This window comes from Natronorubrum halobium, assembly GCF_051351675.1.
Classification (GTDB): domain Archaea; phylum Halobacteriota; class Halobacteria; order Halobacteriales; family Natrialbaceae; genus Natronorubrum.
In genome coordinates, this window is sequence record NZ_CP195596.1 from 518,822 (window position 1) to 575,573 (window position 56,752).

At 60.9% G+C, this 56,752-nt stretch carries 50 protein-coding genes and 3 pseudogenes (2 of these 53 cut by a window edge); 20 read left to right on the plus strand and 33 right to left on the minus strand.

All coding sequences use genetic code 11. The features are described 5' to 3' along the window. The 7 genes and pseudogenes from ACSFC7_RS26310 to ACSFC7_RS26340 form a co-directional block, all read right to left on the minus strand. A protein-coding gene (locus tag ACSFC7_RS26310; protein WP_436348266.1) for a hydantoinase B/oxoprolinase family protein crosses the window boundary here: on the minus strand, positions 1 to 1,571 show its 5' portion. The gene continues 490 nt to the left of window position 1, outside the view; the window shows 1,571 of its 2,061 coding nt (coding positions 1-1,571); the start codon lies at positions 1,569 to 1,571; the stop codon falls past the left edge of the window. Then, positions 1,568 to 3,715 carry a hydantoinase/oxoprolinase family protein gene (locus ACSFC7_RS26315; protein ID WP_436348268.1) on the minus strand — a complete coding sequence of 716 codons (2,148 nt, stop codon included), beginning with the start codon at positions 3,713 to 3,715 and terminating at the stop codon, positions 1,568 to 1,570. The genes ACSFC7_RS26310 and ACSFC7_RS26315 overlap by 4 nt, the downstream gene beginning before the upstream one ends. Next, positions 3,712 to 4,068 (minus strand): acetone carboxylase subunit gamma, encoded by a 357-nt coding sequence (locus tag ACSFC7_RS26320; protein ID WP_436348269.1) that lies wholly within the window; start codon positions 4,066 to 4,068, stop codon positions 3,712 to 3,714. Before ACSFC7_RS26320 ends, ACSFC7_RS26315 begins: the two co-directional genes overlap by 4 nt. 44 nt (positions 4,069 to 4,112) lie before the next feature. Then, on the minus strand, positions 4,113 to 5,087 hold the full coding sequence (locus ACSFC7_RS26325) for a uroporphyrinogen decarboxylase family protein (protein ID WP_436348271.1): 975 nt from the start codon (positions 5,085 to 5,087) through the stop codon (positions 4,113 to 4,115). Further along, positions 5,084 to 7,111, minus strand: coding sequence for a hydantoinase/oxoprolinase family protein (locus ACSFC7_RS26330; protein WP_436348272.1), 2,028 nt, complete (start codon positions 7,109 to 7,111; stop codon positions 5,084 to 5,086). Before ACSFC7_RS26330 ends, ACSFC7_RS26325 begins: the two co-directional genes overlap by 4 nt. A gap of 476 nt (positions 7,112 to 7,587) precedes the next feature. Next, positions 7,588 to 8,376 carry an IclR family transcriptional regulator gene (locus ACSFC7_RS26335; RefSeq protein ID WP_436348274.1) on the minus strand — a complete coding sequence of 263 codons (789 nt, stop codon included), beginning with the start codon at positions 8,374 to 8,376 and terminating at the stop codon, positions 7,588 to 7,590. A gap of 414 nt (positions 8,377 to 8,790) precedes the next feature. Beyond that, positions 8,791 to 8,961 (minus strand): annotated as a pseudogene (locus tag ACSFC7_RS26340) (IS630 family transposase); the annotation flags it as partial. Between the two features lie 282 nt (positions 8,962 to 9,243). Here ACSFC7_RS26340 and ACSFC7_RS26345 point away from each other — a divergent pair. Continuing rightward, positions 9,244 to 9,825 (plus strand): annotated as a pseudogene (locus tag ACSFC7_RS26345) (IS6 family transposase). 25 nt (positions 9,826 to 9,850) lie between these two features. On the opposite strand, the gene ACSFC7_RS26350 reads toward ACSFC7_RS26345, so the two are convergent. After that, positions 9,851 to 10,486, minus strand: coding sequence for an IS6 family transposase (locus ACSFC7_RS26350; RefSeq protein WP_436348275.1), 636 nt, complete (start codon positions 10,484 to 10,486; stop codon positions 9,851 to 9,853). A gap of 79 nt (positions 10,487 to 10,565) precedes the next feature. Here ACSFC7_RS26350 and ACSFC7_RS26355 point away from each other — a divergent pair, with 79 nt between their 5' ends. Further along, on the plus strand, positions 10,566 to 11,408 hold the full coding sequence (locus ACSFC7_RS26355) for an IclR family transcriptional regulator (RefSeq protein ID WP_436348277.1): 843 nt from the start codon (positions 10,566 to 10,568) through the stop codon (positions 11,406 to 11,408). A 30-nt stretch (positions 11,409 to 11,438) separates the two neighbouring features. Here the strand turns inward: ACSFC7_RS26355 and ACSFC7_RS26360 are convergent, their stop codons facing one another. Then, entirely contained in the window at positions 11,439 to 12,794 is a 1,356-nt protein-coding gene (locus ACSFC7_RS26360; protein WP_436348279.1) for an APC family permease, read from the minus strand. A 406-nt stretch (positions 12,795 to 13,200) separates the two neighbouring features. Between ACSFC7_RS26360 and ACSFC7_RS26365 the strand changes: the two genes are divergently transcribed. The 4 genes from ACSFC7_RS26365 to ACSFC7_RS26380 all read left to right on the plus strand — a co-directional run bounded on the left by ACSFC7_RS26365 (position 13,201) and on the right by ACSFC7_RS26380 (position 18,023). Further along, positions 13,201 to 14,673, plus strand: a complete 1,473-nt coding sequence (locus ACSFC7_RS26365; protein WP_436348281.1) for an aldehyde dehydrogenase family protein — start codon at positions 13,201 to 13,203, stop codon at positions 14,671 to 14,673. Between the two features lie 89 nt (positions 14,674 to 14,762). Then, positions 14,763 to 15,848, plus strand: a complete 1,086-nt coding sequence (locus tag ACSFC7_RS26370) for an alcohol dehydrogenase catalytic domain-containing protein (RefSeq protein ID WP_436348282.1) — start codon at positions 14,763 to 14,765, stop codon at positions 15,846 to 15,848. 109 nt (positions 15,849 to 15,957) lie between these two features. Continuing rightward, entirely contained in the window at positions 15,958 to 16,803 is an 846-nt protein-coding gene (locus tag ACSFC7_RS26375; RefSeq protein WP_436348283.1) for an MBL fold metallo-hydrolase, read from the plus strand. 32 nt (positions 16,804 to 16,835) lie between these two features. After that, the gene (locus tag ACSFC7_RS26380) at positions 16,836 to 18,023 is read left to right on the plus strand and encodes an MFS transporter (RefSeq protein ID WP_436348285.1); all 1,188 of its coding nucleotides are present in this window, start codon (positions 16,836 to 16,838) and stop codon (positions 18,021 to 18,023) included. Between the two features lie 14 nt (positions 18,024 to 18,037). Here ACSFC7_RS26380 and ACSFC7_RS26385 read toward each other — a convergent pair whose 3' ends face one another. The 5 genes from ACSFC7_RS26385 to ACSFC7_RS26405 all read right to left on the minus strand — a co-directional run bounded on the left by ACSFC7_RS26385 (position 18,038) and on the right by ACSFC7_RS26405 (position 21,474). Further along, on the minus strand, positions 18,038 to 18,517 hold the full coding sequence (locus ACSFC7_RS26385) for a hypothetical protein (protein WP_436348287.1): 480 nt from the start codon (positions 18,515 to 18,517) through the stop codon (positions 18,038 to 18,040). Next, positions 18,514 to 19,047, minus strand: a complete 534-nt coding sequence (locus ACSFC7_RS26390) for an aromatic-ring-hydroxylating dioxygenase subunit beta (protein ID WP_436348289.1) — start codon at positions 19,045 to 19,047, stop codon at positions 18,514 to 18,516. Before ACSFC7_RS26390 ends, ACSFC7_RS26385 begins: the two co-directional genes overlap by 4 nt. Beyond that, positions 19,048 to 20,403, minus strand: coding sequence for an aromatic ring-hydroxylating oxygenase subunit alpha (locus tag ACSFC7_RS26395; protein ID WP_436348291.1), 1,356 nt, complete (start codon positions 20,401 to 20,403; stop codon positions 19,048 to 19,050). It abuts the gene before it with no gap. A 763-nt stretch (positions 20,404 to 21,166) separates the two neighbouring features. After that, positions 21,167 to 21,355, minus strand: a complete 189-nt coding sequence (locus ACSFC7_RS26400) for a Rieske (2Fe-2S) protein (protein ID WP_436348730.1) — start codon at positions 21,353 to 21,355, stop codon at positions 21,167 to 21,169. Further along, on the minus strand, positions 21,313 to 21,474 hold the full coding sequence (locus ACSFC7_RS26405; protein ID WP_436348731.1) for an amidohydrolase family protein: 162 nt from the start codon (positions 21,472 to 21,474) through the stop codon (positions 21,313 to 21,315). The genes ACSFC7_RS26400 and ACSFC7_RS26405 overlap by 43 nt, the downstream gene beginning before the upstream one ends. A gap of 177 nt (positions 21,475 to 21,651) precedes the next feature. Between ACSFC7_RS26405 and ACSFC7_RS26410 the strand changes: the two genes are divergently transcribed. The 4 genes from ACSFC7_RS26410 to ACSFC7_RS26425 all read left to right on the plus strand — a co-directional run bounded on the left by ACSFC7_RS26410 (position 21,652) and on the right by ACSFC7_RS26425 (position 24,961). Continuing rightward, positions 21,652 to 22,212 (plus strand): IclR family transcriptional regulator, encoded by a 561-nt coding sequence (locus tag ACSFC7_RS26410; protein WP_436348292.1) that lies wholly within the window; start codon positions 21,652 to 21,654, stop codon positions 22,210 to 22,212. 163 nt (positions 22,213 to 22,375) lie between these two features. Further along, positions 22,376 to 23,155 (plus strand): IclR family transcriptional regulator, encoded by a 780-nt coding sequence (locus ACSFC7_RS26415; protein WP_436348294.1) that lies wholly within the window; start codon positions 22,376 to 22,378, stop codon positions 23,153 to 23,155. 297 nt (positions 23,156 to 23,452) lie between these two features. Then, complete coding sequence (locus ACSFC7_RS26420) at positions 23,453 to 24,574, plus strand: amidohydrolase family protein (RefSeq protein ID WP_436348296.1); 1,122 nt, start codon at positions 23,453 to 23,455, stop codon at positions 24,572 to 24,574. 9 nt (positions 24,575 to 24,583) lie between these two features. After that, on the plus strand, positions 24,584 to 24,961 hold the full coding sequence (locus ACSFC7_RS26425; protein WP_436348298.1) for a Rieske (2Fe-2S) protein: 378 nt from the start codon (positions 24,584 to 24,586) through the stop codon (positions 24,959 to 24,961). Positions 24,962 to 25,446: 485 nt separating this feature from the next. Here ACSFC7_RS26425 and ACSFC7_RS26430 read toward each other — a convergent pair whose 3' ends face one another. Continuing rightward, a complete protein-coding gene (locus tag ACSFC7_RS26430; RefSeq protein ID WP_436348299.1) occupies positions 25,447 to 28,581 on the minus strand; it encodes an FAD-binding and (Fe-S)-binding domain-containing protein in 3,135 nt (1,044 codons plus the stop codon). Positions 28,582 to 28,852: 271 nt separating this feature from the next. Here ACSFC7_RS26430 and ACSFC7_RS26435 point away from each other — a divergent pair, with 271 nt between their 5' ends. Next, the gene (locus ACSFC7_RS26435; protein ID WP_436348301.1) at positions 28,853 to 29,257 is read left to right on the plus strand and encodes an acyl-CoA thioesterase; all 405 of its coding nucleotides are present in this window, start codon (positions 28,853 to 28,855) and stop codon (positions 29,255 to 29,257) included. Here the strand turns inward: ACSFC7_RS26435 and ACSFC7_RS26440 are convergent. Next, complete coding sequence (locus tag ACSFC7_RS26440) at positions 29,254 to 30,717, minus strand: DUF3179 domain-containing (seleno)protein (protein ID WP_436348302.1); 1,464 nt, start codon at positions 30,715 to 30,717, stop codon at positions 29,254 to 29,256. The genes ACSFC7_RS26435 and ACSFC7_RS26440 overlap by 4 nt on opposite strands. A 255-nt stretch (positions 30,718 to 30,972) precedes the next feature. Between ACSFC7_RS26440 and ACSFC7_RS26445 the strand changes: the two genes are divergently transcribed. Then, entirely contained in the window at positions 30,973 to 31,368 is a 396-nt protein-coding gene (locus ACSFC7_RS26445; RefSeq protein WP_436348732.1) for a universal stress protein, read from the plus strand. Positions 31,369 to 31,650: 282 nt separating this feature from the next. Next, on the plus strand, positions 31,651 to 33,111 hold the full coding sequence (locus tag ACSFC7_RS26450; RefSeq protein ID WP_436348303.1) for a YjiH family protein: 1,461 nt from the start codon (positions 31,651 to 31,653) through the stop codon (positions 33,109 to 33,111). A gap of 105 nt (positions 33,112 to 33,216) precedes the next feature. Here the strand turns inward: ACSFC7_RS26450 and ACSFC7_RS26455 are convergent, their stop codons facing one another. The 4 genes from ACSFC7_RS26455 to ACSFC7_RS26470 all read right to left on the minus strand — a co-directional run bounded on the left by ACSFC7_RS26455 (position 33,217) and on the right by ACSFC7_RS26470 (position 37,056). Further along, positions 33,217 to 33,600: a Rieske (2Fe-2S) protein gene (locus ACSFC7_RS26455; RefSeq protein WP_436348305.1), complete on the minus strand. Its 384-nt coding sequence runs from the start codon at positions 33,598 to 33,600 to the stop codon at positions 33,217 to 33,219. Continuing rightward, on the minus strand, positions 33,597 to 34,715 hold the full coding sequence (locus ACSFC7_RS26460; RefSeq protein ID WP_436348306.1) for an amidohydrolase family protein: 1,119 nt from the start codon (positions 34,713 to 34,715) through the stop codon (positions 33,597 to 33,599). Before ACSFC7_RS26460 ends, ACSFC7_RS26455 begins: the two co-directional genes overlap by 4 nt. A 198-nt stretch (positions 34,716 to 34,913) precedes the next feature. Then, a complete protein-coding gene (locus ACSFC7_RS26465) occupies positions 34,914 to 35,714 on the minus strand; it encodes an IclR family transcriptional regulator (protein WP_436348308.1) in 801 nt (266 codons plus the stop codon). A gap of 586 nt (positions 35,715 to 36,300) precedes the next feature. Beyond that, positions 36,301 to 37,056 carry a maleate cis-trans isomerase family protein gene (locus ACSFC7_RS26470; protein WP_436348309.1) on the minus strand — a complete coding sequence of 252 codons (756 nt, stop codon included), beginning with the start codon at positions 37,054 to 37,056 and terminating at the stop codon, positions 36,301 to 36,303. Positions 37,057 to 37,412: 356 nt separating this feature from the next. Here ACSFC7_RS26470 and ACSFC7_RS26475 point away from each other — a divergent pair, with 356 nt between their 5' ends. Together ACSFC7_RS26475 and ACSFC7_RS26480 are read left to right on the plus strand one after the other, a co-directional pair. Next, positions 37,413 to 38,891, plus strand: coding sequence for an aldehyde dehydrogenase family protein (locus ACSFC7_RS26475; RefSeq protein ID WP_436348311.1), 1,479 nt, complete (start codon positions 37,413 to 37,415; stop codon positions 38,889 to 38,891). 212 nt (positions 38,892 to 39,103) lie between these two features. Further along, complete coding sequence (locus tag ACSFC7_RS26480; protein WP_436348313.1) at positions 39,104 to 40,339, plus strand: FAD-dependent monooxygenase; 1,236 nt, start codon at positions 39,104 to 39,106, stop codon at positions 40,337 to 40,339. A 173-nt stretch (positions 40,340 to 40,512) separates the two neighbouring features. Here ACSFC7_RS26480 and ACSFC7_RS26485 read toward each other — a convergent pair whose 3' ends face one another. Further along, positions 40,513 to 40,836 (minus strand): hypothetical protein, encoded by a 324-nt coding sequence (locus ACSFC7_RS26485; RefSeq protein ID WP_436348314.1) that lies wholly within the window; start codon positions 40,834 to 40,836, stop codon positions 40,513 to 40,515. Positions 40,837 to 41,128: 292 nt separating this feature from the next. On the opposite strand from ACSFC7_RS26485, the gene ACSFC7_RS26490 reads away from it, so the two are divergent. After that, positions 41,129 to 42,010, plus strand: coding sequence for an SDR family oxidoreductase (locus ACSFC7_RS26490; protein ID WP_436348316.1), 882 nt, complete (start codon positions 41,129 to 41,131; stop codon positions 42,008 to 42,010). Positions 42,011 to 42,077: 67 nt separating this feature from the next. Here ACSFC7_RS26490 and ACSFC7_RS26495 read toward each other — a convergent pair whose 3' ends face one another. Together ACSFC7_RS26495 and ACSFC7_RS26500 are read right to left on the minus strand one after the other, a co-directional pair. Next, on the minus strand, positions 42,078 to 42,263 hold the full coding sequence (locus ACSFC7_RS26495; RefSeq protein ID WP_436348317.1) for a hypothetical protein: 186 nt from the start codon (positions 42,261 to 42,263) through the stop codon (positions 42,078 to 42,080). Positions 42,264 to 42,375: 112 nt separating this feature from the next. Next, positions 42,376 to 43,455: a cupin domain-containing protein gene (locus tag ACSFC7_RS26500; protein ID WP_436348318.1), complete on the minus strand. Its 1,080-nt coding sequence runs from the start codon at positions 43,453 to 43,455 to the stop codon at positions 42,376 to 42,378. Positions 43,456 to 43,645: 190 nt separating this feature from the next. On the opposite strand from ACSFC7_RS26500, the gene ACSFC7_RS26505 reads away from it, so the two are divergent. Continuing rightward, entirely contained in the window at positions 43,646 to 44,521 is an 876-nt protein-coding gene (locus ACSFC7_RS26505; RefSeq protein WP_436348320.1) for a fumarylacetoacetate hydrolase family protein, read from the plus strand. Between the two features lie 104 nt (positions 44,522 to 44,625). Here ACSFC7_RS26505 and ACSFC7_RS26510 read toward each other — a convergent pair whose 3' ends face one another. From ACSFC7_RS26510 to ACSFC7_RS26550, 9 genes are all read right to left on the minus strand, one after another. Then, complete coding sequence (locus ACSFC7_RS26510) at positions 44,626 to 45,336, minus strand: acetate--CoA ligase family protein (protein ID WP_436348321.1); 711 nt, start codon at positions 45,334 to 45,336, stop codon at positions 44,626 to 44,628. Beyond that, a complete protein-coding gene (locus ACSFC7_RS26515; protein WP_436348323.1) occupies positions 45,329 to 46,714 on the minus strand; it encodes an acetate--CoA ligase family protein in 1,386 nt (461 codons plus the stop codon). The genes ACSFC7_RS26510 and ACSFC7_RS26515 overlap by 8 nt, the downstream gene beginning before the upstream one ends. A 90-nt stretch (positions 46,715 to 46,804) precedes the next feature. Further along, positions 46,805 to 47,509: an ABC transporter ATP-binding protein gene (locus tag ACSFC7_RS26520; protein ID WP_436348325.1), complete on the minus strand. Its 705-nt coding sequence runs from the start codon at positions 47,507 to 47,509 to the stop codon at positions 46,805 to 46,807. Then, positions 47,506 to 48,225, minus strand: a complete 720-nt coding sequence (locus tag ACSFC7_RS26525) for an ABC transporter ATP-binding protein (RefSeq protein WP_436348327.1) — start codon at positions 48,223 to 48,225, stop codon at positions 47,506 to 47,508. Before ACSFC7_RS26525 ends, ACSFC7_RS26520 begins: the two co-directional genes overlap by 4 nt. Before the next feature lie 119 nt (positions 48,226 to 48,344). Next, positions 48,345 to 49,361, minus strand: coding sequence for a branched-chain amino acid ABC transporter permease (locus ACSFC7_RS26530; protein ID WP_436348329.1), 1,017 nt, complete (start codon positions 49,359 to 49,361; stop codon positions 48,345 to 48,347). Next, the gene (locus ACSFC7_RS26535) at positions 49,358 to 50,200 is read right to left on the minus strand and encodes a branched-chain amino acid ABC transporter permease (RefSeq protein ID WP_436348331.1); all 843 of its coding nucleotides are present in this window, start codon (positions 50,198 to 50,200) and stop codon (positions 49,358 to 49,360) included. Before ACSFC7_RS26535 ends, ACSFC7_RS26530 begins: the two co-directional genes overlap by 4 nt. Positions 50,201 to 50,476: 276 nt before the next feature. Further along, positions 50,477 to 51,640 (minus strand): ABC transporter substrate-binding protein, encoded by a 1,164-nt coding sequence (locus ACSFC7_RS26540; RefSeq protein ID WP_436348333.1) that lies wholly within the window; start codon positions 51,638 to 51,640, stop codon positions 50,477 to 50,479. 167 nt (positions 51,641 to 51,807) lie between these two features. Then, a complete protein-coding gene (locus ACSFC7_RS26545) occupies positions 51,808 to 52,431 on the minus strand; it encodes an MBL fold metallo-hydrolase (protein ID WP_436348335.1) in 624 nt (207 codons plus the stop codon). Positions 52,432 to 52,475: 44 nt separating this feature from the next. Next, positions 52,476 to 54,020, minus strand: a complete 1,545-nt coding sequence (locus ACSFC7_RS26550; protein WP_436348337.1) for a class I adenylate-forming enzyme family protein — start codon at positions 54,018 to 54,020, stop codon at positions 52,476 to 52,478. Between the two features lie 494 nt (positions 54,021 to 54,514). Between ACSFC7_RS26550 and ACSFC7_RS26555 the strand changes: the two genes are divergently transcribed. The 3 genes and pseudogenes from ACSFC7_RS26555 (at position 54,515) to ACSFC7_RS26565 (ending at position 56,048) form a co-directional block, all read left to right on the plus strand. Further along, positions 54,515 to 54,787, plus strand: coding sequence for a hypothetical protein (locus ACSFC7_RS26555; RefSeq protein ID WP_436348339.1), 273 nt, complete (start codon positions 54,515 to 54,517; stop codon positions 54,785 to 54,787). Positions 54,788 to 54,898: 111 nt separating this feature from the next. Continuing rightward, a pseudogene (locus ACSFC7_RS26560) lies at positions 54,899 to 55,660 on the plus strand (IS5 family transposase); the annotation flags it as partial. A 217-nt stretch (positions 55,661 to 55,877) separates the two neighbouring features. Then, on the plus strand, positions 55,878 to 56,048 hold the full coding sequence (locus ACSFC7_RS26565; RefSeq protein WP_436348341.1) for a hypothetical protein: 171 nt from the start codon (positions 55,878 to 55,880) through the stop codon (positions 56,046 to 56,048). Positions 56,049 to 56,642: 594 nt separating this feature from the next. On the opposite strand, the gene ACSFC7_RS26570 is transcribed toward ACSFC7_RS26565, so the two are convergent. After that, positions 56,643 to 56,752, minus strand: the 3' end of a protein-coding gene (locus tag ACSFC7_RS26570) for an IclR family transcriptional regulator (RefSeq protein WP_436348343.1). Its footprint extends 631 nt past the window's final position; the window shows 110 of its 741 coding nt (coding positions 632-741); its start codon lies beyond the right edge, outside the window; it ends in the stop codon at positions 56,643 to 56,645.

The following is a 56,752-nucleotide window of genomic DNA, read 5'->3' on the forward strand; positions in this document are numbered from 1 at the left end:
GGGATGGTACGCGGGGCGTACCCACCGAACAGCCCCTGACCGGTCACGAGCTTCGAGTTGTGACAAATTGAGAGCCACTCGACGACCGGCACGTGGTGCATCATGTAGGCAATCTGCATGCCGATGCCGCCACGGTGTTTGCCGTGGCCACACGAGTCCGTGCCGTGGCGGAAGTACTGGTGAGTGAACGGATACTCATTCTCGACGAACTCCATGTTGGAAGCGTGACCGAACGGACACCACGGGAAGATCGCCTCATCCTCGCCGTCGCGGCGAGCCTGGCCACCGGTGCCGTCGGTGTTCAGCGCGTGCGACATCAGGTCCGCAACGGGCTCCCCGTGCTGGTTCACGCCGCCGAAGGCGTATCCGGGCCCGGTGTTCGCCATCGGGGCCGTGACGTGCTGGTTGTCAGCCTCCTCGTCGTACATCGATCGCGAGAACAGCGTCGTCGTCGAATCCATGATCACCTGATTTACCATAACCGCCTGGACCGTCGACGCCTCTGGATCGGGATAGAGGACCGATCCCTTCGGGATGTGGAAGTCGATCAGATCATACGTCCCGTTGCTCTTCGGAAGATCGTGAAACGGAACGCTGAACAGGTAGTTCGCAGTGTGAGCGATCGAGGCGACCGGCTGCGAGTTAAACGAGCCGTCATTCTCCGGCGAGGTTCCCGTGTAGTCGATGGAGATCTCCGGCCCCTCCTTTTCCATCTCAGCGTTCAGCCGCCAGAGCCCGTCCTCGTAGCCGACCGTATCGGCGAAGTGGACAGTCCGGAACGTTCCGTCGTTCCACTCGTCGACCCGTTTTTTCGCCCCCTGGCGGGCTTCCTCGATGTTTCGCCGAATGAGTCCCATGAAGAAGTCAGGGCCCTGCTTATCGATGATGAGTTCCTTGATCCGCCGTCGAACGCGGTCGCAGGTGGTGACTCGAGCGCGGAGGTCGATCTCGTGCATTCGGGGCGCCCGGGAGATGAAGTTCTTCTGCATCTCGACCATGTCACTCTTGAGCTTGTAGTCCTCGCCGATCTTGATCGGCGAGAGCTTCATCCCCTCATCGTGGCGGGTGCGCGCGGAGATTGGCATTCCACCGGGTTCGATGGCGCCTGTTTCCGTCGTGTGTGCAGCAGCGGACACCCACGCCATGATCTCTCCGTCGTGGAAGACGGGCATGAACGCGATCTGATCCGGGTTGTGAATGCCGCCGTACAGCGCGTCGTTCGCGTAGAAGACGTCTCCGGGTTCGACGCCGACTGTCTCGTCGTCCGCGAAGTTATTGATGACGTACTTCAGCGGCGGAATGCCCGTAACCACGTGTAAGTACGCGCCGGCCGCCGAGTCGACGAGGTCGCCCTCCGGCGTGTAGACCGCGACGGCGAGGTCACGGGCGGCGATGAACTGCGAGACACCTGACCGAACAAAGACGTCCATCCCCTCGTCGAGGATAAGGCGGAGGCGCTCGGAGTAAATCTCGTAGTCGCCGTGCTCCAAGTCGTCCATGCAGGCCAGTTCGTCCGCTGTCGGTTCTTCGAGGTCGAGCCAGTCGATCAGTTGATCTCGGTTAACAGTCATTGGGTATCACCGTCGGTTTCGAGGATGCCGTTTCGGTACTCGTCTACTCTGTACGTCCAGCCGTCCGGAACCGCCGTCGTCGTGTAGTCGGCGTCGACGACCGCAGGACCGTTGACCGCCATTCCGGCCCGTAGATCGTCGTACTCGAACGCCGGCGTCGAGACGTAGTCGTCGCGGTCTTCCCAGAAGATGTCACGCGAGCCGCTGCGGGCAGGAGACGGATCGGTATCGCCCGGCGAAGTAGTCGGGAGGTCGACGTCCGACCCAGAGACGCGCGCTCGAAGGGCGAAGTTCTCGACGGTAATCCCGTGACTAGGCGTCACCGAGTACGAGGAGAAACGGTCCTTGTACTGGTCCATGAAGTGGTCGCAGATCGCTTCGACGTCCGCTTCGTCATGGATTTCGACTCGGGGCGACTGCACTCGCGCGACGTGAATCTGCCCGCCAAAGCGCATGTCGAGCTCGAGGTTGTACGTGATGTCGTCCGGATCGTATCCCTCGCTTTTGATGTCGCGCCGTCCCTTTGCCTGTAGCTCTGCAACGGTCTCGTTGAACGACTCGTAGTCGGGGCTGTACTCGGCTTCCTCGCCCGACTCGCGAAGGTACATCGAGCGGGACTGTTCGTAGATGTGTAACGTGTCCATCGTCGCCGATCCCATCGCACAGAACACCGGCGAGTACGGTGTCGTAACGACGGTATTGATGTCGAGGTACGACGAGTACGAAGCCGCGTGGAGCGGGCCCGCGCCGCCGAAGCTGTAGAGGATGAACTCACGCGGGTCGTGTCCGCGGAGCATCGTCTCCTTTCGAACGGTGTTCCCCATGTTCCCGTCGGCGATACGCCGGATCTGCGTAGCCGCTTCGGTGACATCCATTCCGGCGGGATCCGCGACGTGGGTCTCGATGGCTTCCTCGGCGCGTTCGACGGCCAGCCGTTGGTTGCCGGCGTAGAACTTCTTCGGATCGATGTAGCCGAGGACGACGTCGGCGTCCGTCACCGTCGGCTTCGTACCGCCGCGGTTGTAACAGGCGGGGCCTGGATCGGCGCCGGCGCTCTCCGGACCGACCTTGATCCGGCCGCCGAGTTCCTGATTGACCGAGGCGATCGAGCCACCACCTGCGCCGATGGATTTTGACTCGATCATCGTGCCGGAAACGCGCCACCGGTCGATGATCGGCTCGAACTCGTAAGACTGGACGTCACCCTGGGTGAGAATCCCGATATCGAAGCTGGTGCCGCCCATGTCCGTCACGACGGCCTTGTCATACCCCAAGAGGTCACAGAGGTACTCGCCGCCTTTCAGGCCCGCGACCGGACCGCCGTTGAACGTCTCCACGGCGGTCGTCTTGTAGGACTCGGCCATACCGCCCGTGTTGTGAAGCATCTGAACGTCGCCCTCGTAGCCGTGAGCCTCCAGTCGGTCTTTGATGTCAGCGATGTGCTCTTGCATCAGTTCCGAGAGATACGCGTCGAGCAGCGTCGTGTTGGTCCGCTCGTACTCCTGTTTGGTCGGCATGACCTCCGAGGAGAGAAATACCGGAATGCTCCCGAGATACGACGGCGGATACTCCTCGCGAACGAGTTCGCGGATGCGCTGCTCGTGGTCGGGATACTCGTACGACCATAGCAGGTTTACGATGAGCGCTCGAGCGCCCTTATCCACGAGATCGCGAATCTGCTCGCGGGCGTGTTCTTCGTCGAGCGGTCGGAGGACGGCCCCCTCACTATCGACGCGCTCGCGGATGCCGTTGGTTCGAGAGTCTGGAACGAGATACTCCGGTTTCTTCGCGTCGGAGATGTTGCGCTGTTCGTTATCAGTCAGGCCATCGGCCCACCGCGGTCCGCGACCGATCTGCGGATAGTCCTGTACGCCGGCTGTAGTGAGAAGCCCGAGCTTTGGCCCCTTCCGTTCGATGAGCCGATTCATGGCCGTCGTCGTCGAGTATCGGATCGAATCCACCTCACCGATGAGGTCCTTGAGGCCGAGATCAAGCTGGGTGGCACACTTCTCGATTCCCTGGAAGAAACACTCCGACATGTCGTGCTCCGTCGTCGGCGTCTTCGCCGAGACCACCTCGCCGTCGTGGACGGTGAAACAATCAGTGAACGTCCCGCCTGCGTCAATGTTAATTTGAGTTGTCATTCGTTGTGTTCCTCCGTGAGTTTCTCGACATCGAGTTCGGTGTCGTGCGTGATCGGATGTCCCGGTGGGAGGTACTCGTTCTCGATCATGGTTCCACAGCCCGGACAGTAGAACTCGACGATTCGCACCCAGTCGGGGTCGGGTGCGAACGAGTACTCTTCGTTGTCGATGATGGGCGGATGCACCTCTCGCGGGTTTCGCTCGTTGACGAGACAGCCGCGTTTGTAGTTCTCGTCTGCCGGCCCCAGCGTCTCCTGGCATTGGTTGCACTGCCACTGCTCTGCTGTGAGGTCGACCTCTAGGTATTCGGCGACCTGTCGAACACGCTTCGGTTGATTATTAGTATTTGTCATAGTCTGTGTCGTGATCTGTCTTGCGTCTACCGTCGGTTAGCACACTATTCATCGGACCGTTGACGTCCGTCATTCACCGCTTGCAGTTTGGTCGGATGACTATCAGGCGGAATCTCTCGGCCGCTGGCGAGGAACACCGACTTCGGAAGCGCGTCGTATCGGTCAGCGACGGCCGACCGGATGTCATCTGGATTCTCATCGAGGAGCGCCGCCGTTATCCCACCGCCGACGCGAACGTCGGAATATCGCTCGGCCGTTTCGCCTGGCGCGTCGGTATCGAGCAAGACGCCCGCAGGATCGGCCGCCTCGAGGACAGTGTCGATCGTCCCTTCGGCGTAGCCGTTCGGGGCGACGAGGAGCGGCGTATTGTAGAAGCTAGTGATGTTATCGAGCATTTCTAGCGTATCAACGGTTACCGTCGCCGCGTCATCGCTCTCAGTTTCGCCGGCGAGTTGATCGACATCCTCGTAGACGAGGATCACGTCGACGTCCGCTTTCCCGAATTCGCGGCCGAGTTCGCCGACGGCAGTTCGCACCGGCTTGGTCCACTCGTCCTCAAGGGCAGCGTCCTCACCGAACGCCGTCTCGAGCGTAGTGAGTGGACCGGGAACCACGCCGACGATTGCGGGCTCGTCGAGGTTCGTCGCCAGTCGTTCGCCGACATCGGTTACGACCGGGAGCCGTCCGCGTTCCTGAGCCGTCGTTGGATCGGCCACGTCGGTCGAGGATTCGACCGGCTGAACCACCGTGAACGAATCGGTGGCCTCGTCCCACTCGACGCCGGCACCCAGTGCCTCGGCGACGAGCGTCGTATCGATCCCAGTACAGACTGCGTCGGGTTCGAACAGTCGATACGCGCTCTGGATCGCGTTCGTCTGCTGAGTCGCGTTCGAGAGGAAAATCTCCGTCGGAAGCTGATTGATCGTCGCCGCGAGTCGCCCGATCAGCGGCAACCACGGCTGTGGCGCCGCCTGACGTCCGCGGAGATAGTCGACTATCGGTGGACTGTGTCCGCTCATCGTTCGATTATACCATGTCCGTATGCGTCGACCTCGAAGGTCCACGCGTCGGGGATCACGTACGTCGTGTCCTCGGCTTCGATGATCGCACGCCCGTCGATGACGTTTCCCGGCTCGAGCTCCTCGCGCTGGAAGACATCCGTCTCGGTCCAGCCGTCTTCCGGCCAGTAGGCGTCTCGGGCGGGCTTTCGGGCGTGTTCCGAATCGTCATCCTGAAGTCCCCGTTCGGTGAAGCCCTCGGTCTCCACCGGACCGGTCGCCGTGAGAACTATCGTATCGAGTTCGACGGGCGATCCGGTTCCGGCATCGACCTCCTCGAGCGCTTCCGAGAGGTCAGCCGGTGTGTCGATACGGTTCGGAATTGAAACCGATTCGACTTCGCCATCGACGCGCATCAGCATCGTAAGATCGAAACTGACCTCATCGGCTTCGAAACCCTCGCCGCGCATATCCTTCGTCGCTTCCGTTTCAAGTCTTTCAACGGTCTCGTTGTACGCGTCGACGGGGACCGTCGGCTCGTCCGGAGGCGACCGTTCGCCAAACGCCGCCGTATAGCGGTGTTCGACATCGAGGGTCGCGCCGCCGAACGCGCTGAACTCCGCAGCGGCCGGCGCCGTGATGATTCGTTTGATCCCCGCCTTCTCCGCGAACGTACAGCAGTGCATCGGCCCCGCACCGCCGTACGCGATAAGCGTCGTCTCGTCCGGGGAAATTCCATCACGCAGCTGGCCGGTGATTGAGGCGGCGATATTCTCGTCGACACGCTCGCGGATACGGAGCGCCGCCTCTTCGACCGACAGGTCTAGTTTCTGGGCGACAGATCGTTCGATCGCATCCTCAGCACGATCGGCGTTCAGCTGTTTGTCGCCGCCGAGGAAGTAGTCGGGATCGATGTAACCGAGTGCAACGTCGGCGTCGGTCGTCGTTGGTTCGAAACCGCCCAGATCGTAACAGGCAGGGCCCGGTTCGGCGCCGGCACTTTCCGGGCCGACCGTAAACTCGTCGTCGTCCACGGACGCGATACTTCCACCACCCGCCCCTGCCGTGTGAACGTTGATCATCGGCACATGGACCGGCAGTTCGGCGACGTCCGGCCCGAGATCACGGTCGACCGACTCGCCCGTGATCGTCCCGATATCGATGCTCGTCCCACCCATGTCGGTGCTAATCACCGACTCGAGGTCGTAGAGGTCGCGAAACGCCTTCGCGCCGAGCACGCCGGCTACCGGTCCGGAGTTGTACGTGTGAAGCGCAACGGTCTTCGAAACGCCTGCAACTCCGCCGGTCGATTGGCCAACGAGCAACGGGTTTCCGTATCCACTGTCACGGACGTCGTCTTCCGCCTTATACAGCGATCGAGCCATCGGACGGTGGATGTACGCGTTGATGAGCGCCGTGTACGATCGCTGGAGATACCCCGGCCGACTACTGACCTCGTTTGCTGTCAGGACCTGATTCGGCCCGAGGTAGTGTGGCGGGTACTCCGTTTCGATGATCCGGCGCGCCGCTTCCTCGTTTTCCTCGTTGTAAAACGAGTTCGTGAGGCTGATGACGAGAAGCTTCGCACCGCGGTTCATCAGCGTCTTCGCCGCCTCGAGAACGTCTTCTCGTTCGACCGGGTCGACGACGTCACCGTCGGAATCGACCCGTTCTGGAATACCGACGACGAGGCTTTCGTCGGTCAGCGCTGAGACGCCCGCGTCGTCGCCCGTTTCGACGTCGAACAGTTCTTCCGTCCGGCCGTCGGTGACGATCAGCCCGATCTGTGGACCGGACCGTTCGATGATCGTATTCGTCCCGATCGTCGTCGAAAACCGAATCACATCGGTATCGATGAGAAACTCCTCCGTCGAGAGTTCGAGTTTCTCAGCCGCTTTGTCGATACAGTTCCGAAAACAGACCGTCAAATCGTGGTCCGTCGTCGGAACCTTAACCGTCGTGGACCCGTCAGGATACGAGACGTAGCCGTCGGTGAACGTCCCGCCAGTGTCAATACTGACGTAGTGTGTGTCTTGGTCTGACATCGCACATCGAACACCAATGTCAATACCAAACTTAATTGTTTCCCCGATATAAGGGAATATTCGGCAAACTAAAACAGTCGGAACGAGTGATCCAGAACGGTGGTGACCTCAGATCGAAGTCCGATAGCGACTGAGCACACGATAAACTACTAGAACCCCACAGCGTGTCATAGAATGGTCCTCATGGTTATCTACGTATTCGGGGCCGGCAGCTCCCAGACAGTCAAACCCGTTCTCACAGTAGCCGGCCACTCTGAGTCGAATTACGGTCGGTAGGTGCGAAATATCGGAATATATGAAAGAATGAGCTCCATCAGACGGGCTCTTAGATTTGTGCACCGGGTGCACGAACTTCTAAACCTGTTACGCCGTGAAACAGTAATTAGATCGACTATTGTGTGGGACGTATTCTATGACATGCTCAGAACCCCAACCAACCATCACCGACTGTCGGGTCAGCTGACGAGTGTTGGAGGCTACTGGTCTCCGTTGGCCTGAAGATTAATTTCGATATTGGTCGCCGCTCGAGTCACGAGTTCCGGAAGTTCATCTCGGAAATACGAACCGCGCCAGTTACTCGCAGCACCGGAGACGCTCACGGCACCGATAATTCCACCTCGGCTATCGATAACCGGCGCACCGACGGCCCGAATGCCGCGCATTTGCTCCTGATCGTTGATTGCGTACCCTTGTTCGCGAATCTCAGCTAATTCGTCTACTAGCTCGGAGAGATCGGTGACCGTGTTTTCGGTGAACTTCGGAAGCCCGTGTTCCGCTGCGATCATTCTAACTCGCCGCTCCGGGAATCGGGCGAGAATCGCCTTTCCGCCCGCAGTACAGTGGGTGTGTTCCTGTGGTTGGTCTCGCTTCTGAGCGTGAAAGTCTCGGCCAATCGCGTTCTCACCGAACGCTTCGTACAGAACAAGCAATTGACCGTCGTATTCGGTAAGCAGGTGTGCGACGCCCCCGGTTGCGTACGCGAGGCGATCGACCTCACCTCTGGCCGCCTGATAGAGAGAGTGTTCAATTCGGACGTGTTCACCGAGGGGCAGCAGTTCTGGCCCAAGAGCGTACTCGTTTTCCTCCTGTTTAACGAACCCCGCTTCACGGAGCGTCGCTAGATACGCGTGAACAGTTCCGGCGGAAAGGTTGAACTCGGTCGCCAGTTCCGTAACCGTTGATGGACCGACTTCCCGGAGATACATCAGGAGTGCACACGCTCGTTTGACTGACTTGATCCGCCGCGAGGGTGTGTCGGTCGTCATAGCTCGATCCTTGGAGCGCCGTACTTAATTAGTTTGGTAGTTCACTGTCCGTACTGGAGATCCGTGCTGACCAACTTCGTTTTCGCATATATCAAATCTATCGATCGATACTGGCGTTTATATTCAAACTGTCCGAGTAGGACACGCCAAGTCGTTTACGGCCATACATATGTAAATATCAGTGAGTGCCTGAACAGCGTTTCCTTGAGCGAATTTCAGAGTGTAAGTTGAGCATCACGGTTAGAAGTATCATTTTTCTTATATATCCGTGTATTAATTTCTCACAATCGTCTGAAGGATCTGAAACAGTATATGAACATACCCATTCGATAATCACGAAAGGTGTAGCAAGATTGCAGTTCCGAGACGACGTCAGTGACGGCACCGTCTAGTACAGTCCAAACCGTCGAATGACTAGTTCTCCGCCTCCTCGATAGTCGGATAGAGACGGTGAAGTTTCGTTCGAGCATCCTCATTCGTGAATTGCCAATTGATCGTGACATCCATCTCATTGCGCTCAGCTTCCCACGCAGCGACCTCCGACCGGAGGGTCGCTGCGTCAGGGATGCGGCGGTTGAGACACTGTGTCTTCCTAAAGAGAGGCGCTCAGAGGAGATAACCTAGTCTATACACAGTTGGGAAGGTACTAGACGGTGCTACATAGCTAAATCGCTCTTCGGCCTGTTCAATCGCCATTTTTGCGTTGAATCGCTTCAATTCGAACGCGGCCAGGGAGCTAATAATGTTGGGATACTCGACAAGGCGCTGTTTCGTTACGTGTGAAAAGTGAGGCGGTCAGAATTCTAGGTGTCCATGCCAGAATTCACCCGCCTCAACGGTTCTAGTAGCGGCGTTCAATGAGATTTTGTGGAGCGCGAGGCGACACCGCGTGAGCTGATGCGATTGAGTATCCAGCTCCATCTGTCCGGATTATCACTTTCAGATACTGTTTCTACCTTGGAGAGATTCGGTGTCGAATGAGCGAGATCGACAGTCCATAATTGGGTGCAGAAAGCCAGTCTACAGCCGACAACGGGAAAACAGCCGGATTACGTTGCGCTTGACGAAACCGTGATTCAACTCAACGATCAGCGCTATTGGCTGTACGCGGCTATCGATCCCGAAACAAACGAATTTCTCCATGTCAAGCTCTATTCAACGCGTACAACCGCACTTACTGAGATGTTTCTACGCGAACTCCAAGAGAAACACGACGTCGAAGATGGTGTATTTCTCGTCGATTCAGCACCGTGGCTCAAAGCTGCACTCCATCATCTCGGGCTCCGACTTCGATACGAGAAACATGGAAATCGGAACGCTGTCGAACGTCTCTTCCAAGAGATAAAACGCCGTACCTCCCAGTTTGGAAACTGTTTTAGAAACGCCGATCCAGCAACCGCTGAAACATGGTTGCAGAGCTACGCATACTGCTGGAACCAGCTAATCTGAACAATGCCGGTTGCTACGGTCGTGTTTAGTTTGTCGCATTGTGCCAGACGGCGAAGGCTTGGAGCCACGATTCTGCTGTAGATGGTTGTGCGTGACTAAAACAGTTTGAGAACGAAGAGGTGCGGCGTTTTATCTCACGAAAGACACGTTCAACAGCGTTCCGATTTCCATGTTTTTGGTATCGAAATCGGAGCCCGAGATGATGGAGTGCAGTCTGGAGATGCTTTGCCCCATCGACGAGAAACACGGCATCGTCGAGGTCATGTTTCTCAGTGAGTTCCCGCAGGAATCGTTCTGTCAACGCGGTCGTAGTCGTCGAATACAGCCGCATATGAAGTATATTGTTCGTTTCTGGATCGACAGCACTGTACAGCCAATAGCGATGTTCGTCAAGTTGAATCACCGTTTCGTTAAGCGCAACGTGATTCGGTTCCCCATCAACTGCCGGCTGTAGATCACATTTGTGAACCCAATTGTGGACTGCCTTGCGGCTGCGTTCGACACCGAACTTCTCTAATTCTCGAACGGTATTCGAAAGTGAGAGGAGAGCAAGATGGAGTCGAATACCGAGTTCCATCAGCTGACGCGGTGTCCGTTCTCGCTCCACAAAACTCAAATCGATCCAGTCGCTACATCCGTTGAGGCGGTCGATTTTTGCCATAGACCAGCACAAAATCGCACCGCCTCACTTTTCACGCTTAACGAAACGGCACCGTCAATGGTGGTATAGTAGACAGCTATTGACCGCCCGCCGGAGTCGAATCGAACGGACGACAGAGAGGGGTAGTTTCATACGAATAGGCACTGTTACCTCCTGTATGCCGGACATCAACGACGGAAACAATCTGAACACGATCGTGAAGGCGACCGAAATAATCGAGGCGATTAGGGAGTTAGACGGCGCCACACTGACGGAACTCGCCTCGTATCTGGACATGGCGACGAGTACGATCCACGACTACCTTCTCACGCTGGAGAACATCCACTATATAACGAAAGAAGACGGCGAGTACCGCCTTAGCCTCACGTTTTTTACGTACGGAATGCACGCCAAGCAATCGGTCGGGATCGTCGATATAGCGAAGCCCATTCTCGAGAAGGTCGCCGACGAGACGGGGGAAAAGGTCTGGTTAGTTGTCGAGGCGTTTGGCAAGTCCGTCCTGCTGGAAGAGGCGACGGGGGAGAACGCGGTACCAATGGAAGCTGACGTCGGCAACAGGGTCGACATTCACTCCGTCGCGGGTGGCAAAGCGATCTTAGCCTACAGAGACGAGTCACACATCCGAAACGTGATCGACCGGCACGGGTTGCCGGCGAGGACCGAATACACGATCACGGACGAGGAGGAGTTTCTCGACGAGTTAGAAACGGTACGGGAAAACGGATACGCGGTCAACCGGCAGGAGTCCGTGCTCGGTCTCCGCTCTATCTCCGCACCGATTCGAAAAGACGGCGACGTAATCGCGGCCATAAGCGTCGCAGGGCCGGCACATCGACTTACTGACTCACGGATAGACGGACAGCTCTCAACGTTGTTGCTCGAGTCGAGTAACGAGATCGAACTCAAGACGAAGTATTCGTGAGTGCAATCGGACTCTTCGCGGTGTTGGCCGTCAATCGGCACTGAGATCGGCATTTCGAGTCGGAATGATGTCCGCTTGTTTCCATCGGACGGCGTAGAACGCCGTTCCGACCGCAACCAACCCGAGGTAGATGAGAAACGCGAGTGGCGTCTGGAGGGAGACGTACACGAACGACACGGCGTTGATTGCGACCGCACCGATCGACGCGCGCCGGACGATCGTCGGCGTCAGGTACCAGGTCGACTGCAACGCGTCCTTCTCGAAGAGTTCCGGGAACTGGTTCGGGAGTCTGATGCCGATCAGCGGGCCGATACTGAACGTCGTCAGGAACGCGAGCGTCAGGCACGTTGCCAGGACGTTGAGCGGCAGGTTCAGGAACGTCGTCGCGACTGCGATCACGTAGAGGACGACGAGGAAGTACATCGGCTCGCCGTGTTTGTTGGTCCTCCCGAATACCGACGGGATCAACCCGTCGGACGCGGTTGCCTTGACGTAGCGATTCATGATCATGATGAACACGATGTCGGACGTGACACCGGCCAACACTGCACCGAACCCGACTAGGAGCAACAGGCTCGAGGGTAGGTACTCGAGAGCGACGAACGCGAGTGTCTCGCCGGCGAGTTGCGTGTGCGACACGATACCGACACTGACGAGACCGATCAGGATCGCGGCGGTGATGTTCGCGACAGCGGCGATCGTGATCGACTGGGTGACCTTGTTCTTCGCGTCTTCCACGCCGCCGGTGAAGTCGATGGTGTAGAACGAGGCGGCGGCGATCCCGTAGAGCAGGGCGAACGCCGCGCCCATGCCGCCGATGCTCGACGGGGCGATGGGAGTCAGATTGCCCGTGTCGACGGAGCCGAACCCGGGAAGGACGATCGCGGCGATCGACATGAGCAACAGGGCAGAGAGAACGATCTCGACCCATCCGATCAGTCGGAGCCCGAACCAGACGACGACGAACGAGAACGTCATCATCAGCAGGACCAACTGCTGGACGCTCAGCATCGGGACGAACGCGTTGAATATCTGCGCTCCCGGGATCAGAATGTACTGGATAATCACGACCGCGCCGAGACTGGTCATGACCCAGACCGCGAGCCACCCGACGAGCTGACTCGCGGACTCGTTCTCGGGGAAGAGAAACCGCGTCGGGTAGAAGTAGTGACCGGCCGAGGTCGGCCACGCCTTTATCAGACTGAAGTACGACGGAAACGAGAGAAAGATCGGGACGGCGGCCAGGACCCCGAGAAGGACGACGGCAGGGCCAGCCATGGAACCGGCGACGACCGGCGTTACCCAGACCCCACCTCCAATACTGATACCGATTGCGGCAGCGATGCTTGCGATGAAACCGATTTTCGTTTCTTCTATCTGACTCATGTGCTGATCTGTGATTTGTTATCGTGGGCCGTATATCGTCTCCAGCACAACCGGCCATCTGCGATGACCGATCCATGCCAGCTTACTCCTTGATACCGTGACCCACACTACCCGCTACCAATATATAAAACCCACTGCTACGCGACGTATCGATCATGACAGATTTCGTCGTGGGTTGGTGGTCTGCATCCCCCTTTATTCCGATAATAACGGAACGTGGCTGTAGGCCTCTCTATCGTCTGTCTAATACAGCAAACTCAAATAATTTACATCCATATGATTGTAATCTATTTGGCTGGTCTATAATTTGTCCGTCTCTATCGTTCCCTATATCTCGGAACAAGAGGAGCGGTGTAAGACAACACTCAACACAACATATTTAAGCTAGGAGGAGATTCGAACCTGTATGGGTGTAACGTTACCACAGCTGAGTCGGGACTGTCAGGACCTGTTCATCGACGGGGACTGGTGTCAGCCGACCACCGGTGAACGGCTCTCGATTTCGAGTCCGATCGATCGGTCTACCATCGCGGCCGTGCCCGCGGCCGGGCCCGACGATGTCGACGCTGCCTACGACGCGGCGACCGCCGCCCAAAACGACTGGGCCGACGAGACCCCCACGGAACGGGCGGCGGTCCTCGAACACGTCGCGGAGCTCCTCGAGGAGCACGAGAACGCCATCGTCTCGGCGCTCGCGGTCGAAGCGGGTAGCACCGGGATCAAGGGCCGCGTCGAGGTCGAGAACGCCGCTCGCTTCGTCGAGTACGCGGCGACGCTCCCGTTCGAACTCCTCGGTGAGACGGGTCCGTCGTCGGTTCCCGACAAGGAGAACCGCGTGCGACAGACACCGGCGGGCGTCATCGGCGTCATCTCGCCGTGGAACTTCCCGCTCTCACTGACGATGCGAGCGGTCGCACCGGCGGTCGCACTGGGGAACAGCGTCGTCATCAAACCCTCAAGCGAAACGCCGATGACGGGTGCTCTACTCATCGCCAAACTGTTCGAAATGTCGGGGGTTCCAGACGGCGTCGTGAATATCGTCACCGGTCGCGGTTCGGACATCGGCGACGAGATGGCTGCGCATCCGGCTGCCGATGTTATGGCGTTTACCGGCTCGACCGGCGTCGGCCGTCGCGTGTCGAAACTCGCGGCGGAACAGCTAACTGAGCAGGCGATGGAGCTCGGGGGGAACAACCCCCACATCGTTCTCGATGACGCGACCGTCGACGACGCCGTCGACGCTGGCCTCTTCGGGACGTTCCTGCACCAGGGGCAGGTCTGTATCTCGGTGAACCGCCACCTAGTACACGAATCGATCTACGACGAATACGTCGAATCGCTCGCGACGCGGGCGGCGGCTCTCCCGGTCGGTGACCCGCGAGACTCCGAGACCGTGATCGGGCCGATAATCAACGAGAGCCAGCGGGACGAACTCGTCGAGTACATCACCCGAACGGAGCGGGAGGGCGGCGAGATCGTGACCGGCGGCGAGTTCGAGGACCTCTACGTCGAACCGACCGTCATCTCGGGGGCGACGAACGAGATGGCCGCGGCCTGTAACGAGCACTTCGGTCCGATTGCACCCGTGATCCCGTTCTCGTCGGACGACAAGGCAGTCCGAATTGCGAACGATACCGAGTACGGCCTCGCCGCCTCCGTCTACGGCGGCGACCTCGATAGAGCGACGGCTGTCGGCGAGCGGCTCGAGACCGGGATGGTCCACATCAACGACCAGCCGATCAACAGTAACCCGCACATCCCCTTTGGCGGCCGAAAGGCGTCCGGAATGGGGCAGTTCAACGGGGACGCGATCGTCCGGACGTTCACCGAACCGCAGTGGATCTCGGTCCAGCGCGAGCCGCGGACGTACCCGTTCTGAACATGACACTGAAACTAATCCGTACGATGGATCGCGAAACACCGAACACAACCGCTGACGTATTTATGCGTCACATCCGAACATAATCTATGCACGAAATCGATGCGGCCGTCATGCGAGAACCGGAGCGACTGTCCTACGAGTCCGTCCAGCTCGAGGAACCGAAGCCGGAGGAAGTACTGGTCGACGTCCGGGCGACAGGCGTCTGTCACACCGACTACCACGCGTACACGAACCAGGAGATCGACTGCCCGGTCGTACTCGGTCACGAGGGCGCTGGCGTCGTCGAGGCGGTCGGCGACCGGGTGACCGCGGTCGAGCCCGGCGATCACGTGGTCCTCTGGGTGCTGCCGTCCTGCGGGCACTGCGAATACTGCTCGTCCGGACAACCGTACCTCTGTCCGAAACATACGGAGACCCGGGGTCGAATGCCGGATGGAACGACGCGACTCCGCGGCGATGACGGACCGATTAACCAGTTCTTCGCGCAATCCTCGTTCGCGTCGAAAGCGGTCGTTCCGGAGCGGTCAGCCGTCCCGATCCGAACGGACGTCCCCTTCGAAATCGCCGCACTTCTGGGCTGTGGCATCCCGACGGGTATCGGTGCCGTCACGAACACTGCGGACGTCGGCCCGGGCGACGATGTCGCCGTCTTCGGCTGCGGGGGTGTCGGCGCCAGCGCGATCCTCGGTGCCGACCTCATCGGCGCACGGTCGATCGTCGCCGTCGATATCGAGCCGGAGAAGCTAGACGCGATGCGCGGACTCGGTGCGACCGATGTCATCGACGCATCGTCGACGGACCCGGTCGAGGAAATTCACCGGTTGACCGGCGGGGTCGACTACAGTTTCGAGTGCATCGGTCGACCACAGACGCTGGAACAGGCCTTCGAATCGCTGGGTCGGGGCGGGACCGCCGTCGTCACGACGACCAAAGACACCGGGACGTTCGAGATCGACGGCGGAGCGTTCCCACGAGGCGTGAGTATCGTTGGCAACATGGTCGGTTCGATACGACCACGCGTCGACGTCCCGAAGCTGGCGAATCTCTACGCCGAGGGACGACTCGATCTGGACGCCCTGCTGACCGACACCTATCCGCTTCCCGAACTCGACGAGGCGTTCGACGCTCTGCGCGACGGGGACGGAATCCGGAACGTAGTCCGGATGGCGTGAACACATTCCGGGGACGGTCGCTTTCTACTGGGCGATTCGATCTCGCCGCGTTCGCGATACCGTCGCCTCGACCTGAACTTATTTACCGCTCCAATCGGTACGGGATACTATGCGCGTTACGCTCGTTGGAACGGGGAGTCCTATCCCCGTCCTTGACCGTGCCGGAACGTGTCTCGTCGTCGAAACCGACGACGAGACGTTCATGATCGACTGCGGTCCGAACACGGTCCATCGCTTGATAGAACAGGAGATCAGCTACGGGGAGATAACTGACCTCTTCATCACACATCACCACCTCGACCACAACGCCGCGTTCTACAATTTCGTGTTCACGAGCTGGGCGCAAGGCGGTCGGGAGTCGCTGACGGTCTACGGGCCCGACGGGACCGATGCGCTCGTCGACTCGATGTACGACATCTACGAGGAGGATCTGGAGTACCGGAAAGACATCTATCCGACGGCGGGGATCACTGACATCGATACCGTTCAGATAATAGATGGGTTCTCGACGACGATCGACGGTCACGACATCGAGACGCTCGGCGTCAGCCATTCCATCGAAACGTACGCGATCAAAGTGACGGCACCCGACGGACGGACGTTCGTCTTCTCCGCGGATACCAGCAAGATTCCGTCGCTGAAAGAGTTTGCCGGTGACGCGGACGTACTCGTTCAGGACGCCTGTATCGGACCGTACGACGAGGATCAAGTCCCCGACGATGGGCTCGTCTGGGAACAGTACTGTACCGATACGCCCTACAGCAGCGACGCGGTCTACGAGAGCCACTGCACGGCCGCGGACGCCGGCGAGATAGCGAGCGATGCCGGCGTCGACACGGTCGTACTCACGCACCTGATGCCCTACCGTGACACGAACGAGATGCAACGCCGCGCCGAACAGTCGTTCGACGGCATGGTCATCGTTGCCGAGGACGGACTCGAGTTCGAGGTATAGCGTCGCGTGGCGACTAGGGCACCTACTGACCGATGAACGTCGACTCAAGCTGGGACGGAGGCAATTCGGTCGTTCTCCTCTCGTGTACCCTCGCGTTTTTCGTGACCGCGTTCGGACGGCTCGCGCTGAGCCCCCTCGTTCCACAGATCACCGCCGATTTTGGACTCTCGAACGCGGAAATCGGTATCGCGCTGTCCGGCATGTGGGCCGCGTACTCCCTCACGCAGTACCCCAGCGGGGTGCTTGCGGACCGATACGGGGAGCGCGCGATCGTTCTCACCGCGCTCGGTGGCACCGGTTTGATGAGCCTCGTTGTCGCAGTGGCACCGATATACACCGTTTTCCTCGTCGGTGCCGTCCTCCTCGGCGCGGTCGGCGGCCTCCACTACAGCGCCGCGACCGCGCTGCTGTCCCGTACTTATGAGAATACCGGGATGGCGATCGGCGTCCACAACATCGGGATGCCCGCCGGCGGCCTCATCGCCCCCGTCGCCGCTTCCTGGGTCGGTGTCCGGTACGGCTGGCGTCCAGCCGCAATACTGGTCCTCGCGACCGCCATTCCCGTGCTCGCACTATTCGCGTCGACAGTCCGCTCGCGGACCGTCCCCGTCCGTACCGAGTCGCTTCGCGACGGTTTTACGCCGGAATCACTCGGTGCCCTCCGTTCATCCCCGTCGGTCGCCTTCACCGTCTGTCTCGGTAGCGTCTCCATGTTCGTCGCGATCGGCCTTTTCACCTTCGTGCCGACGTTTCTCGTCGAATACGCGGGCTACCCGACGGCGATCGCAGGCGCGATCTTCGCGGCGTTTTTCGGCCTCCTGATCCTGTTACAGGCCGTCATCGGTTACGTCTCTGACGTCTACGGGCGCGATCGGACGCTGACCGGGTGTTTCGTCGCTTGCTGCGCGGGCCTCCTCCTCCTATTGGTCAGTTCCAACCCTGCTTCGCTCGCCGTTTCGATGGGACTGATCGCGCTGGGGTCGAGCACCGTTCCGGTCATCGACTCGCGACTCGTCGACCAGTCCACCGAAGACGACATCGGTGCGGAGTTCGGACTGCCGCGGGCGATCTACGGCCTTCTCGGCGGCTCCGGGGCGGTCGTCGTCGGAACGCTGGCGGATCTGTTCGACTGGACCGTCTCCTTCGGATTTCTGGCGGGCATCTCGCTGCTCGTCGCTATCGCTATCTGTCTGAACGAGTACTTCTCCCTCGGATACTGAGAATGGGAAACCGATCAGTGGTGGTCTTCGGGGCCGTGTGGCTGCTCGAGGAAGCCGGTAAAGATCGCATGTGTCTGTCTGGCGAGCCCACCGAGTCCCGACGCGTCGATCTGGATCCGCTCGCGTTTCTTGGGCGCATGAATCTGTAGCACGCTCACCTCGGGGGATCGCAGCCGACGGAGACGAACATGAGCGTACTCGTTCATGAGTTCGAACTCGGCGTCGCAGGCGACCTCGTCCGACTCCGTCTCAAGCGACTCCATCTCGTCCCCCTCCGGGAGGTACTGCGAGATGACTGCCCTCTCCTGCCAGGCCAACGACTCCAGCCCGAGCGCATCGACTCGAAGTGTCTCGTCTCCGGATGGGGATTCGATCTCCACTCGCTCCCCCTTGCGCGTTTCGAGCTTTCGGACGGTAGCAGTCCGCCCGGCATTGGACACCTCGAACTCGTCGGCGACGGTAACGTACGGTCCGTACGATTGCTCGCCGGTCATAGGAACATCGAGAGTTTGCTGATCCCCAGTACATTGTGGTCCGGGCGGATTTCTCGATCGGCGATCCCGAATCCGTCCTCGGTCCGTCTGAGCGTGTCCTCGCGTCGGACCGAGAGCAGCGAGTAGTCCGTCGTATCGCCCTGGCTGTAGTAAACGAGGACGTTACTCGTCACCGACACCTCCTCATCAGTCCAGTCCTCGAGGACGACATTGGTCACGTATCTGCGAGCGCGAGCCGGTGGCCGTTCCGCCCACGCGTAGCTCGAGTCGAACCGTTCGACTCGCGCCTTAAGTGAGCCGTAGTCCTCGTTGAAGAAGTATCCCTCCTCGTCGAACTCGGACGGTTCATACTCTTTCATTAGCCGACGGAGCATTCGATATCGAATGTCGTCCTCGATCAGTTCGAACCACTCGTCGAGCTTGCGCTCGTCGAGGAGGTCCGCCTCGCGTTTGAGGAAGTTACAGACGTTTCGCTCTAGAACGAGCGCGCGTAGTTCGTCCGCGTCGATATCGTCGAGCATCCCACTCATTTATATCGACCCCTCGTCACCGACGATCGCTTCGTACCACTGTTCGTGGAACTGGCGCATGCCGCCCTCCTGCAGGTTCTCAGTGTAGGCCGTCCCCGGACCCGGCCACTCACCGTCGACGTCCACGTCGGTCATCCAGTCCATTCCCATCTGGTAGTTCAGCGTGTAGTTCTCCTTCCGGGCGACCTGTGCCTGCGCCGAGTCAGTGATGCCCTCCCAGAGATTGACGTCGTCCTGCTCGAAGTTACCCGACGGACCGAAGCTTGCGGTGTACATCTTGTACATCCGTTCTTTGAACTCCTGTGAGGCCTCCTTCGGAACGAGCGCCCAGCTCCAAATCTCCATCTCGTCGGGTCCAACCGGTCGCCACTTCCGGATCGAGAAGAACGGACAGACGTCCTTGGCACTGTCGTCCGTCGTGTTACCGAAGTGGATAAGCCCGAAGTTGGGAAAGATCGCGCCGACGAACTGCAGCGCTCGTCGACCGATGTCAAACTGTTCGTCCGATAACCCCTCGTCGGTGAGCAGCGACTGGACCTCCTCCGGGTACGTAAGATACACCGGCTCGTCGAGCATTCGCGTGCTTAGAGTGTGGCCATCGACGTAGACGTGGCGGTCGATGCTCTCCCCCGTCCCCGCGCCCCCGACGGTCTCCTCACCACCGAGTTCGAGATCTAGGATCGAGCCGTGTGCCCACGCGGTGTGATAGCTGTCCCCGTTGAAGTTCTCGGCGATGGTCTTCCAATTTGCGTCGACCGTCCACCGGTGGGGCTCGCCCATGACCTCCATGCCGCCGTCGGCCATGTCGAGCTGGATATCGAGGTACCACTTGAAGCCTCCGAGGTGTTCCTCAAGCGAGGGTCCTTCCTCGGAAAGCGAGCCGAAGACGAGCCCCTTGTATGTTTCGAGCCGCGGGACGTGGTACAGCCCGTTCTCGTCCCGATCGAGGTTCTGGAAGCCCGAACGCTTCTGCGGAACGCCGATCAGCTCGCCATCGTTCTTGTACGTCCAGCCGTGGTACGGACACCGGAAATGAGTGGTGTTCCCCTGTTCCGCCCGACAGAGCTGCGCGCCGTGATGTCGACAGGCGTCGAACAGGAGGTTGATCTCTCCGTCCTCGTCCCGGACGAAGATGTATGGATCGTTGCCGATGTACCGCCTCGCGTAGTCTCCGGGTTCGGAGATTTCCGACTCGTGACCGACGAAGATCCACTCTTCACCGAAGATCCGATCCATCTCCAGCTCGTAGACGTCCGAGTCGTTGTAGAACTGGAGTGGGAACTTCCCGTTCTCGAGGTTCTCCTCGACATCGCGTACGATCTGTTCGGTAGTTGAAGATAAAGATGTCTTTGCCATGCAGTAACGTATACGCATTGGTACCATATAATAGTACGGGAACAAAGAGTTCGCTCCGGTTTTGTTACGAAGACGGACTCGTGATCGAACGATCCACTGTCCGACCCGAGGTAATATCGGTCATAGATGGCAGGCTACCGAGACTTCGGCAGGTGCGTTCGCGACGCGGAAGACGCTCTCACGCTAAATCTGGCGACAACGGATCACAGTCCTCTGCCGAGTTGACCGTCTTTTGGGTCACTTGAGTCCCCCTGTGCCCTCTCTGCGGGCCATCGTTCGAACGGTTCGTCTGACGTAGGCGGTCGGTGTCGGCGGTGTCTCGAAGCGTTCGACGGTCGATCTGTGGACTGAACCGATCCCGCAATTCCGATATAAGCGGAAATAACGATCGTGTTTGATATTTTTAAACACTCTAATATAAATATATAGGTGGAAATGATGATGATTGGCTCCGATTACCGACTTTCGACGCTTTGCACGGTTGGTATGGATGAGTTGTGTAGGCTTTATAACCTCTCTGTTCCGGAATGGTCGGAACATCTACTTCTACGGTCGGATAATATACCCTATGCGTTCGACATCCGTGGCCGGTAAGTCAGCGTAGAATCCCAACCCCACTTCGTCACCACCGATCAGATAATATCAAACACCGAACCAACGCTATCAGTTCCCAAACATCTGCTTCCGTGACAGCGGTCGGTAACCGAGACGGTGCCACGAACTTGAGGCCGGCACTGTCGGCCCTCTGAGCATCCAGTCCGTTCTATTTCCGTCCAGCCACGTAGACGATGCCGTCGTCCACAACGACGTCGTAGGTCGGGAGAACGATATCGTCGTCGGCGAGTTGCCCGCCTGACTCGAGGTCGTACGACCAGCCGTGCCATGGACAGGAGATGATCGACTCGTCGTCTACATATTCCTTCTCGACGCGCTCGGTCGGTCGTAGTCCCAGTGGGGGTAGTCGGAGGCGTACATCAGACTGTCTGTTCCAATCATCTCGAAACAATTCTCGAGATAGCTCGGATCAGCCGACACCTCGAGTGGCTCGGTACCGTAGTAAAAGTCAGTGATGTACTCGTCCGGCTTCTTCTCGAGAAGTGGCGCTTCCTCGGGTCGTTTGAGGTACTCCTCGCCGAGTCACGTAATGAGACCGGGGAGGTAGGTGACGCCGGACTCCATGAAGACGATGTCGAGGTCTGGGAACTTCTCCGGGACCCCCTGACAGACGACGGTGAGTACCGCCTCGGAATGAAGTTCTACGAGCTGGGAACGTACACGAAACAGACGCTCGAGATCCTCGATACCATTGAACCGGTCCTCGAGTCGATCGCGGCGGAGACCGGTGAGGTTGCGTGGTTCATCATCGAAGAGCACGGAAGGGTAGTCTACGTTGCGAAAGAAGCGGGCGAACACGCGGTACCGACCGCGACGTCGCTTGGAGAGCGGGGGAACATTCACTGTACTGCTGCCGGAAAAGTCATCCTCGCACACTATCCGGAGCGTCGAATTCGGGACATCCTCGACCGCCACGGACTGGACGAACGGACGAGTAATACGATCACCGATCGGGACGAACTGTTCGATGAGTTGGAGCGAATTCGAGAACAGGGAATCGCGTTCAACGATGAAGAGTCCGTGTCGAGTCTCCGCGCGGTGGCCGCCCCGGTTTTCTACCACGGCGAGGTCGTCGCGGCGATCGCAATCCCCGGTCCGGCGAACCGGCTTTCGGGGGCCTATTTCCGTGAGGAGTTACCGAACGTCTTGCTCAGTGCGACCAACGAACTGGACCTGAAGTTCCGCTATTCCTGATCCGAAATCGACCGGTCCGACCGCTGACCGACGTCTCTCAGGATTCCGAGTTCGATTCCGCTCGCGGCTCGTTTCGGCCGGTTGTAGTCGGATACAGCGCTCGTCTGCACAAATTCCACTGCTACTCCGAAACTACTTCCCGCTGCGCGTGTAGTCCCACTATATGAAAACGGGAGATGGTCCGAATCGGCGGGTCAAAACGACCGACACCCTGTTCGAGATCATCGAGGCGCTGCAGTCGCTGAACGGTGCCACGCTGGCGGAGCTGGCCGACGAACTCGAGTTCGCGAAGAGCACGATGCACAGCCACCTCGCCACGCTGGAGCACAACGAGTACGTGATCCGGAACGGCGACGAGTACGAGCTCGGACTCAAGTTCCTTGAGCACGGCATGTTCGTCAAGAACGAGCGGGAGATCGCCCGGCTGAGCGGGCCGGTCCTCGAGGACCTAGCCGCCGAGACGGACGAAGTGGCGTGGCTGATCGTGGAGGAACACGGAAAGGCCGTCTATCTCGACAAGGCGATGGGCGAGCGGGCGGTCCAGACGCACGCGAGTGTCGGCGGTCGGGCACGGTTACATCACCTCGCGACTGGCAAACTGATCTTGGCTCACCTTCCCGACGAGCGCCTCACGGAGATCATCGATCGCCACGGCCTCCCCGAGCGGACGCCGCACACGATCACCGATCCCGACGAACTGCGGGTCGAACTCGAAGCGATCCGCGAGGAGGGCATCGCGATCAACGACAAGGAGACGGTGACGGGCCTGCGAGCGATCGCCGCCCCCGTGCTCGGCGAGGGCGAGGAGCCGATTCACGGAGCGATCTGCGTCTCCGGGCCCGCCAACCGTCTCACGATCGACCGCTGTCGCGAGGAGATCGAACCGCTGTTGCTCGAGGCGACGAACGAACTCGAGCTGAAGCTGCAGTATCCGCCGAACTGATCGCCGGTCGCTTCTCGCAGCCGCCGGGGATCGCCGCTCGATCACCGCGCAGAGAGCGCTGTTCGCAGTCACCGAACGCCGGCCGGATTTTTTACACCCATATTACTGTAAAAAGACGGCGTGCGGTCGAATCGGGACCGGCGTGAGCGCCCGCTGAGAATTGGTTCCGCGTCAGCCGTTCGGAAATTCCGAACGGAGAGTCTCGCAGATAACTGGCGAAAACCACTATTCCGGCTGTACAGCAACCGGAAGCTTGAATATAGGCAGGTCTGTACAACGAGTCGCATGGAGTCATCAGTGAAACGTCTCGATAGCGACACGGAGGTACCGGCGGAGGCCTTCGACGACGACATCGTGGATCTCGACTTCCACGTCAATCCGCTCGAGGACGAACTCCTCGAGTACGTCGAGGACGAGCGCGCGTACGATAAGCTGACCACGGAGTTCGGCGCGACGCCGGTGATGGGGAAGTGGGACGCCGCGTACGGTATCAAGGAGGGCCAGGAGGGGCTGTTCACGCAGGGCCGCGCGAAGTACGTCGAGGACGTCCGTGAGGCCTGCGAGTCGATCGCAGTCGACGAACCGATCGTCAATCCCGGGATCAACAATCTCAACCTCCAGCACCATCCGGTGCTGAAGAACGCCGTCTGCCAGGCGGCCAACGACTACATGCTCGATCACTTCGCCGACGAGGGCATGTATACCTCGATGATGGTCCCGAAGTGGGACCCCGACTACGCCGTCGCGGAGATCGAGCGCGTGGCCGACGAGAACAACGTCGTCGGTGCCTACTCGTGGTTCGATCCGAAGGTCCCGTGGGGAAACGAGCAGTTTGACCCCGTCTTCGAGGCACTCGTCGAGAACGATCTCCCGCTGTTACTCCACGGTTCGCTGGCCTACTGGCCCCAACACTCCTACATTGGGGATGACATGCTCACATGGACCGAAGTGCTCGGCTTCGACTGGCCGATTCACGCGATGGTCAACGTGGTTAACATGATCATGCGCGGCGTCTTCGACAAGTTCCCGGACCTGGACGTCGTGATTCAGGAGGGTGGCCACTGGTGGGTCCCGTTCCTCCGCTACCGGATGGACGAATTCTACGAGATGCACCCCGAGGACATCCAAATCACGCCCCGGAAGATGGAGTCCGGCGAGACGTACCTCGAGCGAACCCCCAGCGAGTACCTGCGGGACAACATCTACCTCTGTACGCAGCCCTTCGCGCTGCCGCGCAATGCCCGCGAGGCGGAGAACCTCCTCGACCTCTCAATGGCCGAGGACATGTTCGTCTACTCGAGCGACTGGCCACACCAGACGCTCGATCCGCCGACGTGGTTCTACACGTCTCGAGCGTTCGATGACCGGACCAAGGAGCGCATCCTCAGCGGCAACGCACGGGAAATACTCGACATCTGAATCAAGACGATGACCGATACGAACACAGACATCGACGAATTCACGAAGGTAGCGGAGGTCGGCGACATCCCCAAAGGCGAGGGCGAGGGGTACGACGTCGGCGGCATCGAGATCGCCGTCTTCAACACCGGCGACGAGTACTACGCCATCAGTAACCGCTGCTCGCACCAGCGCGCACCGCTGTGTAAGGCCGGCGACGAGAAGATCAACGCGGAAGACACCTGGACGGGCGAACGCGGCGGCCTCAATGCGGAGGCGTGTACGGTCTCCTGTCCGTGGCACCTCTGGGAATGGGACCTCGAGACCGGCGAGCACGAGGCCTCCGGCCAGCGCATCGGGACGTTCGATTGCGTCGTCGACGACGACGATATTTTCGTCCGGATCTGAACCGCCTTCCCGATCGGTCGGTTCGGTCAGCGAATCGCTGTCGATGCAACTTCTGGTTAGTTTCTCACTGTCGGACCGCATAGACATATCGAGTTCGATATGCTGGAGTGTAATTAATGTCTGGCGGGTCATGGACGGCACTCCAGAGAGGTTCCTTACTTCCGAAAATAATCGCATAAAGCATTGGAAACGCGCATATAGTTAGTTTATATCATTTTCCTCCCGATCGGACTCGACCGGTAACAGATATCTCAATAGACATATCATCAGAGATATGATCTTTCGAATCTATAGTAATTTCTGCAATCTCAACTACGGCTCCGTTTTCACGATGACTTGTGGTATTGTGACACAGAACGATAGTATGCCAAACGGGCGCATCCGTTTCCTCACAAGAAACGCAGCTGACACGGTACGGGACTCGAGCCTAGCAGTGGACGAATCGCTTTCGATCGTGGAAGTACCCGAGGGGAGCGGATGAACCGTTACCGCGGAAGCGCGTGGGCCAGCAGTTCGACCGGAGTCGGCGGCTCCTCGCCGTCGAGTTCGCTGCCGGAGAGCGAACTCCCCGACGGGACCGGCTCGAGTCGCTTGTCTCCGAGCTGGGTGCGACAGGACGTTCCCGGCGCCGTGACGACAGTCGCGTCGCTGTCCTCGATCTGGTCGACTAAGATGTCGCTGATCGACTGGCTCAGCGAGTAGTGCTCGGCCTCGTACCCGAAGCTGCCGGCCATGCCACAACAGCCCGAGTCGAGCGGGTCGACGGCGTAGCCCGCGCGGCGGAGAACGCCGACGGCGTGGTGGTCTTTCTTCGTCGCCTTCTGATGGCAGTGGCCGTGATAGGCCACCGACTCGGACGGGGCCGCCCAGTCGACGTTCTCGTCGAGGCGGAACGTATCGAGGTACTCGCAGACGCCGTAAGCGTTCGCCGCGACGGACTCGACACCCGTCCCGCCAAGCAGATCGAGCGCGTCGGACTGGAACATCACCGCATCCGAGGGCTCCGCGAGGACGATGTCCCAGCCCTCGTCGACGCGGGGCGCGAGTTCGGCGACGTTCGCCCGCATCGTCTCGCGGGCCTGATCGACGAACCCCTTCGAGAGCGCCGGTCGGCCGCTGTCGGTCCGCTTCGCAAGGTCGACGTGGACGCCGGCGGCCTCAAGGACCCGCACCGTCGCCTTGCCGACCGCGGGGTGGCTGTAGTTGGTGTAGGTGTCGACGAAGAAGACCGCCTTCCGCTCGGCCTCGGACTCGGGAACGCGGGAGCCGTCGCGGGCTACTCGCGACTCCGCCGCTCGCTCTCTCGAGGCGGCGGTGCCACCTCGCTTCTCGAACCAGTCCTGCACGGTCTCGCGGTGGAATTCGGGAAGCGATCGCTCGCGGGCGATGCCGACAGTCTTCTCGGCGATCGTCCCGGCTCCCGGGAGCGACTGCGCGAGGTTCGAGAGCGGTGCCAGCGCACTGCCCAGCGGTGCGAGTCGATCGAAGTTGGCGAAGAGTTTGTCGCGGAGGCTGGCGCCGTGCTCCTGATGACGGGCGTGCATGACCTCCGTCTTGAGCTTCGCCATGTCGACCTCGCTCGGGCAGTCACGCGCACAGCCCTTACAGCCGATACAGAGGTCCAGTACCTCTTCGGCGAACTCGTCGTCGGTGGGATCGTCGGGCAGGTCGCCGCTCATCGCGTTCCGGAGGAGGTTCGCGCGGCCGCGCGTGCTGGTGATCTCCTCGTCCGCGGCGCGGTAGGTCGGACACATCACGCCGCCGGTGGTCTCCTGGTCGCCGCGACAGCCGCCACAGCCGTGACAGAGTTCGACCATCCCCTGCATCCCGTTCTCGTTGTCCCAGTTGAGGGCGGAATCGAAACCGGCGTCGTGGTCGTAGCGTTCGTCGTACCGGAGGTTCTCGGTCATGTCGTGGTCGCCGCAGACGTTCCCCGGATTGAGCAGCCAGTCCGGATCGAACGCCGTCTTCAGCTCGCGGAAGGTCCGCCAGAGGTCCTCGCCGTAGAGCTTGCGGTTCCACTGGGTTCGGGCGCGGCCGTCGCCGTGTTCGCCCGAGACGCTCCCGCCGAACTCGACGACCATGTCGGTCACCCTATCGGCGATGGTGATCATACCCTCGCGGTCCCGAGCGGCCTTCGTGTTCACCAGTGGGCGAACGTGAAGCACTCCTGGACCGGCGTGGGCGTAGAACGCCGCGTCGACGTCCCGGTCCAGTTCGACGAGCAGCGACTGGAAGCGCTCGACGAACTCGGGGAGGTGTTCCGGGGGAATCGCACAGTCCTCGATGAAGGAGATGTGCTTCTCGTTGGACGTTCGCGAGAGGAGGATCGGCAGCCCCGCCTTGCGGAGCTTCCAGAACTTCTCGCGCTCGGCGTCGGCGTGGGCCTCGAGGCCCTCGAAGGCGTAGATCTCGTCGGTTTTCGGCCGATCGTCGGGCGGCACAGCCTCGGTGTCGCTTTCAGGCACGCGGTCGACGAGGAGACCGCCGGTCTGTGCTCGCCCATGGTCGGCGCCCTCGGCGTAAAACTCGACGAGCAGGGCGGCTTGCGCACCGTCGGGGACGAGTGCCGCGATGTCCTCGAACTCGGCCGTCTCTCGTGCCAGTCCGATCAGCACGTCGTCGACGAGTTCGACCGCCGCGGGATCGTGCTCGAGGACGTACTGGACGTCGGTGACGGCCTCGAGGACGCTCTCGTAGAACAGCAGCGAGACCGCCTTTGTCTCCGGAACCGGCTCGAGGGACACCTCAGCTTCGGTGACGACGGCGAGCGTTCCCTCGCTGCCGGCCAGTAGCCGCGCGAGGTTGACCGTTCCCGTCTCGGCCTCCTCGACGAGCATGTCGAGGTTGTAGCCGGAGACGTTGCGTTTCAGGCTCGGGAAGCGGTCGCGGATCTCGTCAGCTTCGTCGTCGAGGATGCGGACGACTTCGGCAGAGACGCGCTCGAGGAGACTCCCGTCGGGGTCGGCCCGCTCGCGCAGGTCGTCGACGCCGATCTCGCCGAGCGTGGCGACTGTCCCGTCGGCTAGGACGACCTCGCACTCCTCGACGTACGCGTCGGTTTTCCCGTAGACGAGCGAGTGGGCACCCGTCGAGTTGTTGCCGATCGCGCCGCCGATGACGCTGCGGTTGCCGGCGGCCGGATCGGGCGCGAACTTCAGCCCGTGGGGGGCGAGCGCGTCGTTGAGTTCCTCGAGGACGACCCCCGACTGGACGCGCGCCCGCTGGTCGTCGGGTGTGACCGACACGACGTCGTCCATATAGCGGGTGAAATCGAGGACGATGGCTTCGTTGACCGCCTGTCCCGCGAGGCTCGTCCCGCCGCCGCGGGGGAGGACGGGGAGCTCCCGGTCGGCACAGTAGGAGACGACGCTCGCGACATCCGCGGTCGACGTCGGAAAGACGACGCCGATAGGCGTCTCCCGATACGCGCTCGCGTCGGTCGCGTACAGTTGTCGGGTGTACGTGTCGAACCGTACGTCGCCGTCGATCCGCTCGCGAAGGTCGGCGACCAGTTCCGGCCGTTCGACCTCGTCCGAGACGTAATCGTAGCCCGCTCGCTCGTCGGCCGTCGGTTTGTCGTCGGCGCCCTCGAGAGCGGAATTCGAACTCGCAGTCATCGCTCGATCAGGCGACCTCGATCGGATCCGTCGGTACACGTCCGCGCTCCTATCTGAACGTTTCCACTACGCATTTCGCTGATCATCTCGTCTCTTGATTTCGGGTCGATCGTCATAAACGTACTCCAAATGAGCGGTAACGGAGCGGATCAGGCCACGCTGTAATATAATCTCGGGAATTATCATTGCATACCACGCAAAAGCCGAGAGAGGCGTCAGCCTATTCAACAGTATCTTTATATCGATCCCACCATACGTTCAGTGTATATCGATGAGCTTTACGCGTACCTGGACCGTTCGGTTTTCGGATACGGACCCGTTCGGAATCGCACACTACCCGCGGATGATCGATGCGATCCACGAGACATCGGACATGTTCATGGAGGAGATCGGGTGGCCGTACTGGGAACTCACCGATCGACACGGTGTCGGCCTCCCTCTCGTGTCGATGGACTTCGACTTCCAGGGCCAGGTCGGCGGCGGTGACGAGGTAGAAATCGAACTGGATCCGACCGTCGGCGAGTCGAGCGTCCAGTTCGACTATCGAGCGACCCACGACGGCGACGTCGTCTTCAGTGGGACGGAGTTCCGCGTCTGCGTCCCGGTCGACGGCGACGGCGGGATCCCGGTACCCGACGACTTGCGCGCTGCACTCGAAGGGGACGGAGACGCCTAGTTCGGCCCGACCTCGACGGTCTCGTACTGCGACCGGAACGCGAAGAAGAGGCCGTGACGGCCGGAGACACGAGGCAGTTCTCGATCGTCGCTCTCGCTCTCGAGTGCGCGGTGGGTAATCCGCCAATGCTCGCCGTCGTCGTCGACGAGCGTGTCGCCGTCGCGGTCGATCGGTGTCGGCGGCGCCTCGTAGACGGCGACGTCGTTCGTGGCGTCCCGAAGGACGACCACCGTTCGGGCGTCGATTTCGTCGGTCTCGACGGTGTCTTCGTCGATCTCCTGGATCGGATAGACGTGGACGGTCGTTCCGTCGTCGGCCGTCACGCCGTAGACGTCGGTCTTCTCCGATAGCGCCCCGTCAGCGGTCTCTACGCCCGGCTGGATCGCGCGCTCGTCGTTCCAGTAGTGCCGGAAGAAGCCGATGTTGTCCTCGTAGAAGCGATAGTCGAAGTCGTAGCCGGTGTCGATATCGAGCGCCAGCGTCTCGGGGTGGGCCTCGCGCCACTCGGCCCACGTCGTCTGCGTGACGGGTCGGACGTCGAGGCGCAGTTCGGAGTCGGCCTCGAGGTACTTCCCCGCGATCGACACGCCGCGGTGCTGGCTCCAGAGGCTCTCGGTCTCCTCGTCAAACATGATCTTGTTCCCCTCGAGCAACATTCCCGAGTTGTTGAACGTTAACGTCCGATCGCCGACGCGACGGTCGTAGACGATCGGGGCGTTACAGAGCGTACAGTAGGTGAGCGTGAGCGGCGTTCCCTCGACCGTCAGGTTCGCGAGTTCGTGCGGGAACAACACCCACCGCGGGATCGCGTACGCGGTGTCGTCGACGGTGAACCCGAAGACGGTGGCATCCGGCTCGAGGTACCGCTCGTACTCGCCGTCGTCACGGTCCGCGTCGGTCGTCGCGTCGTCGCGTTCCGCATCCGTCGATACGGCGTCGCCGGGAACGAAATCGGGTTCGTTACACGCCGCGAGAAACGACGGATCGCAGTTCCCCCAGCGGACGTCCCGAAGGTCGAACGTCCGCGATTCAACGTCGAGCAGTCGACCCACCGGCGGGAGATACGACCGGTAGAGTTGCAGTTTCCACTCGTCGAACCCCGCGAGCGGTTCGATCGCCTGCTGTGAGTACCAGCTCTCCCACTCGACCCAGGCGTACTTGGAATCGTAATCGGGTTCGGTGACGGCCTGCAATGCGTCGCGGACGCCCGGCCAGCGAGCCTCCGGGAGTTCGAGGTACCGCGGCGGACTGTGGTCCCGCAGCACCTCCGGGAAGCCGAACTGAGACCAGTTGCCCCCGATCTCGTCGATCATCAGGACCTCGATCAGGTGTGGGACGACGCGGCTATCGCCTTTGGTCGCGATCGCTTCGAGTGCCTCCCTGTGGGTCTCCGCGTCTCGGATCAAGAGGTCGTCGACGAGTTCCTCGAGTGCTGTTGTCTGCGCTTCAGCAGTTGTCATACCTACTCGTGGGTCGGTATCCCACAAAAAACTACGTCCGAGTCGCGGACTCGAGGCCGGTATTGCGTACTACTGATCATCGCACCTCGGCCCTCAGTATTCGGGATATCGTTCGATTCTGCCCACTGCTGTCGTCACAACCCACAGCAAAAAGGCATATACCGATGGGAATTAATGGTTAACTATACGAAACGGTGTCGGGAAGCGATTGAGTCGACCGATCCACGAACCACCGTATACGACACTACCATGACAATGAAAACGATCCTACTTAGCATCGATACGGACGTCGAACGGGCGAAAGAACAGGTCGAATCGCTAACTTCGTTGCCCTTAGAGGCAGACCAGACGCGGGTCGTCGTCTATCACGTCTTTCGGGGGGACGACGACGGGGCGAACGCCGCGAATCTCAAGTCGGTCACGGCGGCCGTCGAACGGCTCGAGGAGGCGGGATTCACCGTCGAAATCGCACAGTCCAGCGGCGACGCCTCGCGAGCGATTCTGGAAAAAGCTGCGGCAATCGACGCCGACGTCATCAGCCTCGCCAGGCGAAAACGGTCGCCGACCGGAAAGGCGCTCTTCGGGAGCGTCACGCAGGACATCGCCCTGAAGTCAGACTGTCCGGTGTTGCTCAGCACGGCGAACAACTGATGTTCTCTCCGGCGTTTCGGCGGCTTCGACGATACCCCTCGAGGAGAACTGCGTGAGCGCAGCCGCCCGATACTGATTTTCCGAGACGGCTTCGTACTACTGGTCTCTGCTAACTCGATCGCGTCTCTGTGGCTCGCGTTCCACTACCGCCATTTTTCCACCCACCCCAGTATTAATACACCGTCCCCGTCGGAAACCGTAGGTATATTATGATTGTTACAGTAATATGTCTGGGAACATATGATCGGTGTTTTTATGACCCATGGCACAATCTGGCGAACTATGTTCGGTAGTCAGAGCTGGGAAGATGACGAAGACATATCTGGTGAGTCAGTATCCCCCGAGGAGAAATCGATCGACGACGTCGATTTCATCGATAGAGGGTGGAAGCCCACGCTCAAGTTCATCGTCGCGTTTCTGACCGGTGGGTTCGTCTTCCTCTTCCCGGTTCAATGGGAGGGCCAGACGACGATTCCGCTCGATGTCATGATGACGCTCATTCAAGATGCGTCGATGCTCGCCGTCGAACTGTTCGCGCTCGCGCTCATTGCCGCGGGCGGAATTCTGACGACGGTTTCGGAACTCCATTACCGCGAAACGATTACCGTCAGCGAGCGGATGGAGACGCTGCTCCAATTGGACTACTGGCGGACGTCAAAGCTGTTCTGGGCGCTTCGAGTGATCGCTGTCTTCCTCGCAGTGGCGATCCTCCTCGGCGACGGCCCCGACTGGGTATTCACCGAGCCGGTCGTCGCGACCGCCTGGGGGGCGCTCGTGATCACGATCGCACTCGTGATTCCGCTGGGCGCGATCTTCGTGAACCTGCTCGCTGAACTCGGTGGGCTCCAGTTCATCGGCACGCTCGCCCAGCCGATCATGCGCCCGCTATTCAACCTCCCCGGTCGGTCGGCCCTCGACAGTGCGGCGTCGTGGCTCGGCTCCTTTAGTATCGGGTACTACCTCACTCGGAACGTCTTCGATCGGGGCGGGTACAACAAACGCGAGGTGTTCGCGATCTGTACCTGTTTCGCGACCGCGAACCTGGGAACGGTCGGGGCAGTCACCGCCGTCCTCGACCTCCTGCACCTCTTTCCGATCATCATCCTGCTGTACGTCATCACGACCCTCATCGTCGCGGCGATTCTCGTCCGCATCCCGCCTCTCTCGACGATACCGGAAGAGTACATCGCATCGCCGGATCCGGAACCGCAGTTCACCGGGACCGTCGGCGAATACGTCCGATTCGCGTTCAACGAAGGCGTCCGGACTGCAAAAGAAGGCGACTCGATCCCGCGCGCGTCGCTCGTTGGCTTTATCGACGGCGCGAAACTGGCCGGGATGATCGTCGGCACCGTCCTGACGATCGCGATGGCCGTTCTCCTGATCGAACAGAACACGGCGTTCTTCGAGTACGTCGCTGCCCCGTTCGTCCCGCTCATGACGATTCTCGGCATTCCGGATCCACAGACGGCCGCGATCGGGATTATTCTCGGCGGCGCGGAGTACTTCATCGGCGCGACGTTCGCCGTCGAAGCAGACGTCATTACGCAGGTGTTCGTCGTCGTCGTCACGAGCGGGCAGGCGATCTTCTTCGCCGCGTCGGCCCCGATGATGGTCGACATGTTCGACGACATCCCGATGCGGTTCCGCGATCTGTTCGTCCTGTTGGTCCTCCGAACCGCGCTCCTCATCCCCGTCTCCGCAGTCCTGGTCCACGCCGCTGCGTACGCGGGACTCCTCTGAGGCTGCGGTCCCGAGTCGCTCGTCGCTCACCCCACTCGAGTACCCAAACCCTCGCGTCGGTGTCCGAACGACCGAAAACAGCGCTGTCGATCAGCCGCTCGAGGTTCAGGACCGCTGTCCGTCCACGTAGACGATGCCGCCCTCGACGACGACGTCATACGTCGGGAGGACGATGTCGTCGTCGGCCAGTTGCTCGCCCGACTCAAGGTCGTACGACCAGCCGTGCCACGGACAGGAGATGATCGGCTCGTCGTCGGCGTAGTCCTTCTCGACGCGTTTCCCGGGTTCGACGAACTCGCCGACAAGTTTCTTGCCGACTGCACCCTCGGCGACCGGGCCACAGTCGTGGAGACATCGGTTCCGGACCGCGTAGTACTCGCCGTCGACTCGGAGTACGCCGACCTGAACGCCGTCGATCTCGACGAGTTCGCGATCGCCGTCTGCGAACTCGGCGTCGGCTTTCACCTCGACCAACTCCGCGGTACTCACAGGCCGAACACCTCCTTCGCGTTCTCCGAGAGGATCTGTTTCTTCTCGTCTTCCGAGAGGAAGGGGAGATCGGTGACCGTCGTCGGCCGGTCGTAATCCCAGTGAGGGTAGTCCGAGGCGTACATCAGACTGTCCGTCCCGATCATCTCGAAGCAGTCCTCGAGGTAGCTCGGTTCGGCCGACACCTCCAGCGGCTGGGTGCCGTAGTAGAAGTCGGAAATATACTCGCCGGGTTTCTTCTCGAGCAGTGGGGCCTCCTCGGGTCGCTTGAGGTACTCTTCGTCGAGACGCGTCATCAGGCCAGGGAGGTAGGTGACCCCCGACTCCATGAAGACGATATCCAGGTCGGGGAACTTCTCGGGAACGCCCTGACAGACGAGGCTGACGATCTGGGACATGTTCGACTCGAGGAAGCCCAGCGTGTGCGTCTCGATCATCTCCTGGTAGCCCGCGCGGACGTACTCGTCGAGGCCGGCGCCGCCGGTGTGGAAGACCGCCGGGAGTCCCAGCTCCTCGCAGCGCTCGTAGAGCGGATCGTACTTGCGGTTGCCCAGCGGCGGCGTCGCGCCGGCGGTGACGAAACAGACGCCGGCGTACGCGTCTTCGTCCTCGATGCGATCGAGGATCTCGAGCGAGGCCTCGAGGTCACCGTAGGGAACTGGGGCGAGTCCATGGACGCCGTCGTCGGGGTCGAGGACTTCCTCGAGCATGTACTCGACATACGCCTTCGCGAAGGCGCTCTGACGGTCGTCGTCGGCGGTCGTCCCCGCGCCGGCGAGGATGAGATGCGAGATCAGCAGCGTCTCGTCGACGCCGATCGACTCCATCCCCTCTCGAATGCGCTCCGGTGTCTCGGGCGCGTCGGGGTACGAGGAGTGTTCGCGGGTGACCTTCCCGTGGGCCTGGCGGTCGCCGGTCGAGAAGGGGAAAAAGGAACTCAGGTTCTGCTTGGCCCCTTTCTCGTCGAAGTTGCTGCCCTCGAACTTCGTCTTCCAGGGCTCTTCCATGTACTCGGCGACGTCGTGGAACGACTCCATGTAGTGGCAGTCGCCGTCGATGACGTAGTACTGATCTAACGTCTCCTGTCTCGGCTGGCGCTCGTCTGATTCCAGCATGAACGTACCACACACGGCGATTCATATACCGCTGCTCGTCGGGGCACCGCTCGCTGCTTCCAGAATCTAATTATAGGCGCTTGGGGGCCTTTCGCGTTCGATTTGTGGATATCAAACCGAGACGATCGAGAATCGAGCGCGCTCCCGCGAACGTGCTTCTGTCTCGAGTCGCGACGAGTCGCCTCGAGGACTATCGAACTAGAACTGATCCGTCTCTGAGAGCGCCGAGTGAACGTTGACTTCGATGGCGTTGGCGGCTCGCATGACCGCCTCCGGGAGCCGGTCGCGGAATCTGTCGCCGTTCCAGGCGCTCGCCGATCCGGAGACGCTGACCGCCCCGAGTACGCGGTCGCCCCCGTAGTAGATCGGTGCGCCGACCGCGCGGATACCCTGCATCTGTTCCTGATCGTTCAGTGCGAACCCGCGCTCTCGGACGGTCTCGAGTTCGTCGACGAGTTCGGTTTCGTCGGTGATCGTCGAAGGCGTATAGGAGACGAGGCCGTGTTCCTCGATGATCTGTGCGACCCGATAGTCGGGGAGCTGTGCGAGAATCGCTTTTCCCGCGGCGGTGCAGTGTAAATAAGTCTGCGGCCGCTCTCGTTTCTGTGGATGGAAGTCCATCCCAATCGCGTTTTCGCCGAAGACCTCGTGTAACACGAGCAGTTGTCCTTCGTACTCCGTCATCAGGTGTGCGCAGGCGTCGATGTCGTGTGCCAGGCGATGGACCTCCTCCATGGCCGCTCGATAGAGGTCGTTCCGGAGTCGGACGTGTTCGCCGTAGGGGAGCAGTTCCAACCCGAGACGATACTCCCCGTCAGTTTTCTCGACGAACCCGCGCGACTCGAGCGTCGCGAGATAGGTGTGAGCCGTCCCCGGCGTCACGCCGATGGCGTCTGACACCTCCGAAACCGTGGTTCGTCCGGTTTCGCGGACGCACTCGAGGATGTCACAGACTCTGTCGGCGGACTGAATCCGTCGCGGTTCGTCGTCCGAACTCATACCTCTCCGTACTCGCGCCGGTCGCAATATGCTTTTGGACATATCAAATACCCCTGCCAGTACTCTCCCTCCGAACGCCGACCGGCGCGTATCCGGACTCGGTCGGGAACTGCTCTCGAATCGGTTCCGTATCCCCGTCGGGACGGCGAGATCTGAAATGTCGATTCCAGCAGCCATTAGACCGTCTACCGGCCGTCAAGTCGGCCAGCAGTGGCCTACTACTTACATTCGTATGGCTGTAAATAGTGGACGTATGCGGAACTGATACCGATTATCCGTTAGATACTGAGCCCTTTATCCAGTAACCATTACAATCTTTCGTTTAATATTCTAATTAGTGGGTAGTGTAATTCAAAACCTGCCACTATCAGGTGTTGTAATGGAAATTGACTGTTATACGAGTCATTGTATACTACTCCGAAAACAGACCGCAGGCAACGCCGCGACCGGTGTCGTGAAACCGCGTTCGCAAGAGCCAGTACGCGATTACTCGACGAGCAAGGGGCGGTTACGGTGCCGGAATCGGGTCGAAAGGTTCTGCGGTTCCGGCGGAAGACGCGGTATCGATTCGACGTGGCTCAGTTTCTTAGTTGAGGCCGCCGGCGAGGAGCCGTCCCGCTCCGGGGACCCGCGTGCTGAGCCCGAGATGGTCGAGGACTTCGTAAGTCGTCGCGGTCGCCGCCGAGAACACCGGCAGACCGAACCTGTCCTCCGCAGCCTGTATCGAAACCAGCGACGGCATCTGGACGCACGACGAGAGGACCAGCGCGTCGGCGCTGTCGGTGTCGAGGTCGTCGGCGATGTCGATCAGATTCCGCTGATCGAGGCGAGCTACCTCGAGGTTGTCCGGACACTCGAGGGTCTCGTAATCGACGACGTCGACGCCGGCGCTCTCGAAGTAGTCGATCACGGTCCGGGTGAGGTCTTCCATATACGGAGCGATCAACGTGACGTTCTCGGCCTCGAGACGCTCGAGCGAGCGGACGAGCGCACCGGCACTCGTCACGACGGGCGCGTCGGCGTCGTTCTCGACGGTCCGTCGGTGGAGCGTGGACTCGCTTTCCTCGTGGTAGCCCGGCCCTTGGGCCATGATGCCGATGAGACACGCGTACGCGAGGACGTCACACCGCGCGTCCGACAGCAAGGTCGCGCAGTGTTCGGATTGCTCGTCCATGCGCTCGAGTTCCTCCTGCGTGACGCTTTGCATCCGCATTCGACTCGAGTGGAAGGTGAAGTCCTCGCCGAGGTGATCCGGACGCGAGTGTAACATCGCCGGGATCTCCGTCTCCATGGTGACGTTCGAACTCGGTACGATCAGTCCGATGCGAAAGCTATCGCTCATGGTTCGGGCGAGTATACGCACTCGAGCGTATAGAGGGTTCGGTCGTCGGTGATCGCCAATACGGTATTACTGAGAGTACGGCGTCCCGGGTCTGGGCGCGACCGCTCGAAAGCACGCTTGCAGAAGGGACGCGATGCAACCCGATCCGACTGTTGCGAACTCGTTCGCTGTGAGGAAACGGTTGCGTGCGTGTGTACGTCTCGCAGTCACCTTCGTTCGTCCGACGGGAAACCGAACCGATACCGCTCAGCCATCGTGACGAGGCTCCGTAAAAACGCGGTCACACTGTTCAGCCGTCGGCGACCGAGAATAGTGGGGCAGAGTTATAATAGTACGCCCAGAATACTCGAAGTGGTATGTCTGAGCGTAACACGCCAGAGCTAGCACCGGACGCGGAGTGGGGACTGTACGTCGGCGGCGAGTGGACGTCGCCGTCGGACGCGGGGACGCTCGAGGTCGTCGATCCGGCGACGCAGGAAGCGTTCACCGAAGTTCCGTCGGTCGGGACGGAGGTGGTCGACGAAGCGTACGAAACCGCAGCGCAGGCACAGACCGAGTGGGCGAAGGTCCCACCACAGGAACGGGCCGACATCGTCGCCCAGTCGATTTCCCTGATTCACGACCACCACGACGAACTCGTCGACCTGATCGTTCGGGAGGTCGGCGGAACGCATCTGAAAGCCGAGACGGAACTGCACATCGCCGAGGGGATCATGAACGTCGCAGCGAGTTTCCCGTTCCGAGACGGCGGCAGCCACGAGAAGTCGATCATCCCGGGCAAGGAGAACATCGTCGAACGCGACCCCGTCGGCGTCGTCGGCGTCATCACACCGTGGAACTTCCCGTTCAACCTCTCGATGCGCGCGGTCGCGCCGGCGATCGCACTCGGTAACAGCGTCGTCCTGAAACCGGCTCCCGACACGCCGATCACGGGCGGACTCGCGCTCGCGGCCATCTTCGAGGAAGCCGGCCTCCCACCGGGCGTGCTCAACGTTGTCGCCGGCGACGACGAGGAGATCGGCGATCACTTCTCCGGTCACCCGGTGCCCGAAGTGATGTCCTTTACCGGCTCGACGGAGATCGGCAAACGCGTCGCCAAGCGCGCGGCCGAACAGTTGACCGAACCCGCACTGGAACTCGGCGGAAACAACGTCCACATCGTCACCGACGACGCGGACGTCGAGTACGCCGCCGACGCCGCCGCGTTCGGCAGCTTTGTCCACTCGGGGCAGGTCTGCATTTCGATCAACCGCCACCTCGTCCACGAGGACGTCTACGACGAGTACGTCGAGGTGATGACCGAGCGCGCCGAGAGCCTTCCGACGGGTGATCCGAAAGAAGAGGAAACTATCGTCGGCCCCGTGATCAACGAGTCCCAGCGGGACAAGATCGTCTCCTTCATCGAGGAGACCGTCGACGCCGGCGCGACCCTCGAAACCGGCGGCGATCACGACGGGCTGGTTGTCGAGCCGACAATCCTCTCGGACGTCACGAACGAGATGGCGGCCGCGTGTAACGAGCACTTCGGTCCGGTCGCGCCGGTGATTCCGTTCTCGAGCGACGAGGAGGCGATCGAGATCGCGAACGATACCCGGATGGGGCTGTCCGGATCGGTCCACTCGGATGACCTCGGACGCGCGCGACGGATCGCCGACGAGATCGAGACGGGCATGATCCACATCAACGATCAGCCGATCAACGACGAGCCACACATCCCCTTCGGCGGGGTCAAAGAATCCGGAATGGGCCGGTACAACGCCGACGCGATCCTTCGGAAGTTCACCCGAACGAAGTGGACGTCGGTCATGCACGAACAGCGCGAATACCCGTTTTGAACCGCTGATTCCCGCCGATTCGGTCTTCTGGTGATCGTGACGCGGACCAGATCCCGTCGTTCCCGGTTACGAATCCGGTGTGAGTAGCCGACGAACGCATATTTCGTTCGGTGTAATACTAATACGCACTAATCTCGAGAGTAGTCACATCCAAACTGGGTCGCAGTGGACGACCACAACTACTATGACACCGTATTACGTCACTCTTCAACATGAGCGGTGATACGAACGACGCGCCGGTACTGGTCGCTGGTGCCGGGCCAGTCGGTATGACGGCAGCACTCGCGTTGCACGCACGGGGAATCGAGGCCGAGATCCTCGAGGCCGAACCGGAAGATCGAGATCGATCCGGGAGCCGAGCCATCTACGTCCACGGATCGACGCTTCGGACGCTCGAGAAAATCCATCCGGGGCTGGGAGCCGACCTCGTCGAGGAGGGGCTCGTCTGGCCGACGCGGCGCACGCTGTACCGCGGGAAGGAAGTGTTCAGCCGGACCTACGATTCACCCGGCGGCTCCGGGGACATCCCCCACTTCACCAGCGTCCCGCAGGTCGTCACCGAGCAGTACATGCACGGCGCGCTGCAGGACATCGGCGTCGATATCCACTGGGAAGCCGAAGTCGAGACCGTTGAGACGTCGACCGACGGCGTCCACGTCGTGACCGCCGACGGCCGCGAGTGGGACGCCGAGTACCTGGTCGGTTCCGACGGCGGTGGCTCTACCGTTCGCAAGGAGATCGGCGCGAACTTCGAGGGCGACCAGTCCGAGAACGCCTTCATCATCGCCGATGTCGAGGACGAGGAGATCGAGGACGGCCATCCGGGCCTCGAGCGGATGTTTCACTACGACGCGCCGGAGGCCGACGGTCGGAACGTGTTGCTCGTTCCGTTCACCGGCGGCTGGCGACTCGACATCCAGTGTATCGAAGGCGACGATCCCGAGGAACTCAGCAACGACGAGCAGATGCGGGAATTCGTCCGCGACGTCATGGGCGAAGAGTACGTGGACAAGCTGAAGTGGGTCTCGAGTTACTACTTCCTTCAGGTGATGGCGGACACATTCGTCGACGAGCACCGTCGCGTGATGCTCGCCGGCGAGGCGGCCCACCTGCTGGCACCGTTCGGTGCCCGCGGGATGAACTCCGGTATCGCCGACGCGGACGAGGCGGCGTCCGCGATCGCTGTGGCACTCAGTGCCCGAACGAACGCGGTCGCCCGTGACGAAGTAGAGCTGTACGCGGCGCGACGCGAGAAGGCAGCCGAATACAACCTCAACGCGGCCGGGCAGGCGCTCGAGTATCTCCAGGGCGACGATCCGGTGACGGTACTCCGAAAGGAGGCGGCCGCCGAGATGGCCGACTACTTCGAGACTGCCGGCGAGTGGCTCGACGACGCACCGTACGGCCCTCACGGTGCGCCACCGATCGTCTCGACCGGGAACTACTGAACCCTGGCCCCGACCCTCGGCCGGTCGATCCGTCTCGTTTTCGGTCCGCTTTTCTCGGTATATCCCGTGGCTTGCCGCTTGGCTCTCCCTCGAGACGCCACTGGAGAGAGTGACGTCACAGCGCGCAGCGATTCGACTACGCGGACGGTGTCTGCGGAGAAACGAGCGACAGATCAGTTCAAGTCCAACTTTGTAGCGACCCAGTGGTCGCGAGCGGCCATCACGAACGACTGCTCGTCTTCGAAGGCGGTCGTCTCGGCGACGAACTCGTCCCAAACGCCGTGGGGAACCGTCTCGAGCTCGTCAGTGGTGTCTGCATCGCTGGGACTCGCTGCGACCATCTCGTCGAAGGAGTCGAACTCGGTTCGTTCCTGGATGAACGACTCGGCGAACAGGTCGGTAACTGGAATTTCTTCGTCCGTATCGTACGCGTCGCCGGCGGTCGGGAGGTCGTCTCGCTGCGCTGCGACGTCTTCGATGTCCGTCTCGAGTACCATACGCGTAGTTGATCGCAGGTCCATGTAAATCCATCCCATTCGTCAACGATGACTGATCGTGAATCGTACTCGTCCCGACACCGCTACCGACACATCTCGACAGCGCGGGCCGTGGCTGTGGACGAGCCTCCCGTCCAAATCATGATTAGCGATGCGTTCGTACTGCAGGTATGGTCCGTCTCACGGCCACGAGTTGCCGCTCGATCGTATCGATTCCCCACCGGATCATCGAGGGAGCAGTACCGGCTACACGACCGGTCGCGAATCGTCCGATCACCGACGAGGGGGCTGCATGACGGCCCCGGCGTATCTCGTCGTCGGCGGTGGGAACGGCCTCGGAGCGGTCACCGCGAAGGAACTCGCCCGCGGGGGCGCGAACGTCGTCATCTCCGATCTGGGAACCGACGTCGACGGCACCGGCTCCGATCCGGGCCCGGCCCGCGAGGTCGCCCGGGAGATCGACGCCGAAATCGACGGCGCCTCGGCGGTCGCCCACTTCGGCGACGCTTCGGATGCGGACGACGCCGACGAGGCGATCGAGACGGCCCTCGAGGCGTTCGATCGACTGGACGGGGTCGCGAACTTCGCGGGAATCTTGCGCGACGGGATGTCCTGGTCGTTGTCGGACGAGGACTGGGACGCCGTCGTCCGGACGCACCTGCGGAGTAACTTCACGCTGTTGCGAAGCGCCGTCCGGCACTGGCGCTCCGCGGATGATCCGCCCGCCGATCGATCGTTTCTGGCGGTGAGTTCGAGGGGCGCGCTCGGTAACGTCGGCCAGCTCGCATATGCGAGCGCGAACGCGGGCGTTCTCGGATTCGTCCGCGCTGCCTCGACGGAACTGTACCGACAGGACGTTCGGGTCAACGCGCTCGTGCCGAACGGCTACACGCGGATGACCGACTCGATCCCGGAAGAACACCGGCCGTACACGCGCGAGGAGATGCCACCCGAGGACGTCGCGCCCGCTGCAGCGTACCTGCTGTCCGAGGAATCCGCGGACGTCACGGGCGTCACGGTAACGGCTGCAGGCGACGAGATCGGCATCCTCTCGGAGCCCCGCCAAGTCCGGACCGGCGTTGCCGAGGACGGCTGGTCGGTCGAGTCGATCGACAAGGCGTTCGACTCGATCGTCGACGGCTACGACCTCGAGCGGACCGATCGGTTCCTGTAATCGACGCTGCCACCGAAATCCCACCGTAAGAAGACGCGAACCACGATCCGTGTCGTCGATCGACGTCTCAGTCTGCAGGCTGTTCGACGTTGGCGTCGAACACTTGCTCCGACGAGAAGACCCCGAGACAGTCCTCACAGACCATCTGTCGCTGGATGGCGTACTCCCAGAGCTTCCCGCCGCAGTCCAGACAGTCGAAGTGTGCTTGGACGAACGGGTCCTCGTCGACGTACGGGTTCTCGAACTCGGCCATACGGGAATTCTACGGCGACGGTCCATAAGAGCATTGCCCATTCAGCGACACCTCGAGCCGCGGCTGTAGTACTGACGAACCGCCTGCACAAGGAAGTGGGAAGCCGATCGATCTATTCGTCGACCGCCGCCTCGGCGTAGAAGTTCATCGACCGCAGAATCGGCTCATCGGTCATGCCCAGCAGGAGCGCCTCGTCGTCGGGTTCGTGGTGGTGTGGCTGGTCCGGCGGTACGACGAAGATGTCCCACTGCCCCCACTCTAAGGCCTTGCCGCCGACGTGGGTGGTACCCTCGCCTTCGATGACGAAGTAGACCTCGACGGAGTTGTGGAAGTGGGGGTCCGTCGGGCCGTCGTTCAGCAACTGCGCCCGGAAGGACATGGTCGGGAACAACGGCGGCTTCGCCGTGGCCGGGTTGACGTACGAGAGGCTGTACCCGTCGTGAGGGTCCGGTTCGTCGTTGTCGGCGCGCTGGCGGAGCGACTCCAGCATCTCGTCCCAGCCGAAGCGGTACGGCGGGGTCGGTTCCTTGTTGCCCTCGAACGGACCGGGAATGGAGCCGTCCTTCTCCTCGTTGTCGGGGCGCCCGCGCCCGTACTGGGAATCCCAGTAGCCCTGCGTCTTCGTGACCGGCTGGCGCTCGAGTTCGTGGTTCTCGAAGACGTGCGTGTTGTTCAGCGTGTCGAGGAACAACGGGAGGTCGAGGACGTCGAGCCACGCGGCCGTCTCGTCGGAGTCATTGACGTGGTCGTGCCACTCCCACTGTGGCGTCGTGATGAGGTCGTTGTCTTTCATCGGGAACTCCTCGCCGGCGACGACCGTCTTCATGTCCTCGTGGCCGTCGATGGTGAACCGAAGGGCGCTGGCGGCGTGGCGGTGGGCGGGAGCGTTCTCCCCCGGCGAGACCGTCTGGACGCCGACGTAGATGGTGTTCGAAATCGCGTTCTGAGCGTTGATCGGAACCGCGACCCGCCGCTGGAAGCCCGGTGGGAGATCGGCGATCGGGACGTCCTCCTCGATGCCGTCGATGGCGGCCTGGATGTCTTCCCACTTCCAGATGTCCGCTTCGAGATCGTCGAGGAGGTTCCCCATGTCGTCTTCCACTTCCCAGAGCGGGCGGAGGTCGTTCTCTTCGAGAATGCTCCGCGTATCGGAACTCAGCTCCAGGAGTTCCTCTGGCTCTTGTTGTGCCATGAACGTATGTTCGGTGAACGATACCATAAGTGTGTTGGAGCCCCCGTTCGAGGCGTCGTGAGCGTTCAGGGGCGTTTCGGGCTCTCCGCTCTCACTCGCTCGCCACGTCCGGTTCGAAATGTACTGACCGTTCGAAACGACGCTATCCGAGAAAGGATGATTTATGTGGCCGGATCGCAGTGGTTCTACCATGCGATTCGTCAGATTCAACGACGATAAGCTCGGTCTGCTGACCGACGACGGTATCGTCGACGTCACCGACCGACTCGACCTGGAGACGAACGACCCCCTCAAAGAGTACGCGCGCAAGGACTTAGACGCCAGCGAGTACGAGGGCGAAGACCCCGACTACGACCGCGAGGAGGTCACTATCGAGTCGCCCGTCCGCCGCCCCGGCAAAGTTATCGCGGCGCCGCTGAACTACGAGAACCACGTCGAGGAAGCCCTCGCGGACAAGGACATCGTCACCGAGGAGTGGTTCACCATCGAGGACAAAGGCTACTTCCTCAAGGCGCCCTCGAGCGTCGTCGGCCCGGAAGACGGTATCGAACTCCCCTTCAACGATCGCCGCGTCGACCACGAGATCGAACTCGGCTTCGTCATGGGCGAGGACGTCAAGGACATCGACGCCGACGATGTCTGGGACGCGATTCTCGGCTACACGATCCTGCTAGACGTCTCGGTCCGCGGCGATCAGGACCGATCGAACCGGAAGTCCTACGATACGTTCACCGTCATCGGTCCGTGTGTCACGACGCCCGACGAGTTCGACGACCCACACGACCTCGAGATGGAACTCCAACTCAACGGCGAGACCCGCCAGCAACAGAACACGGGCGGCATGATCTACAGCTGTGCCGACATCGTCGAGTACGCCTCCATCGGCGCGACCATCGAAGCCGGCGACGTCATCACCACCGGGACGCCGGAGGGCGTCAGCGCGATCGAGGGTGGCGACACCATCGACGCCGAGATCGAAGACGTCGGCTCGATGACCGTCGAGGTCACCGAACGCGACCTCGCCTTCGAGGACGTCGACGTCCAGAAGAGCCAGAAGGACGACTAACGGACCGGTTCCTCGAGTACGAGGTCCGCCGTTCACTTTTTGTGTCCGTCACCGGCGTCGAGTGCAGACGACGAAGTGTTGCCGTGACGAGCCAGCGATGAAAATCAGTCGTTGCGCTCGAGCGAGATGAGCGCGTCGAGGGCGACCGCCCGATCCGACCGCGCCAGCAGCGGGTTGATCTCGATCTCGCGGATCTCCTCGTGCGTCTCGAGCAACTCGCCGACGGTGACGATCGCCTCGGCGACGGCCTCTCGGTCGACCGCTGGCGAGCCGCGGTAGCCGTCGAACAACGGCGACGCCTCGAGTTCTCGGGTCATCGCGACCGCTTCGGCCGTCGAGATCGGAGCGAGTCGGTGGCTCGTATCTTCGAGGACTTCGACCGTAATTCCGCCCAGCCCGACGAGGACGGTCGGTCCGAACGACGGATCGCGCGTGCCGCCGACGATCACCTCGAGCCCCGCCTCGAGGTCGACCGCCTCCTCGACAAGTACCGCGACGTCGATTCCCTGTCGCTGTGCGGCCTCGAAGATCCGTTCGGCTGCCGTCCGAACCGCATCTGCCTCCTCGAGGTTTACGTTCACGCCGACGCCGTTGCCCCACTCGCTTTTGTGCTGGACCAACGGTGACGCGACCTTCGCGACGACCGGGTACCCGATCTCGTCGGCCGCGTCGACGGCGGCGTCGAGCGAGTGAACGATCTCGCCGGTCGGCACCGACAGCCCCTGCTCGTCGAGCAACTCCTTCGCCTCGGCTTCGGTCATCGTCGTTCGCTCCTCCTCGAGTACCGTCTGGATCCGTGTGAGCTGCTCAGTCATCGGCGCTCACCTCCTCTGCGACGGCCGCTTCCGGTTCGCTGTTGCGTCGGGCGTACTGGACGAGCGCGCTAACGGCGTCCGCACCGCGTTCGGGCGCCTTGAACGTCGGAACGCCCAGGGCCTCGAGTTCGGCGAGTTCCCCGGCGATGACGTCCGCGGAACCGCCGGTGGCGAAGACGATCGGTTTTCCGACCTCATCGACGACCTCCGCAAGCGCGTCGGTCGGATACCCCAGTCCACCCTCGTAGAGTTCGTAGACCAGCACGATATCGACGTTGTCGTCTCGAGCGACGGCGGCGACGACGTCGCCGAACTCCGGCATCGGGCGACCGGTGTCGACCGGGTTCGCCGAAAACGTGATCCCCGGAAGGATCTCTTCGACGACGTCCTGGGTCTCCTCAGTGAGCGAGGGGAGGGTCGCGCCAGCCGCCTTGAGCCGGTCCGTGATCGCGATCCCCGGTCCCGCCTGGGCGGTGACGACGCCGACGTTCGGCCCGTCCGGCCGCGGACAGGTCGCGAGCGCCGTGCCCGCGTCCAAGAGTTCGGTCGACGAGCGAACCGTCGGGACGCCGTACTGGGCGAACCCGGCCTCGTACAGTTCGTACTGCCCGGTCAGAGCGCCCGTGTGGGACTCCGCGAAGTCGCCGACGTCCTGCTCACCGACGTTGTAGGCGGCGATCGGCGTCTCGACTCGTCGGCAGGTCTCGAGGAGGCCGCGGCCGTCGTCGGTCCCCTCGACGTGGAGGACGATCGCGTCCGTCTTCGGGTCGGTGTCGAAGTACTCGATCGCTTCCTCGAAGCCGACATTGGCTCGGTTTCCGAGGCCGACCATTGCGGAGACGCCGACGCCCTCGTTCTCCGCCTGAAAGGCGATCGCGTAGGCGAGCCCGCCGCTCTGGGCTACGACCGCGACGTTTCCGGCGGGGATGCTGTCGATATCCGTCGCGAACGTCGCGTACAGGTTCTCCTCGGGAACCAGAAAGCCGCTGGTGTTCGGCCCGAGCAGGTGGACGTCTCCCTCTGTGGCGGCTTCGACGAGTCGGTCCTGGAGTTCTCGGCCCTCTGGACCGGCCTCGCCGAAGCCGCCGGCGAAGATGACCGCGCCGCCGATATCCGCCTCGCCACACTCCTCGATGACGTCCGGTACGATCGGCGCCGGAACGCAAACGAGCGCTAGGTCGACATCGCCGTCGATCTCGGTCACGGAGGAAACGAACTCCCGCCCGAAGATGCTCCCCGACGCCGACGGATTGACGGGGTACACCGGCCCGCCGAACTCGATTGCGTTCTGCACGGCTTCGTAGCCGATCTTTCCCGGCGTATCGGAGGCTCCAACGACCGCGATCGCGCGGGGGTCGAACAAATCACTCACTGACATACCAATGGTATTGTTCGAACGGGGTGAAAGCGTTTTCCCCGTGACGGAGCCGTGCGCGGAGACGGACGACCGGACGACGGTTTCGATTCGTTACCCGCGGAGGTACGCGTCCATCACGTGATCGCTCTCGAGGAGTTCGTCGCCGGTTCCGGACGTGACGATCCGACCGTTCTCGAGCAGATACGCTCGGTCGGCGATCTCGAGCGCCCTGTCGACGTGCTGTTCGACCAGTAAGACGGGGACGTCGTCGCTGATCTCCTCGATCTTCTCGAAGACGCGTTCGGCGAGCTGTGGGGCGAGTGCGCCGGAAGGTTCGTCCAACGCGAGCAGTTTCGGCTGTGCCATCAGTCCGCGACCGATCGCGAGCATCTGCTGTTCGCCGCCGCTGAGCGTCCCGGCCTTCTGATCGCGGCGCTCTTCGAGGACTGGGAACATCCCGTACACCTCCTCGAGCGTGTCGTCGAACGAGTCGCGTTGCGTGTACGATCCCATACGGAGGTTCTGATAGACGGACATGTCTCCGAACAGGTTCCGCTCCTCGGAGATGTGGACGAAGCCGTGCTCGACGATCTCTTCGGCGGAGAGCTGCGAGATATCGTTGCCGAGGATCTCGATCGACCCGGACGTCGGCTCGAGGAGTCCGGAGAGCGTCTTCAGCAGCGTCGTCTTCCCGACGCCGTTCGGGCCGACCAGTGCGATGACTGACTCGTCTTCCTCGATTCGCAACGAGACGTCCCAGAGGATCTGGAGGTCGCCGTACGCGACGTCGATATCGTCGACGTCGAGGAGGCTCATACCTCGACACCTCCGAGGTATGCTTCGGCCACCGCTTTGTTCTGCTGAACCTCTTCGGGCGTCCCGTCGGCGATCTTCTCCCCCTGATTGAGTACGATGATCCGGTCGGTCGATCCCATGATCGCTTCCATGATGTGTTCGATCCAGATGATCGAGACGTCCCGCTCTTTACGAGCCCGCTTCAGCCGCTCGGTCAACTCCTCGAGTTCTGCCGGCGAGAGACCGCTGCCGATCTCGTCGACGAGAATGAGATCCGGATCGGACGCCAGCGCTCGGGCGAGTTCCAGCAGCTTTCGATCGACGAGGTTGAGACTGCCGACCGCCTCAGTCTCGTACTCCCCCAACCCGACGAATTCGAGACAGTCGCGCGCCCGCGTTTCGGCCGTCTCAATCGATTCACCGTTCCCGAAGATCGCTCCGACGGCGACGTTCTCGAGGACGGACGACTCGTTGAACGTCCGTGCCGTCTGGAACGTTCTGGCGATCCCTTCCTGTGCGATCTCGTGGGGTTTGAGGCCGGTTAGCTCCGTCCCGTTGAAGACGATCGACCCCTCGTCGGGCGGGTGAACCGCGGTGATCGCGTTGAACAGCGTCGTCTTCCCCGCCCCGTTCGGGCCGATCAGTCCGACGATCTCCCCCCGTTCGATCTCGAAGCTGACGTCGTCGACGGCCGTCAACCCCCCAAACGTCTTCGTCACGTTCATCCCGCGTAGCATACTGGGCTATTCTCTCGTACTGGTATAAATCGTTTGGGCTCTGTTGGCTAGTAACAGTGTCGGTCGTCTCATAGATTCGCTCGAGACGCGAGCCGACCCGCGTCTCGGCGGTCACCGATCTAGTCCGCGAACCGATCTCGGATTCCGAAGCGCTCGCGTTCGATCTTGTCCACGTACGGGACGAGCCCCTGCCGGAAGTAGAGGAACATCACGATGAGCAAGAACCCGAACAGGACGGTTCGCCACTGCGGGTAGCGCTGTAGTTCCTCGTTGATCATGATCACGGCGCAGGCACCGACGACCGGGCCGAGCGTCGTTCGGAGACCGCCGATGATGAGGATGATCAACACGAGGACGTCGATCGAGGTGAACGCGAACAGCCCCGGGAAGATGATCCCCTCGAGCTGGGCGTACAGCGGGCCGACGAATCCGATGATGAAGGCGCTGACGAAGCCGGCGATCGACTTGTATCGGACGACGTCAATACCGATCGCCTCGGCGGCAATCTCGTCCTGTCGGATCGCGTCGAAGGCGACACCGTACTTCGACGTGCGAAGCCACTGGTAGAACAGCAACAGCCCCGTCAGTAGGGCCAACAGCCCGTAGTACAGCACGTAGTTTTCGTGAAGGCCCAGCGCGTTCTGGACGGACTCGAGGCCCAGTCCGCTGAACGGGAAGCCGGTGCTGCCGCCGGTGATCCCGCGCGCGCCGGTAAACACTTCAATGATGGCGAACTGTAGCGCCAGCGTGAGAATGGAGATCAAGATCACGGTGAATCGACGTCTCGCCGCAACGTAACAGACGACGAGGCCGATCAGCCCGACGAAGATCGCGCCCGGAACGATTGTCAGCCACGGCGAGACGCCGAGCCACTCGGCCGTCAAGGCCGTCGAGTAGGCACCGAGCCCTGTCAACGCGCCGACGAAGAGGAACAACTGGTCCGTGTGTCCGAAGACGATGTTGAGCGCCAGCGCCAGTATCGAGAAGACGAGTATCAGGACGAACAATCGGGCGATAACTGCGTAATCGAACAGCAACGGCGGCATCAGTGCGAGAAACGCGACTGCCAGCAGGATCTTGGCCCGATCCCAGGTTGTGATCGGGTTCAGACTCCCAGTCGATCGCGTCTCGGTCATGCTACCTCCTCCGGTCGTGCGATGAGAACGATAATCGCGATCGCGAACAGGACGACTTCGGCGACGTACGCGCCGATATACGCGCTTGTAAACGTAACAATCACGCCGATCGCGATCCCGGCGAAGACCGCACCGACGATGCTCGTGACACCGCCGACGATCGAGACGATGAGTGCCAAGATCGTGAGTTCGAACCCGTCCGCCACGCTGACGGTCGCCGAGAAACTATAGAGGATCCCGGCGATCCCAGCGATAACCGCGCTGAGGACGAACACAAACGTTCGCATCCGACGAGGACTGATCCCGCAGAGGATCGCACCCGTCTCGTCCTGCATGACGGTTCGGGTCGCAGTCCCGAGGTACGTCCGACTGAAGAAGTAGTAGAGGATCGAGAATATCACGAGCGTGATAGCGATCACCGCGATCGACGATCCCCGGATCTGAACGCCCATAATCGTCATCGACGGGACCCCGCTCGAGAGGGAGTAACTTGAGGGATAGTAGTTGACGAGCAGTCCGTCGAGGAAGATCGCGATCCCCAGCGTGACGAAGATTCCGAGCAGGATTCGCTCCTCACCCTCTGATTTGTAGACCAGCGAGAGTGCCGACTTGTCGATCGCCAGTCCGACGGCAGCGGCGATGGCAATCCCGGCGACGAGTGCGACTGGGGTACTCGGAACGATCCCGAGGATAGCCACGGCAGTGATGACCGCGAGTACCGCGAAGACGCCGATCGCGAGGTTCAAAACACCACCGAGTCCGAAGACGATGGTAATGCCGATCCCGAGCAGTGCGAGAACGACTCCCTGCGCGATACCGTCGATCAGGAGTTCTGCCACTCGTGTCGCTACCTCCGTTATCATCTGTCGGTCCCCTCCCTCCGAAGCGACCGACCGCCCGTCGGTCGAGAATGGGTGGAATCGACCGACGCGGACAGTCCACTCATGTGGGCCATATTCACGTGTGACAATCTAACCATACTCTACCATATAGCTCGCTAGGAGACTATTATATATTCTGGTTACTCGCGGGCGACTTAGTACCGTTACGGACCGGAAGAACCGGTCGTCGAACGATGTCAAAAGTTGGATTCGTCGAACTCCATTCGAACCGTCTCAGCTGTAGTCGTCCGGATCAACGGCGTCCATCGGTTCGGTTCGGAACTCCTCGTGGAGGTCGAAATCGCCGTCGGGATAGTAGTCGGGCGCCTCGAGTTCGAATCCACTCCAGATGAGCGAGAACTGATCGAGTTCGCCCCAGTCGGTGTATTGAATCGGTTCGGCGAAGATCGTATCGACCTCGAGATCGCTCATCGCGTTCGCGATGTCGGTCGGGTCGTCGCTCTCTTCTTGCTCGATGGCTTCCGCGATTAGTTGGACGACGACGTATCCCAGCGCCTGGGTCGGACCGAAGTACTCGTCGGTCTCGTCGTAGAACTCCTCAGCCAGTTCCTGATACTCGTCGGAGTAGACATCGGGCAGGTGACCGAAGGTGAATCCGTTGGCGACGTCCTCGCCGAGCGCTCCGTAGTTCGATTCGGGGGGCGAGACGGCTGCGGTGAACAGTTCCGGATCGAGATTGTCGGTGTCCATCAGATCCGAGAACATGTCGTTGAGGCCCGGCGGATGACCCGATCCGATCAACAGATCGATGTCGTCGGACATATCGGTGAGATACGGGAAGAAGTCACTCTCACCCTGGGGTGCCTGTGCCATCTCGGCGTCGGGAAAGCTCTCTTCGAGGGCCTGTTCGGCGGCGATCCCCCACGCGTAATCGGCCGTTATCGCCCCGATATTCTCGAACCCGCGCTCTTCGACCAGCCCCTCCTGTCCCTGGATGAACGCGGGGGCCGGAGGCAGCCCCGTCCTGAACGTGTAGTTCGAATCGTGAGAGAGGATTTCGACGTCACCGGCCGCGTGCAAGAACAGCGGTATCTCCTCGCTCTCGGCGGTCTGGGAGACGGCGACGCCGACGTCGCTCGAGACGGGCCCCACTGCGGCGACCGCGCCCTCGTCTGCGAGCCCGGTCAGCGCCGTGTTCGCCTCGGAGGGATTGGACTCCGTATCGACCGCGTCGTGTTCGAGGTCCCGTTCGAGCAGTCCGCCGTCATCGTTGATCTCGTCGATCGCGAACTCGACACCCGCCGTATGTGCCTCCCCGTACAGTGCGAACGGACCGCTGTAGGGCTGGAGTCCCGCAATCGTGATGTTGTCGCTGTCGCCACCGATAAGCGCCGAACACCCCGCCAGCACCCCTGCCGTCGTTCCACCGGCGGCCATCTTCAAAAATCGTCGTCTATGGGCGTATCCCCGGTTACCATTTGCCATGGATATACATTGCATAGAGAGCCAGTCCCTCTTTAACGTTTCCGTATAATATACATTTCCTCGTAGTACGATATCCTACAGAAGCGTTACCGGACATTCGACGGTCCGTTGCCGAGCGGCTACGGCTTCCCGGCGAAGTCGACAAACGCCTTGAGTTTGTCCCGCGCGTCCGAACGCACGGACGAGCCGTGGAAGACGAGTCCGGCTTCGAACTCGTACTCGAGGAGTCGCTCGAGGTTCTCGTCGGCCGCGGCGAGGTCCTCGGAGAAGAAGGCCGTCGGGAGGACGAAGTGACCCTCCGGCAGTCCGCGGGCGTCGGACCCGAAGACGGCGTCGCCCAGGATCGCGTAGTCGTCGGCCTCGTCGATCAGAGCGTGATGGTCCGGCGTATGTCCCGGGACGTGAACGGCGGTGAACGAACCGATCTCGTCCCCGTCGGCGTAGCGGTCATCGACGAGTCCGTCGTCGACGTCCGTCTCCTCGGGAACGAACGTCCGGACGTCGTAGCGTTCTCTGACGGCCTCGAGTCCGCCGACGTGATCGCCGTCGCCGTGAGTGATGATCACGCGTTCGGGCTCGAGACCGATCTCGTCGATCGCCTCGAAGAGCGTCTCGGTCGTATCCGGCAGGCCGGTGTCGATGAGCGTCGGGACGTCATCGTCGACGAGAAACGCGCGATACCGGGCGTTTCCGTCGTCCTGTACCGTGAGATCGTATACGTTCGAGAGGAGTTCCATGTACATCAGTCGTCTACTACCAGGAAGACGGTAATAAAAAAACCGGGTCGCTATTCGTCGAAGTATTCGGTGTAGACCGTCTCTCGCTCGACGGTTCCGGTATCGGTCCGGGGCAGTGGCTCGTCCGTCAGCACGTACTCGCGGGGGCGCTTGAAGTCGGCGAGTTGATCGTGATCCCGACAGAACTGGTCGAGGTCGTCTTCGTCGAGAACGTTCGACTCGTTGCAGACGACGCAGGTGACGCGGTGGCCCCACTGTTCGTCCTCGAGACCGAGGACGACGGCCTCATCGACGTCCTCGTGGGCTTCGACCACCTCCTCGACTTCCTCCGGATAGATGTTCTCGCCGCCGCTGACGATCATGTTGTCGACGCGGCCGATGATGTACAGGAAGCCGTCCTCGTCGACTTCGGCGCAGTCGCCGGTCCGGATCCAACCGTCGACCAGCAGCCGTTCGGTCTCCTCGGGACGGTCCATGTAGCCGTCACACGTCCCGGGGCCGCGGACGAGTACCTCCCCCGTCTCGCCGGGGTCGACGATCGCCGAGGGATCCGGATCCTCGTCTGGTTCGGCGGCTTCGACGACTCGAACCTCCGACATAAACGACTCCTTGCCGATCGATCCCGTGTGTTCGTCTTGCACCGACGGATGCGCGAACGTCAGGTTCGGTCCACCCTCGGTCAGTCCATACGTGTTGTAGACGCCTCTAGTCAGCTGTTCGGACGCTTTCTCTACGAGCGACTCCGTGACGATCGAGCCGCCGGTCCGGATGTACGACAGCGTCTCGATGTTGTAGTCGGCCTCGCGCTGTCGGTCCGCTAACGCGTGCAGTTGCGTCGGAACGGCGAGGACACCGGTCACGTCGTGTTCTTCGATGAGTCGAAGTGACTCGTCGGACTCGAACTCGGACTGGACGACCAGCGTCGCGCCGGCTTGAATGTGCGGGAGGACCCAGGCGTCACAGGTCACCATGTGATACCACGGCGTCGTGACCAGCGCCGTGTCCGTCTCGTCGATCCCCATCTCCATGATCACCTGCGTGCTGCCGTGCCAGAGCTGCTCCTGGTCGAAGAGAACGGCCTTCGGCGTGCTCGTCGTGCCGCTGGTGTAGAAGACGCCGTGTTCGTAGTCGGGATGGGGCTCGACGGCGTCGGTCGACGTGTCCGAGAGGACGACCTCGTATGATTCGACGGCGTCGTGTTCGATAGACTGGTCGCCGGCGTGAATTCCCGCGTCGATCTCCGTTCGATTGAGGACCTCGAGCGCCTTCTCCGTGTTCGCGTCGTCGAAGACGAGGAGGTTCGTGTCGGTCGGCTCGAGCATCGCGACCAGCCCACCCGGACTGTCGCGGAACGGAAGCTGCACGTTGCCAATTCCCCGCTTCTGGCTCGCGATCATCGTCTCGATCGCCGCCGGCCCGTTGACGGCGAGTGTGGCCACTCGCTGATCGGCCGCGCGCTCGTTCAGTGCGTTGGCGAGTCGGGTCGTGCGGTCGTCAAGTTCCCCGTACGTCATCGACCGACCATTGTCGGAAATGATCGCCGTGTCCGACGTATGTCGCCGAACAGTGCGATTGAAGGTATCGACGAAATTCATACAGACTATGTGTGGTGACCGTTAGCGAGGGTTATAACGATTGTGGAACAACCTATCATGCGGCGGGCGTTTAAGCGGTTGTGTAACTCGTGAGTCGGGCTCTGTGCTGTCTTTTCTCCACCGACGCGACAGGGGCCGTCGACGACCACATTGATGTACTGCGGCCGAGCACATCTCTGCGTGTACGAACGGCCGCTCTCGTCGCAGACACGGGTCGAACGGCGGATTCGCGGGCTCTGGCACCACGTCCAGCCCATCTTTCTGCTTCCGGGGGCGGCGATGTCCGGATTCGGGGAACTGCTTGCCGCGGAGCTCGCGGTTGCGCCGGCGGCCGTGCACGCGCTCGCGGTCTGCCATCGCCGTCTACGTCGCGCACCTGAAAGACGGCTACGTCGACTACTACGTTCGCGGGGAAGACGACACGAATCCGCTCGAGCCCGCGGAAATCCGGGCTGCCATCCGGCACCTCGACGGTGCTGTTTGGCCTCTGTCTGTTGGCACTCTGGACCGTTTCAGGCGCTCTGGCTGTCGTCCTCACGGCACCGCTGCTCGCACTCGGCTACTTCCACGCGCCACAACTGGACACGCATACCGTACCCGCGACCGTCGACTATCCGATCGGAATCGCCCTCGCGACGGCCGGCGGGTACGCCACGCAGACAGGGGCCGTCAGCGATACCGTCGTTGCCGTCTGTCTCGTCTTCGGTTTCCTCCTCGCTGCGATCAACGTCATGCTCGACCGGATCGATTACCATGGCCTTGTTTAGACGCTCAAACGTTAGCAGTGCAGAGTCGATCGAATTCGTATCGTCGTACTAGTAGCTCGAGAGAAATACCAAATCTACTAGGAAGTAAAGCGGGACGGGTTCGTTGTGCACATGAAGACCTCCCGCTTCACAGAGAGGATTGTGTCGCTCGCTCAAAAAGCCGTCGTTGGACAGCCAGTTCCGGCTTACCGTCCGGGAGAAGAAGGCTACGCTGACTGGGTGATTCTCGCCGTTCAGGGACTGAAAGAGTATCTCGGCCATCCGTACCGGAAGCTGATGGACGTCCTCCGCGAGATGCCGAGGGTGGCGAAATCACTCGGATTGACGCCTGAAACGGTCCCACACTTCTCAACGGTGTGTACGCGAAAGCAGGCGATTCCGATGAAGCGGTGGCGAGCGATCCTCGATCAGTCCGTCGAACTGTATGATCTCGGTAATGTGCAGGCGATCGACGCAACCGGTGTCGATCGCGTCCAGGCCAGCCAGCACTACGCAAAACGGACGGACTACACGTTCGAGGCGGTGAAGACGACGCTGCTCATTGATTGTGAAACCAGTGCGATTCTCGATATACACTGTTCAATGAAACAACCGCACGATACGCAAGTCGGCTGGCAGGTGTTAGTGCGGAATCTCGGCGATCTGACGACTGTCGCTACCGATAAGGGCTACGACTGGGAGGAGCTTCGCACGAGGTTGCGTGCGGAAAGTATTACGCCGCTGATTCCGCAGCGAGATCCTGGGATGCGGGGGTGGGCGAGAAATTTGCTCATCAAGGATCGGGCGTACCACCTTTGCTCGAACGCTGAATCGGTGTTTTTCGGTCTCCGGCGCAGATACGGCGATACGCTCTGGTCGAGAACCTGGTTCGGTTAATCCCGTGAACTTGTCATGAAATCCGCGGTCCGCAACATCGAACGCGCCATCGAGGACTCACAGCCGTGAAATCACGCGTTCAAACAAGGCCGATTACCATCACGATCGCCGCGTCGCGAAGCGGACGCTGCCGGTCGCGCTCGGCCCCGCTCGAGCCCTGCGCATCGCCTGGGTGCTCGTTTCGATCAGCCTCTGCCTGCTAGCGATCTCAAGTGTGACCGGCGTGCTCCCCGCGAGTGCACTGCTCGCGGGACTCGTTCTCGGTGGCGTCTCGGTCGGCTGTCTCATTCGGCCGCCGGAACCGGAGCGCCTCGTCGGATTGTTCATCGGTGCGACGTACGTTTTCGGGGCGATACTCTTTCTCTCGATTCGCGTCGTCGGCTGAGACGGTCCGCTGTCCTGACGTCTCGGAACCTGACGGACGGATCGCTGTTGCGCCGAAAATGACTACGGCAGTGCGTGCGAATGGTTGCAGAACTGTATGGCGAACGCTTCTGGCTTGTCCCTTTGCTCCTGTGTCTGTTTCTGTGGAGACTGTATTCGGTCGGTTTTCATCCGAGCTGTCACGCACAGGAATAGCCGTTTCTCAAGGGCGAACGAAGATGCGGGGAACTATTAACTACCGAAAGATTGATGTGCAGAAATCGAATTCTCTAATTAGAACGATCGGATACTGATTCAGAGTCGAGTTGATTCTGAATGTTAGCAAAATTACGCAACACAAGTACGAATATTTTACGTCTTATGATGTATTGTTTCTTGATGGCGAATTCACTGTCTCCGTACGCGGTTCCGTTCCCGTCACACTCGTTTTCGGTTTCGCCAGTCGCGGTTGCTGTCAGGTAGTTTCTCGAGCGACCGGTCAGATGAGCATCCGAACTCACCGAACTCGTTCGACTATTTCGGATCTAGTCGCTCGAACCCTCCTTGTGATAGACGGCTTCTTTACAAGCATACTAATGTAATATACTGGGTTTGATTACTGATTCTGCAGATTGACTTCGATCGTGTTCGACGCCGTCTGCAACTTCTTGATCACCGATTCTTGCACTGAAGACTGTGTCATCTGTTTTAGCGGCCCCACGACGG

What these genes read in the sequence shown, in the direction of transcription:
- ACSFC7_RS26530 (WP_436348329.1), bottom strand. Translation starts at nt 49,361, where the DNA reads ATGACCGAGACGCGATCGACTGGGAGTCTGAACCCGATCACAACCTGG.
- ACSFC7_RS26410 (WP_436348292.1), top strand. Translation starts at nt 21,652, where the DNA reads ATGAAGTTCTACGAGCTGGGAACGTACACGAAACAGACGCTCGAGATC.
- ACSFC7_RS26540 (WP_436348333.1), bottom strand. Translation starts at nt 51,640, where the DNA reads ATGGCCGCCGGTGGAACGACGGCAGGGGTGCTGGCGGGGTGTTCGGCG.
- ACSFC7_RS26430 (WP_436348299.1), bottom strand. Translation starts at nt 28,581, where the DNA reads ATGACTGCGAGTTCGAATTCCGCTCTCGAGGGCGCCGACGACAAACCG.
- ACSFC7_RS26485 (WP_436348314.1), bottom strand. Translation starts at nt 40,836, where the DNA reads ATGGTACTCGAGACGGACATCGAAGACGTCGCAGCGCAGCGAGACGAC.
- ACSFC7_RS26465 (WP_436348308.1), bottom strand. Translation starts at nt 35,714, where the DNA reads ATGAGTTCGGACGACGAACCGCGACGGATTCAGTCCGCCGACAGAGTC.
- ACSFC7_RS26370 (WP_436348282.1), top strand. Translation starts at nt 14,763, where the DNA reads ATGCACGAAATCGATGCGGCCGTCATGCGAGAACCGGAGCGACTGTCC.
- ACSFC7_RS26550 (WP_436348337.1), bottom strand. Translation starts at nt 54,020, where the DNA reads ATGAATTTCGTCGATACCTTCAATCGCACTGTTCGGCGACATACGTCG.
- ACSFC7_RS26495 (WP_436348317.1), bottom strand. Translation starts at nt 42,263, where the DNA reads ATGGCCGAGTTCGAGAACCCGTACGTCGACGAGGACCCGTTCGTCCAA.
- ACSFC7_RS26450 (WP_436348303.1), top strand. Translation starts at nt 31,651, where the DNA reads ATGTTCGGTAGTCAGAGCTGGGAAGATGACGAAGACATATCTGGTGAG.
- ACSFC7_RS26425 (WP_436348298.1), top strand. Translation starts at nt 24,584, where the DNA reads ATGACCGATACGAACACAGACATCGACGAATTCACGAAGGTAGCGGAG.
- ACSFC7_RS26475 (WP_436348311.1), top strand. Translation starts at nt 37,413, where the DNA reads ATGTCTGAGCGTAACACGCCAGAGCTAGCACCGGACGCGGAGTGGGGA.
- ACSFC7_RS26520 (WP_436348325.1), bottom strand. Translation starts at nt 47,509, where the DNA reads ATGAGCCTCCTCGACGTCGACGATATCGACGTCGCGTACGGCGACCTC.
- ACSFC7_RS26545 (WP_436348335.1), bottom strand. Translation starts at nt 52,431, where the DNA reads ATGTACATGGAACTCCTCTCGAACGTATACGATCTCACGGTACAGGAC.
- ACSFC7_RS26390 (WP_436348289.1), bottom strand. Translation starts at nt 19,047, where the DNA reads ATGAGTGGGATGCTCGACGATATCGACGCGGACGAACTACGCGCGCTC.
- ACSFC7_RS26415 (WP_436348294.1), top strand. Translation starts at nt 22,376, where the DNA reads ATGAAAACGGGAGATGGTCCGAATCGGCGGGTCAAAACGACCGACACC.
- ACSFC7_RS26350 (WP_436348275.1), bottom strand. Translation starts at nt 10,486, where the DNA reads ATGGCAAAAATCGACCGCCTCAACGGATGTAGCGACTGGATCGATTTG.
- ACSFC7_RS26335 (WP_436348274.1), bottom strand. Translation starts at nt 8,376, where the DNA reads ATGACGACCGACACACCCTCGCGGCGGATCAAGTCAGTCAAACGAGCG.
- ACSFC7_RS26490 (WP_436348316.1), top strand. Translation starts at nt 41,129, where the DNA reads ATGACGGCCCCGGCGTATCTCGTCGTCGGCGGTGGGAACGGCCTCGGA.
- ACSFC7_RS26325 (WP_436348271.1), bottom strand. Translation starts at nt 5,087, where the DNA reads ATGAGCGGACACAGTCCACCGATAGTCGACTATCTCCGCGGACGTCAG.
- ACSFC7_RS26525 (WP_436348327.1), bottom strand. Translation starts at nt 48,225, where the DNA reads ATGCTACGCGGGATGAACGTGACGAAGACGTTTGGGGGGTTGACGGCC.
- ACSFC7_RS26500 (WP_436348318.1), bottom strand. Translation starts at nt 43,455, where the DNA reads ATGGCACAACAAGAGCCAGAGGAACTCCTGGAGCTGAGTTCCGATACG.
- ACSFC7_RS26460 (WP_436348306.1), bottom strand. Translation starts at nt 34,715, where the DNA reads ATGCTGGAATCAGACGAGCGCCAGCCGAGACAGGAGACGTTAGATCAG.
- ACSFC7_RS26510 (WP_436348321.1), bottom strand. Translation starts at nt 45,336, where the DNA reads ATGACTGAGCAGCTCACACGGATCCAGACGGTACTCGAGGAGGAGCGA.
- ACSFC7_RS26445 (WP_436348732.1), top strand. Translation starts at nt 30,973, where the DNA reads ATGAAAACGATCCTACTTAGCATCGATACGGACGTCGAACGGGCGAAA.
- ACSFC7_RS26480 (WP_436348313.1), top strand. Translation starts at nt 39,104, where the DNA reads ATGAGCGGTGATACGAACGACGCGCCGGTACTGGTCGCTGGTGCCGGG.
- ACSFC7_RS26380 (WP_436348285.1), top strand. Translation starts at nt 16,836, where the DNA reads ATGAACGTCGACTCAAGCTGGGACGGAGGCAATTCGGTCGTTCTCCTC.
- ACSFC7_RS26385 (WP_436348287.1), bottom strand. Translation starts at nt 18,517, where the DNA reads ATGACCGGCGAGCAATCGTACGGACCGTACGTTACCGTCGCCGACGAG.
- ACSFC7_RS26435 (WP_436348301.1), top strand. Translation starts at nt 28,853, where the DNA reads ATGAGCTTTACGCGTACCTGGACCGTTCGGTTTTCGGATACGGACCCG.
- ACSFC7_RS26515 (WP_436348323.1), bottom strand. Translation starts at nt 46,714, where the DNA reads ATGTCAGTGAGTGATTTGTTCGACCCCCGCGCGATCGCGGTCGTTGGA.
- ACSFC7_RS26505 (WP_436348320.1), top strand. Translation starts at nt 43,646, where the DNA reads ATGCGATTCGTCAGATTCAACGACGATAAGCTCGGTCTGCTGACCGAC.
- ACSFC7_RS26470 (WP_436348309.1), bottom strand. Translation starts at nt 37,056, where the DNA reads ATGAGCGATAGCTTTCGCATCGGACTGATCGTACCGAGTTCGAACGTC.
- ACSFC7_RS26395 (WP_436348291.1), bottom strand. Translation starts at nt 20,403, where the DNA reads ATGGCAAAGACATCTTTATCTTCAACTACCGAACAGATCGTACGCGAT.
- ACSFC7_RS26330 (WP_436348272.1), bottom strand. Translation starts at nt 7,111, where the DNA reads ATGTCAGACCAAGACACACACTACGTCAGTATTGACACTGGCGGGACG.
- ACSFC7_RS26375 (WP_436348283.1), top strand. Translation starts at nt 15,958, where the DNA reads ATGCGCGTTACGCTCGTTGGAACGGGGAGTCCTATCCCCGTCCTTGAC.
- ACSFC7_RS26315 (WP_436348268.1), bottom strand. Translation starts at nt 3,715, where the DNA reads ATGACAACTCAAATTAACATTGACGCAGGCGGGACGTTCACTGATTGT.
- ACSFC7_RS26440 (WP_436348302.1), bottom strand. Translation starts at nt 30,717, where the DNA reads ATGACAACTGCTGAAGCGCAGACAACAGCACTCGAGGAACTCGTCGAC.
- ACSFC7_RS26360 (WP_436348279.1), bottom strand. Translation starts at nt 12,794, where the DNA reads ATGAGTCAGATAGAAGAAACGAAAATCGGTTTCATCGCAAGCATCGCT.
- ACSFC7_RS26365 (WP_436348281.1), top strand. Translation starts at nt 13,201, where the DNA reads ATGGGTGTAACGTTACCACAGCTGAGTCGGGACTGTCAGGACCTGTTC.
- ACSFC7_RS26320 (WP_436348269.1), bottom strand. Translation starts at nt 4,068, where the DNA reads ATGACAAATACTAATAATCAACCGAAGCGTGTTCGACAGGTCGCCGAA.